General features: G+C 61.7%; 51 protein-coding genes and 3 tRNA genes (1 of these 54 running past the window's edge). 36 read left to right on the top strand and 18 right to left on the bottom strand.

The window, feature by feature from the left end; translation table 11 throughout:
• The 3 genes from arcC to BN1118_RS00985 form a co-directional block, all read left to right on the top strand.
• A protein-coding gene (arcC, locus tag BN1118_RS00995; RefSeq protein ID WP_043142723.1) for a carbamate kinase crosses the window boundary here: on the top strand, positions 1–533 show its 3' portion. It extends 394 nt beyond the left edge of the window; only the last 533 of its 927 coding nucleotides appear in the window; the start codon falls outside the window, past its left edge; the stop codon is at positions 531–533.
• Positions 534–635: 102 nt separating this feature from the next.
• Positions 636–1,640, top strand: coding sequence for an ornithine carbamoyltransferase (gene argF, locus BN1118_RS00990; RefSeq protein ID WP_043142722.1), 1,005 nt, complete (start codon positions 636–638; stop codon positions 1,638–1,640).
• A 122-nt stretch (positions 1,641–1,762) separates the two neighbouring features.
• Positions 1,763–3,169 (top strand): YfcC family protein, encoded by a 1,407-nt coding sequence (locus tag BN1118_RS00985; protein WP_043142720.1) that lies wholly within the window; start codon positions 1,763–1,765, stop codon positions 3,167–3,169.
• Positions 3,170–3,326: 157 nt separating this feature from the next.
• On the opposite strand, the gene BN1118_RS00980 is transcribed toward BN1118_RS00985, so the two are convergent.
• The 4 genes from BN1118_RS00980 to BN1118_RS00965 form a co-directional block, all read right to left on the bottom strand.
• Complete coding sequence (locus BN1118_RS00980) at positions 3,327–3,818, bottom strand: arginine repressor (protein WP_042870238.1); 492 nt, start codon at positions 3,816–3,818, stop codon at positions 3,327–3,329.
• Positions 3,819–4,019: 201 nt separating this feature from the next.
• Positions 4,020–4,484: an aspartate carbamoyltransferase regulatory subunit gene (gene pyrI, locus BN1118_RS00975; RefSeq protein ID WP_005318436.1), complete on the bottom strand. Its 465-nt coding sequence runs from the start codon at positions 4,482–4,484 to the stop codon at positions 4,020–4,022.
• 17 nt (positions 4,485–4,501) lie between these two features.
• The gene (pyrB, locus tag BN1118_RS00970; RefSeq protein WP_043554170.1) at positions 4,502–5,422 is read right to left on the bottom strand and encodes an aspartate carbamoyltransferase; all 921 of its coding nucleotides are present in this window, start codon (positions 5,420–5,422) and stop codon (positions 4,502–4,504) included.
• A gap of 274 nt (positions 5,423–5,696) precedes the next feature.
• Complete coding sequence (locus tag BN1118_RS00965) at positions 5,697–6,239, bottom strand: hypothetical protein (RefSeq protein WP_043554168.1); 543 nt, start codon at positions 6,237–6,239, stop codon at positions 5,697–5,699.
• Positions 6,240–6,440: 201 nt separating this feature from the next.
• Between BN1118_RS00965 and BN1118_RS00960 the strand changes: the two genes are divergently transcribed.
• From BN1118_RS00960 to BN1118_RS00950, 3 genes are all read left to right on the top strand, one after another.
• Positions 6,441–6,517, top strand: a tRNA-Trp gene (locus tag BN1118_RS00960).
• A gap of 318 nt (positions 6,518–6,835) precedes the next feature.
• The gene (locus BN1118_RS00955) at positions 6,836–8,206 is read left to right on the top strand and encodes a phosphatidylserine decarboxylase family protein (protein ID WP_043554166.1); all 1,371 of its coding nucleotides are present in this window, start codon (positions 6,836–6,838) and stop codon (positions 8,204–8,206) included.
• A 255-nt stretch (positions 8,207–8,461) separates the two neighbouring features.
• Positions 8,462–10,351 (top strand): methyl-accepting chemotaxis protein, encoded by a 1,890-nt coding sequence (locus BN1118_RS00950; RefSeq protein ID WP_043554164.1) that lies wholly within the window; start codon positions 8,462–8,464, stop codon positions 10,349–10,351.
• A 63-nt stretch (positions 10,352–10,414) separates the two neighbouring features.
• Here the strand turns inward: BN1118_RS00950 and BN1118_RS00945 are convergent, their stop codons facing one another.
• A complete protein-coding gene (locus BN1118_RS00945; RefSeq protein ID WP_043554162.1) occupies positions 10,415–10,927 on the bottom strand; it encodes a lipocalin family protein in 513 nt (170 codons plus the stop codon).
• An 18-nt stretch (positions 10,928–10,945) separates the two neighbouring features.
• Complete coding sequence (locus tag BN1118_RS00940; RefSeq protein ID WP_043142706.1) at positions 10,946–11,848, bottom strand: AraC family transcriptional regulator; 903 nt, start codon at positions 11,846–11,848, stop codon at positions 10,946–10,948.
• A 145-nt stretch (positions 11,849–11,993) separates the two neighbouring features.
• On the opposite strand from BN1118_RS00940, the gene yqhD reads away from it, so the two are divergent.
• The 8 genes from yqhD (at position 11,994) to BN1118_RS00900 (ending at position 22,776) form a co-directional block, all read left to right on the top strand.
• On the top strand, positions 11,994–13,157 hold the full coding sequence (gene yqhD / locus BN1118_RS00935) for an alcohol dehydrogenase (protein ID WP_043554280.1): 1,164 nt from the start codon (positions 11,994–11,996) through the stop codon (positions 13,155–13,157).
• A 507-nt stretch (positions 13,158–13,664) separates the two neighbouring features.
• A complete protein-coding gene (locus BN1118_RS00930) occupies positions 13,665–15,188 on the top strand; it encodes a Re/Si-specific NAD(P)(+) transhydrogenase subunit alpha (RefSeq protein WP_043142703.1) in 1,524 nt (507 codons plus the stop codon).
• Positions 15,189–15,199: 11 nt separating this feature from the next.
• Positions 15,200–16,684, top strand: a complete 1,485-nt coding sequence (gene pntB, locus BN1118_RS00925; RefSeq protein ID WP_043142701.1) for a Re/Si-specific NAD(P)(+) transhydrogenase subunit beta — start codon at positions 15,200–15,202, stop codon at positions 16,682–16,684.
• Between the two features lie 96 nt (positions 16,685–16,780).
• Positions 16,781–17,533 (top strand): substrate-binding periplasmic protein, encoded by a 753-nt coding sequence (locus tag BN1118_RS00920; RefSeq protein WP_043142699.1) that lies wholly within the window; start codon positions 16,781–16,783, stop codon positions 17,531–17,533.
• A gap of 185 nt (positions 17,534–17,718) precedes the next feature.
• A complete protein-coding gene (locus BN1118_RS00915; RefSeq protein ID WP_209428853.1) occupies positions 17,719–18,387 on the top strand; it encodes a helix-turn-helix transcriptional regulator in 669 nt (222 codons plus the stop codon).
• A gap of 25 nt (positions 18,388–18,412) precedes the next feature.
• The gene (locus BN1118_RS00910) at positions 18,413–19,720 is read left to right on the top strand and encodes an L-cysteine desulfidase family protein (protein WP_043554160.1); all 1,308 of its coding nucleotides are present in this window, start codon (positions 18,413–18,415) and stop codon (positions 19,718–19,720) included.
• 239 nt (positions 19,721–19,959) lie between these two features.
• The gene (locus tag BN1118_RS00905; RefSeq protein WP_043554159.1) at positions 19,960–21,360 is read left to right on the top strand and encodes an L-cystine transporter; all 1,401 of its coding nucleotides are present in this window, start codon (positions 19,960–19,962) and stop codon (positions 21,358–21,360) included.
• Positions 21,361–21,447: 87 nt separating this feature from the next.
• Positions 21,448–22,776, top strand: coding sequence for a CoA-disulfide reductase (locus BN1118_RS00900; protein ID WP_043554157.1), 1,329 nt, complete (start codon positions 21,448–21,450; stop codon positions 22,774–22,776).
• A 126-nt stretch (positions 22,777–22,902) separates the two neighbouring features.
• Here the strand turns inward: BN1118_RS00900 and BN1118_RS00895 are convergent, their stop codons facing one another.
• Positions 22,903–23,658 (bottom strand): outer membrane protein assembly factor BamD, encoded by a 756-nt coding sequence (locus BN1118_RS00895; protein ID WP_043119513.1) that lies wholly within the window; start codon positions 23,656–23,658, stop codon positions 22,903–22,905.
• A gap of 117 nt (positions 23,659–23,775) precedes the next feature.
• Between BN1118_RS00895 and rluD the strand changes: the two genes are divergently transcribed.
• The 4 genes from rluD to BN1118_RS00875 all read left to right on the top strand — a co-directional run bounded on the left by rluD (position 23,776) and on the right by BN1118_RS00875 (position 29,270).
• On the top strand, positions 23,776–24,756 hold the full coding sequence (gene rluD / locus BN1118_RS00890) for a 23S rRNA pseudouridine(1911/1915/1917) synthase RluD (RefSeq protein WP_043142683.1): 981 nt from the start codon (positions 23,776–23,778) through the stop codon (positions 24,754–24,756).
• Between the two features lie 110 nt (positions 24,757–24,866).
• Positions 24,867–25,604 carry a peptidoglycan editing factor PgeF gene (gene pgeF / locus BN1118_RS00885; RefSeq protein WP_043554156.1) on the top strand — a complete coding sequence of 246 codons (738 nt, stop codon included), beginning with the start codon at positions 24,867–24,869 and terminating at the stop codon, positions 25,602–25,604.
• A 207-nt stretch (positions 25,605–25,811) separates the two neighbouring features.
• Positions 25,812–28,385 (top strand): ATP-dependent chaperone ClpB, encoded by a 2,574-nt coding sequence (clpB, locus tag BN1118_RS00880; RefSeq protein ID WP_043554154.1) that lies wholly within the window; start codon positions 25,812–25,814, stop codon positions 28,383–28,385.
• 60 nt (positions 28,386–28,445) lie between these two features.
• Positions 28,446–29,270, top strand: a complete 825-nt coding sequence (locus BN1118_RS00875) for an MBL fold metallo-hydrolase (protein ID WP_043554153.1) — start codon at positions 28,446–28,448, stop codon at positions 29,268–29,270.
• Between the two features lie 335 nt (positions 29,271–29,605).
• Here BN1118_RS00875 and asnA read toward each other — a convergent pair whose 3' ends face one another.
• Entirely contained in the window at positions 29,606–30,598 is a 993-nt protein-coding gene (asnA, locus tag BN1118_RS00870) for an aspartate--ammonia ligase (RefSeq protein WP_043554152.1), read from the bottom strand.
• Between the two features lie 153 nt (positions 30,599–30,751).
• Between asnA and asnC the strand changes: the two genes are divergently transcribed.
• Positions 30,752–31,213 (top strand): transcriptional regulator AsnC, encoded by a 462-nt coding sequence (gene asnC, locus BN1118_RS00865; protein ID WP_043554151.1) that lies wholly within the window; start codon positions 30,752–30,754, stop codon positions 31,211–31,213.
• Between the two features lie 178 nt (positions 31,214–31,391).
• Here asnC and BN1118_RS00860 read toward each other — a convergent pair whose 3' ends face one another.
• Positions 31,392–32,156, bottom strand: a complete 765-nt coding sequence (locus tag BN1118_RS00860; protein ID WP_043554150.1) for a substrate-binding periplasmic protein — start codon at positions 32,154–32,156, stop codon at positions 31,392–31,394.
• Between the two features lie 85 nt (positions 32,157–32,241).
• Between BN1118_RS00860 and BN1118_RS00855 the strand changes: the two genes are divergently transcribed.
• Positions 32,242–32,778: a DUF2301 domain-containing membrane protein gene (locus BN1118_RS00855; RefSeq protein WP_043554149.1), complete on the top strand. Its 537-nt coding sequence runs from the start codon at positions 32,242–32,244 to the stop codon at positions 32,776–32,778.
• Here BN1118_RS00855 and BN1118_RS00850 read toward each other — a convergent pair.
• Positions 32,775–33,179, bottom strand: a complete 405-nt coding sequence (locus BN1118_RS00850; protein ID WP_043554147.1) for a CBS domain-containing protein — start codon at positions 33,177–33,179, stop codon at positions 32,775–32,777. The two genes, BN1118_RS00855 and BN1118_RS00850, sit on opposite strands and share 4 nt — an antisense overlap.
• A gap of 134 nt (positions 33,180–33,313) precedes the next feature.
• Here BN1118_RS00850 and BN1118_RS00845 point away from each other — a divergent pair, with 134 nt between their 5' ends.
• On the top strand, positions 33,314–34,018 hold the full coding sequence (locus BN1118_RS00845; protein ID WP_043554145.1) for an SDR family oxidoreductase: 705 nt from the start codon (positions 33,314–33,316) through the stop codon (positions 34,016–34,018).
• Positions 34,019–34,038: 20 nt separating this feature from the next.
• On the opposite strand, the gene BN1118_RS00840 is transcribed toward BN1118_RS00845, so the two are convergent.
• Positions 34,039–34,551 carry a 2-amino-4-hydroxy-6-hydroxymethyldihydropteridine diphosphokinase gene (locus BN1118_RS00840; RefSeq protein WP_156994783.1) on the bottom strand — a complete coding sequence of 171 codons (513 nt, stop codon included), beginning with the start codon at positions 34,549–34,551 and terminating at the stop codon, positions 34,039–34,041.
• Between the two features lie 127 nt (positions 34,552–34,678).
• Between BN1118_RS00840 and cydH the strand changes: the two genes are divergently transcribed.
• The 4 genes from cydH to BN1118_RS00825 all read left to right on the top strand — a co-directional run bounded on the left by cydH (position 34,679) and on the right by BN1118_RS00825 (position 38,078).
• Positions 34,679–34,771, top strand: a complete 93-nt coding sequence (gene cydH, locus BN1118_RS21490; RefSeq protein ID WP_017409791.1) for a cytochrome bd-I oxidase subunit CydH — start codon at positions 34,679–34,681, stop codon at positions 34,769–34,771.
• A gap of 105 nt (positions 34,772–34,876) precedes the next feature.
• Complete coding sequence (locus BN1118_RS00835; protein WP_043554143.1) at positions 34,877–36,277, top strand: sensor histidine kinase; 1,401 nt, start codon at positions 34,877–34,879, stop codon at positions 36,275–36,277.
• Positions 36,278–36,285: 8 nt separating this feature from the next.
• Positions 36,286–36,801, top strand: coding sequence for a hypothetical protein (locus tag BN1118_RS00830; protein ID WP_043142662.1), 516 nt, complete (start codon positions 36,286–36,288; stop codon positions 36,799–36,801).
• Positions 36,798–38,078: a sigma 54-interacting transcriptional regulator gene (locus BN1118_RS00825; protein WP_042870179.1), complete on the top strand. Its 1,281-nt coding sequence runs from the start codon at positions 36,798–36,800 to the stop codon at positions 38,076–38,078. The genes BN1118_RS00830 and BN1118_RS00825 overlap by 4 nt, the downstream gene beginning before the upstream one ends.
• A gap of 72 nt (positions 38,079–38,150) precedes the next feature.
• Here BN1118_RS00825 and BN1118_RS00820 read toward each other — a convergent pair whose 3' ends face one another.
• The gene (locus BN1118_RS00820; protein ID WP_043554141.1) at positions 38,151–38,633 is read right to left on the bottom strand and encodes a DUF1097 domain-containing protein; all 483 of its coding nucleotides are present in this window, start codon (positions 38,631–38,633) and stop codon (positions 38,151–38,153) included.
• 374 nt (positions 38,634–39,007) lie between these two features.
• Between BN1118_RS00820 and msrP the strand changes: the two genes are divergently transcribed.
• Both msrP and BN1118_RS00810 read left to right on the top strand, forming a co-directional pair.
• The gene (gene msrP, locus BN1118_RS00815; protein ID WP_043554140.1) at positions 39,008–40,012 is read left to right on the top strand and encodes a protein-methionine-sulfoxide reductase catalytic subunit MsrP; all 1,005 of its coding nucleotides are present in this window, start codon (positions 39,008–39,010) and stop codon (positions 40,010–40,012) included.
• Between the two features lie 97 nt (positions 40,013–40,109).
• The gene (locus tag BN1118_RS00810) at positions 40,110–40,742 is read left to right on the top strand and encodes a protein-methionine-sulfoxide reductase heme-binding subunit MsrQ (protein WP_043554139.1); all 633 of its coding nucleotides are present in this window, start codon (positions 40,110–40,112) and stop codon (positions 40,740–40,742) included.
• 48 nt (positions 40,743–40,790) lie between these two features.
• Here BN1118_RS00810 and BN1118_RS00805 read toward each other — a convergent pair whose 3' ends face one another.
• The gene (locus BN1118_RS00805; protein ID WP_043142652.1) at positions 40,791–41,039 is read right to left on the bottom strand and encodes a PepSY domain-containing protein; all 249 of its coding nucleotides are present in this window, start codon (positions 41,037–41,039) and stop codon (positions 40,791–40,793) included.
• A gap of 63 nt (positions 41,040–41,102) precedes the next feature.
• Between BN1118_RS00805 and BN1118_RS00800 the strand changes: the two genes are divergently transcribed.
• The 4 genes from BN1118_RS00800 to BN1118_RS00780 all read left to right on the top strand — a co-directional run bounded on the left by BN1118_RS00800 (position 41,103) and on the right by BN1118_RS00780 (position 44,198).
• Positions 41,103–41,435, top strand: coding sequence for a PepSY domain-containing protein (locus tag BN1118_RS00800; protein ID WP_043142650.1), 333 nt, complete (start codon positions 41,103–41,105; stop codon positions 41,433–41,435).
• A gap of 82 nt (positions 41,436–41,517) precedes the next feature.
• Positions 41,518–42,174 carry an AHA_4052 family stress response regulator transcription factor gene (locus tag BN1118_RS00795; RefSeq protein ID WP_005318517.1) on the top strand — a complete coding sequence of 219 codons (657 nt, stop codon included), beginning with the start codon at positions 41,518–41,520 and terminating at the stop codon, positions 42,172–42,174.
• A gap of 37 nt (positions 42,175–42,211) precedes the next feature.
• Entirely contained in the window at positions 42,212–43,561 is a 1,350-nt protein-coding gene (locus BN1118_RS00790; RefSeq protein WP_043554138.1) for a sensor histidine kinase, read from the top strand.
• A 175-nt stretch (positions 43,562–43,736) separates the two neighbouring features.
• Positions 43,737–44,198 carry a hypothetical protein gene (locus BN1118_RS00780; RefSeq protein WP_043142646.1) on the top strand — a complete coding sequence of 154 codons (462 nt, stop codon included), beginning with the start codon at positions 43,737–43,739 and terminating at the stop codon, positions 44,196–44,198.
• Positions 44,199–44,349: 151 nt separating this feature from the next.
• Here the strand turns inward: BN1118_RS00780 and torA are convergent, their stop codons facing one another.
• Positions 44,350–46,830, bottom strand: coding sequence for a trimethylamine-N-oxide reductase TorA (gene torA / locus BN1118_RS00775; protein WP_043554136.1), 2,481 nt, complete (start codon positions 46,828–46,830; stop codon positions 44,350–44,352).
• Positions 46,831–46,852: 22 nt separating this feature from the next.
• Complete coding sequence (locus BN1118_RS00770; protein ID WP_043554133.1) at positions 46,853–47,983, bottom strand: NapC/NirT family cytochrome c; 1,131 nt, start codon at positions 47,981–47,983, stop codon at positions 46,853–46,855.
• A 366-nt stretch (positions 47,984–48,349) separates the two neighbouring features.
• On the opposite strand from BN1118_RS00770, the gene BN1118_RS00765 reads away from it, so the two are divergent.
• A complete protein-coding gene (locus BN1118_RS00765; protein WP_043554278.1) occupies positions 48,350–50,320 on the top strand; it encodes a DNA topoisomerase III in 1,971 nt (656 codons plus the stop codon).
• Between the two features lie 72 nt (positions 50,321–50,392).
• On the opposite strand, the gene BN1118_RS00760 is transcribed toward BN1118_RS00765, so the two are convergent.
• Together BN1118_RS00760 and BN1118_RS00755 are read right to left on the bottom strand one after the other, a co-directional pair.
• Positions 50,393–51,748: a TrkH family potassium uptake protein gene (locus BN1118_RS00760; RefSeq protein ID WP_043142636.1), complete on the bottom strand. Its 1,356-nt coding sequence runs from the start codon at positions 51,746–51,748 to the stop codon at positions 50,393–50,395.
• Entirely contained in the window at positions 51,745–52,398 is a 654-nt protein-coding gene (locus BN1118_RS00755) for a potassium channel family protein (RefSeq protein WP_043554131.1), read from the bottom strand. Before BN1118_RS00755 ends, BN1118_RS00760 begins: the two co-directional genes overlap by 4 nt.
• 127 nt (positions 52,399–52,525) lie before the next feature.
• Here BN1118_RS00755 and murB point away from each other — a divergent pair, with 127 nt between their 5' ends.
• The gene (gene murB, locus BN1118_RS00750; RefSeq protein ID WP_043554129.1) at positions 52,526–53,563 is read left to right on the top strand and encodes a UDP-N-acetylmuramate dehydrogenase; all 1,038 of its coding nucleotides are present in this window, start codon (positions 52,526–52,528) and stop codon (positions 53,561–53,563) included.
• Positions 53,560–54,525: a bifunctional biotin--[acetyl-CoA-carboxylase] ligase/biotin operon repressor BirA gene (birA, locus tag BN1118_RS00745; RefSeq protein ID WP_043554127.1), complete on the top strand. Its 966-nt coding sequence runs from the start codon at positions 53,560–53,562 to the stop codon at positions 54,523–54,525. Before murB ends, birA begins: the two co-directional genes overlap by 4 nt.
• Before the next feature lie 77 nt (positions 54,526–54,602).
• Here birA and coaA read toward each other — a convergent pair whose 3' ends face one another.
• A complete protein-coding gene (coaA, locus tag BN1118_RS00740; RefSeq protein WP_042036009.1) occupies positions 54,603–55,541 on the bottom strand; it encodes a type I pantothenate kinase in 939 nt (312 codons plus the stop codon).
• Positions 55,542–55,802: 261 nt separating this feature from the next.
• Between coaA and BN1118_RS00735 the strand changes: the two genes are divergently transcribed.
• Positions 55,803–55,887 (top strand) — tRNA-Tyr (locus BN1118_RS00735).
• 38 nt (positions 55,888–55,925) lie between these two features.
• Positions 55,926–56,000: transfer RNA gene (locus BN1118_RS00730), tRNA-Gly, on the top strand.
• Positions 56,001–56,240 lie beyond the last annotated feature (240 nt).

Here is a 56,240-nt window from a genome sequence, read left to right as displayed (position 1 = left end):
AAGCCGAAGCCCGCATCCTGGCCGAAGAGAAGCACTGGGTGGTCAAGGCCGACGGCAAGTTCTTCCGCCGCGTGGTGCCGTCTCCGCTGCCCCAGCGCATCGTCGAAGGCGATGCCATCGAAACCCTGATAGCCCAGGGACACCTCATCATCTGTACCGGTGGTGGTGGCATTCCCGTGACCTGGGATGGCCAGTGCCTGACCGGTATCGAAGCCGTCATCGACAAGGACATGTCTGCCGCCTACCTGGCCAAGCAGATCAAGGCCGATGCCCTGCTGATCCTGACCGACGCCGATGCCGTCTACCTGGATTGGGGCAAACCGACCCAGCACCCGCTGCGCGTCACCAGCCCGGCCGAACTGGCTGGCGTCAAGTTCGATGCAGGCTCCATGGGACCCAAGGTCGAAGCGTCCTGCGAATTTGTCAAGGCGACCGGCGGCATGGTCGGGATCGGTTCTCTGGAAGATGGCCTGGCCATCCTCAAGGGCGAAGCCGGCACCAATATCGTTGCCACCCGCACCGTGAATGCCTAGTCAACAACACTGCCCGAATGGGGCCTGAACAAGTTTGTACTGTGTATGCGTAGTCAATAACACTGCCCAAATTGGTCTGAACAAATATAGAGAGAACTCATCATGGCTTTTAATCTGCGTAACCGTAACTTCCTGAAACTGCTGGACTTCACCCCGCGCGAAATCCAATACATGATCGACCTGGCCATCGACCTGAAGAAAGCCAAGTACGGTGGCTATGAGCGCAAGCACCTGGTCGGCAAAAACATCGCCCTGATCTTCGAGAAGACCTCCACCCGTACCCGTTGTGCGTTTGAAGTGGCGGCCTTCGACCAGGGTGCTCAAGTCTCCTACCTCGGCCCAAGCGGTTCCCAGATCGGTCACAAGGAGTCCATGAAGGACACCGCACGTGTACTGGGCCGCATGTATGACGGCATCGAATACCGTGGCTATGGCCAGGAAATCGTGGAAGAGCTGGGTGCCTATGCCGGTGTCCCTGTCTGGAACGGCCTGACCAACGAATTCCACCCGACCCAGATCCTGGCCGACTTCATGACCATGCTGGAGCACGGCAAGGGCAAACGCCTGGATCAAATCAAGTTCGCCTACCTGGGTGATGCCCGCAACAACATGGGCAACTCCCTGATGGTCGGCGCCGCCAAGATGGGCATGGATATCCGCCTGGTCGCACCGAAAGCCTTCTGGCCGGAAGAAGCGCTGGTTGCCAAGTGCCGCCTGATCGCCGAAGAGACAGGTGCTCGCATCACCCTGACCGAGGATGTGAAAGAGGGCGTGCTGGGTACCGACTTCCTCTACACAGACGTCTGGGTTTCCATGGGCGAAGCGAAAGAAGCCTGGGATCAACGGGTGAAACTGATGACCCCGTACCAGATCAACATGGATGTCATCAACGCCACCAAGAACCCGGATGTGAAGTTCATGCACTGCCTGCCGGCGTTCCACAACGATGAGACCACTATGGGCAAGGAAGTGGCTGACAAATATGGGATGAAAGGTCTGGAAGTGACCGAGGACGTGTTCGAATCCGAGCACAGCATCGTGTTTGACGAGGCCGAAAACCGGATGCACACCATCAAGGCAGTGATGGTTGCTACGCTGGGCGACTAAGGTCGCAGTAGTGGTGCCGGGGGGCAACCCCCGGCTTTTCGACCATGTGACGGCGGCATAATACCTCTAACCCTACGACCCGCAGCTTGCATGGATACCACACCACAGAAGGAAGCTGGACCATGACCAAATTCAAGTTCCCATCAGCCTACACCATACTGTTTGTGCTGATCGCCTTGGTGGCCGCCCTGAGCTGGGTAGTGCCAGCCGGCAAATACGACATGATCATGAACGACGCCCTCGGCAAGGAAGTGCCGGTGGCCGGAACCTACAAGCTGGTAGAGGGGAATCCCCAGGGGATAGTCGACGTGCTGCTGGCACCCATCGATGGTCTCTACAACCATGACACCTATCAGGCAGGCGCCATCGATGTCTCCCTGTTCATCCTGATCATCGGTGGTTTTCTTGGCATTGTGACCAAGACAGGTGCCATCGATGCCGGGATCGAGCGCGTTACCGATCGCCTGCGCGGTCGTGAAGAGTGGATGATCCCGATCCTGATGGCGCTGTTCGCCGCAGGCGGTACCATCTACGGCATGGCTGAAGAGTCGCTGCCTTTCTATACCTTGCTGGTCCCCGTGATGATGGCCGCCCGCTTCGACCCCGTGGTTGCCGCCGCGACCGTGTTGCTGGGCGCAGGTATCGGTACTCTGGGCTCCACCATCAACCCGTTTGCGACCGTGATTGCCGCCAACGCCGCCGGCATTTCCTTCACCGACGGTATCTGGCTGCGCGTCGCCATGCTGATTGCCGGCTGGCTGCTGTGCGTGGCCTATGTCATGCGCTATGCCAAGATGGTGCGCAACGACCCCAGCAAGTCCCTGGTGGCTGACAAGTGGGAAGAGAACCGTGCCCACTTCCTCGGCAACAAGAGCGACCAGATGCTGGAGTTCACTCTGACTCGCAAGATAGTGCTGGGTATCTTCGTCGCCGCCTTCGCCGTGATGATCTACGGTGTGGCCGTGCTCGGCTGGTGGATGGCGCAGATCTCTGGCGTCTTCCTGGCCGCTGCCATCATAGTCGGCGTCATCTCCCGCATGAGCGAGGAGGAGCTGACCTCAAACTTCATCGACGGTGCCCGTGACCTGCTCGGTGTGGCCCTCATCATAGGTATCGCCCGCGGTATAGTAGTGGTGATGGACAACGGCATGATCACTCACACCATTTTGCACAGCGCAGAAGGGATAGTGACCGGCCTCTCCACCGTAGTGTTCATCAACGTGATGTTCGTGCTGGAGCTGGTGCTCTCCTTCCTGGTGCCGTCCTCCTCCGGTCTGGCCGTGCTGACCATGCCGATCATGGCGCCCCTTGCCGACTTCGCCAACGTGGGTCGCGAGCTGGTGGTGACCGCTTATCAGTCCGCCTCCGGCCTGGTGAACCTGGTGACCCCGACCTCCGCCGTGGTCATGGGGGGCCTGGCCATCGCCAAGGTGCCCTATGTACGCTGGCTGAAGTGGGTTGCGCCGCTGCTCGGCATCCTGACAGTGCTGATCGTAGCCTGCCTGAGCCTGGGTGCCGTGCTGGCATAACAGGTGAAAGACGACATGAAACGGGAGCCAGTGGCTCCCGTTTTTTATGGCCGAGAAATGAGACAGGACGGGGAATCCGGCGCATGAGCTCGCAATCAGGTGGCAAGACAACAAAAAGGCGACCCCGGGGTCGCCTTGTGCATTCAGGGGAGGAACGTCAGCGCGCCTGCTCCAGGGTGCGCACCACGGCCGCGTGGGCCAGGCGGGTGCGGCTGATATGGCGCGGCGCGACCAGCACCACATCGTTGCCGGCGACGGCGCCCATGATCTCGGGATTGGCGTTGCGATCCAGCAGGCGGGCCACCACGGTGGCGGCGCCCGGGGTGGTGTGAATCAACACCATCTGCTGGTTGTGCACCACCTCGCGCACCATGTCGTGGATGGAGCGGGTGCTGCCGGCGGGCTCCAGCTGCTCGTCCACCAGGGTGTAGACCTTCTTGCCGTTGGCATTCTGGGCCTTGGCCACGCCGAGGCGGCGCAACAGACGGGAGATGGTGGACTGGCTGATGTCGGCAAAGCCGCGCTCCGCCAGCTCGCGGCGGATCTCCTCCTGGGTGCTGTAGCAGTGCTGGCCGATGATCTGGCGACAGGCATCCAGCTGGGCCAGATCGGGCTCTTGTTCAACGGGACGACTGAGGGTTTTGACCACGGCGATTTCCTTTGACTGTGACCGAAGGCTATCGCTCGAAATCTGCCATCAATGCCTTTTAATAGCTAAAAGTTCTGATGGAAAGGAGTGAGGCAGGGAATGAGCGATGTTTAGCCTTTATAGGATGGCAAATTATAGCTAAACGGAAAATCTGTGATGTGACAGGGGTCAAAAATGGGCCCCACAGGGCCCATTCAGATATCAGTAACGTTCGCTGACTATGTCCTGGGTGAAGGACTTCTCGCAGTATTTGCACTTCATGCGCACCACGCCTTTCACCTCCCGCACCCGGAAGTAGCTGTCCACCGGCTCGTTGTGGGAGATGCAGTTGGAGTTGGGGCAGTGGAACACGCCCGTGATGAACTCCGGCAGTTCCAGCTGGTGCTTCTTCACCACGGCGAAGTCTTCGATGATGTTGACGGTCGCCTTGGGGGCAAACAGGGCCAGCTGGTTGGCCTGCTCCGCGGTCAGGCGGGTGTTCTCTATCTTGATGAGATCCTTCTTGCCCAGCGCGCCGGATTTCAGGTTGAAGCCAACGGTGATCCGCTCCTGGGTCTCGATCAGCTGGAACAGCTTGAGGATCTTGATGCCCTGGCCGGCGGGGACGTGGTCGATGACGGAGCCGTGACGGATGGCTTCGACTTGCAGTTGATTCTTCTCGGACATGATATTCCCCTTTTCCCTTAGACGGTTTCGTTCAGTACCAGAGCCAGCAGTGCCTGGCGCGCGTAGACCCCGTTTTCCGCCTGCTGGAAGTAGTAGGCGTGGGGAGTCTTGTCGACCGCGACCTCGATCTCGTCGACGCGGGGCAGGGGGTGCAGGATCTTCATGGTGGGCTTGGCCCCTTCCAGGGTGGCCAGCTCCAGCACGAACTTGGCGGCCATGTGCTTGTACTCAGTCTCGTCGAAGCGCTCTTTCTGGACCCGGGTCATGTAGAGGATGTCGAGTTCAGGCATCACCTCTTCCATGGTCTCGTGCACGCTGAACCGTATGCCCTTCTCTTCCAGCTCTTCGCAGATATAGTCCGGCATCGCCAGTGCTTCCGGGGAGATGAAGAAGAAGCGGCAGTTGAACAGACTCAGGGCCTGGGCCAGAGAGTGGACGGTGCGGCCGTACTTGAGGTCGCCGACGAAGGCCACGTTGAGGCCGTCGAGCTTGCCTTGCGTCTCGTGGATGGAGAAGAGGTCGAGCAGGGTCTGGGTCGGATGCTGGTTGGAACCGTCACCGCCGTTGATGACCGGTACCCGGGAGAACTCGGAGGCGAGGCGGGCGGCGCCCTCTTTCGGGTGACGCATCACCACCGCATCGGTGTAGGAGCCGATGATCTTGATGGAGTCGGCCAGGGTCTCGCCTTTCTTGGCGCTGGTGTTGCCACCGTCGGCGAAGCCGATGATGTTGCCGCCCAGGCGCTGGACCGCGGTCTCGAACGACAGGCGGGTACGGGTGGAGGCTTCGAAGAAGCAGCTGGCAACCAGCTTGTCTTTCAGCAAGCGGGTGTCGGGCTCGGCCTTCAACCGCTGTGCGGTTGCGACCACCAGTTCCATGTCGGGCCGGGTCAGGTCCGAAATGGAGATGACATGTTTCTTATAAAGTGGATTGGTCATCGTCTGCATTCCCTTTGACATCAATGAAGGTTTTTCGGGCACAAAAAAAAGCCCCTGAAACAGGGGCTTTTTTTAAAAATAACTGGGGATCTGTGGGTCGGGAACCGGAAACAACGGGGCCGCTCTGGTGCGCTCCACCCGTCTGCAAGGCTGTTTTATAAATCAAAAACTGCATCGTCTCGTCTCGACCTTTTTCAAAACCGGACAGATTATAGAGTCGCATTTTGAATTGTCAAAAATTTATTTCAAAGGCAAGATTTGCGCAGGAAAACGTTTAAGTGTCGTGAACGGGTCGGCAAACCCACACGCTGTGTTCCGCTTGCAGGGGCAGGGCATCTTCGGCCATGCAGCGCAGATAGGCGAGTCTGTGGTGTCCTTCCAGCAGGCAATAGGGTTGCGGCAGCGGCTGTCCGTCCGGGTAGCGGCTATCCGGCGCGGGGGCCAGCACTATGATGGGTTCGGACCAGGTGCCCTGGGTCAGCATGTATTCGCCGAGCCAGGATCGACGCACGTAACGATTGTGGCGCAGCATCTCGCCCCAGCGGTCGATCACCTCCATGTGGCGGGAGCCGGTCTGCTCAATGATCCTGGCGGTGGGCCAAGCCTCGCACTCGAACTGGTGACGGGCCAGGTCGAGAAAGCTCCAGTTGGACTCAAAACCGCGCCAATGGCGATAAATCCATTGGGAAAGCACGCTATGGGGAATGAAGGGCACCCGCGGGGCGACCCGGTCGAGATAGTCGGGCAGGGACTCCGTCTTGCGTTCATCCCTGAAGTTGAGCGGTGCCAATTGTTGGAGCAAGCGGTAATTGAGCATGAGTAGCCTCCCGGATCCAGACTTAACCCTACCCCCATTTATGTGGCTTTCCTACCCTGACAAGGCTGTAAATACAGCAAGTTACCCCGTCAGGCTGCGAAAATTGCCGCGAGTTGCTCGTCATTTGTGCAATCGAATCGAAAGTGAGAAAAAAGCCTTTACCTTTGAACCCGGCTTTGTATAATTCGCCTCGTTTGTTGCAGGGGCGTAGTTCCAATTGGTAGAACAGCGGTCTCCAAAACCGATGGTTGCGGGTTCGAGTCCTGCCGCCCCTGCCATTTTCAGAAAAGCCAGCTCATTGAGCTGGCTTTTCGCATTTCTGCGTTCCCGGTTTTCCTCCCGTCACACCTGCTCCTATGGTTGCCGTTTTACGGCGGCGTCAGCCTGTTCCCGGCGCCTCTTTCCCTTCAGATCCCGCCCCGCCCCTGACCGCTAGTCGTTATTGCGCCAATTTGCCCTGTCGTTTCTGGCAATCGTGCTTCACGGGCTCGTGTGCTACACCACATGGGCGGTGTCATTGCGTGTTGATGGCAAACCGGTAGCCAATGCTCAAGCCGTGGATTGTGGGCGTGAACATCATTTGAGGAGATAGACTCATGAACAAGGCAGTTGAAACCCGACTGAACAAGTCTCGCCCCGGCGGCTGGGTGCCACAGGATAGTGCCCATATCGAGCGCTGGATCCGGCGGATCAGGCACTATGTCGCCAACCAGCCGAGCGCGCTTGTGCCGCCCATCGCCGAGCTGCGGGATCTGGTCAACGCCGACCCTTCGCTGCACGCCCAGGCCGAAGCCATGTTCAAGGAGGCCTGGCGCCACAAGCACCTGACCCCGCTCGGTCAGGTCGAGGTGCGATCCTTCGAGGAGTTTCTGGGGCTGCTCAACGGCATCATGACCACGGCCCCCGAGGCGTATCAGGACATTCCGACGCACGAGCCCTCCGGCCTCATAGGTTTTCCCATCAATGCGCTGCTCGACTGGCCCATGGCGACCCAGTCCGGTTATCACTTCTTCGCTAACGCTCTGATCAACCAGCAGTTCAAGAAGATCCTCGATTACTGGGCGCTGTTTCTGCAAAGCCCGGCTTCGCGTTACGTGCTGAACGAGCCGGTCAGCCGGCTGGATCATGAGACACTGGTGGTGCCCTGGCTTGGCAAGGTGGCCAAGGCCGAGATGGTCAAGGTGGCGACCGGCGCCCTGGGTGAGGGCCCCAATCCCACGCCAGCCAGCTTTGAGCAGATTTTCCAGTGCGATCCGGCGGCCGAGTATCATGGCTTCGGCAGTTGGGATGGGTTCTTCACCCGCACCTTCCGCCCCGGTGTGCGGCCTGTCTCGGCGCCGGCGGATGACAACGTCATCGTCAACGCCTGCGAATCGGCGCCGCTGCAGGTGAGAAAAGAGGTGAGCAGCAGCGATCAGTTCTGGCTCAAGGGTCAGCCCTATTCGCTGGACAACATGCTCGACTTCGACGATCTGGCGCCTCGCTTCGACGGCGGCACCGTGTATCAGGCCTTCCTCAGCGCCCTCAGCTATCACCGTTGGCACAGCCCGGTGAGCGGCACCATTCGCAAGGTGCGCGTGGTCAACGGCACCTACTATCTGGAGAACCAGTTCGAGGGCTTTGTCGACCCGCAGGGGGCGGATCCCAGCGCCCCCAACAACTCGCAGCCCTTCCTCACCTCGGTGGCGACCCGGGCGCTGATCTTCATCGAAGCCGACAACCCCAAAATCGGGCTGATGTGCGTGGTGCCTGTGGGCATGGCCGAGGTGTCGAGCTGCGACATCACTGTGCGGGCGGGGGACAGGGTGAAGAAGGGGGATCAGCTCGGCATGTTCCACTTCGGCGGCTCGACCCACTGCCTGCTGTTCCGCCCCGGGGTCAAGCTGGAGTTCGACTTTTACGGCCAGACCCCGAGCCTGGATGCCGGCAACATGCGGCTCAATACCGCCATAGCCCGGGTGCGCTAGCGCGTTTTTCTGCGGGTTGAATGCACGCTGGCCACCTCCTGGAGGTGGCCTTTTTTACACCTGCTGGGGGGGCATCAGTCGGGGTTTTGAGGGGATTTTCCCATGCCGGATGGCAAGGGGCATTGCCAGGGTTCACTTACTGATTTATTTAAAATCAACGGATTGAAATTCATGGATCGGGATTTTCTGTCGATATAGTCCACACAGGGCGTGCAGCTTTGTTTGACGCCATTGAGACAGCCATAAGGATATCCCATGAATCTCTCCCTTCGCGGCAAGTTGTTGGCCACCAGTCTTGGCGTGGTCCTGATCACGGTCTGCCTGCTGGGCATGACCGCCTTCTATACCCTGAAAAACCAGACCCTGAGCGCCATCGACAGCGAGGCGCGCAATTATGCCAGCGCCTACGCGGAGGGGATAGGCAAATGGATGCAGGACAGGCGCGAGAGCCTGACCGCCCAGGTCGATGTCATCGCCAGCCACCCGACCTCCGAACTGGTGCCCCATCTGCAGCAGACCCTGCGCTCCGGCGGCTTCGGGCTGGCCTACTACGGCTCGGAGGAGGGGGTGATGACCCGCAACGATCCCTCCCTCAACAAGGGCAACTATGACCCGCGCGAGCGGCCCTGGTATCAGGACGCGGTCAAGGCGGGCAAGCTCATCATCACCGAACCCTATGTCAGCGTGACCATGCAGCAACTGGTGGTGACCCTGGCCGAGCCCGTGATGCAGCAGGGCCGGCTGGCCGGGGTGGTCGGTGCCAACCTGGCGCTGGAACAGCTCATCAAGGATGTGCTGGCGATGCGGGTACAGGGGGATGGCTACGCCATGCTGCTGGACAAGGGTGGCCTCATAGTCGCCCACCCGGACAAGGCGCTGGCGCTCAAGAAGAGCCAGGATCTGGCACCTGAGCTGGATGCCGGCCGACTGGTGAGCATGAGCCAGCAGGGCGGCCTGCAGCTGGTGCAGATCGGCGGACGGGATGCCCAGATGCTGGTACTGCCCATTCCCAACACCGACTGGTTGCTGGCCATGGTGATGCACGAGGATGTGCTGATGGCGCCGCTGCAGAGCCTGCTGTGGGAGCTGTCACTCATCAGTGCCGGCCTGATCCTGGTATTCGGCCTGGTGCTGACCAGTACCTTCAAGTTCCTGTTCCAGGATCTGGGGCGGGTGGCCGGGGCCTTGCACGACATAGCCCACGGCGAGGGGGATCTCACGGTTCACATCAATACCCGCAGCAAGGATGAGGTGGGCCAGCTGGCCGAGAGTTTCAACCAGTTCGTGGCGCGGCTGCACGGCATCGTCAGCCGCCTGCGTGACGTGACCCTGGAGCTGACGGCCCAGTCCCGCACCCAGGCGGCTGGAGCCCAGGCCCGTAGCCAGCGGGTGCGCCAGCAGCAGGACGAGATCGTCATGGTGGCGACCGCGGTGACCGAGATGGCCTCCGCCACCCAGGAGATTGCCGGCAACGCCGAGTTCGCGGCCACCACCTCCGGCGATGCGGTCAAGCTGGCCGTCGCCGGTCAGTCCCAGGTCGGCCAGAGTCAGCGCAGTATCACGGGGCTGGCGGACGAGGTGGCCGATGCCAGCCAGATCATTGTGGAGCTGGATGCCCACGCCCAGAAGATCAGCGGCATTCTGGCCACCATCAGCGGCATCGCCGAGCAGACCAACCTGCTGGCGCTGAACGCTGCTATCGAGGCGGCCCGGGCCGGTGAGCAGGGGCGCGGCTTTGCGGTGGTGGCGGACGAGGTGCGGGTGCTGTCGCGCCGTACCCACGACTCCACCGACGAGATCCAGCAGATGATAGAGACGCTGCAGCAGACCACTCGTCGCGCCGTAGGGGGCATGGAGACCAGCCGTCAGCTGGCGGGCACCAGCGTGGAGGATGCGGAAGCCGCCAATCTGAGCCTGGGGCAGATCAACGAGGCGATCGGCGCCATCAGCGACATGGCGACCCAGATAGCGGCGGCGGCGGAGGAGCAGACCTCGGTCACCAGCGAGATCAGCCGCAACACCGAGAACATACGCCACGTCTCCCAGGAGCTGGCCGAGCAGGCCAATCAGGAGGCGGCCCAGGCCGCCGAGCTGAAGGCGCTGACCGAGCGGCTGGAGCAGGAGATAGGCCGCTTCCGGCTCTGATCATCCCGCCACTCCATCAACAGAAAGGGCAGCCCGCGGGCTGCCCTTTGCCATTTATGGCGTTTATCCCGGCTGTTTGACCCAAATCAGCTGGTCGGTGGCAAAACCCAGCCCTTTGGCCTTGGCGATCAGCGCATCCACCTTGGCTTTCGGCGGCTTGGGGGAGCGGGAGAGGATCCAGAGGTAGTCGCGGTTGTAGCTGGTCACCAGGGAGAGCTGGTAGTCGGGGTCCAGATCGATGATGTTGTAGCCGCCGTAGAAGGGGCCGAAGAAGCTCACCTTGAGCCGCGCCTCGTCCGGCTTGCCCACGAAGTAGGCCTTGCCCTCGGCCTCGCGCCAGCTGCCATCGCTCTGTTTGCCGCGATTGATCACCCTGACGCCGCCATCGTCACGCAGGCTGTAGCTGGCGCTCACCTCTTCCAGTCCCCGCTCGAAGCTGTGGTCCAGGCGGGCTATCTCGTACCAGGTGCCGAGGTAGCGATCGAGCTGGAAGCCGGTGACGGGACGTATGCCCTCGGCCACGCCGGTACAGGCCGTCAGCAGCAGGGCGGTGAGCAGGCAAAGCAGTGAACGCATAGGTAATCTCCCTCGTCTTTATCCTTCGATGATGCGCAGCTGGCCATCCCGAAAGCGGGAGGCCTGATCCGTCGGCGTGCTGCCGAAGAAGCGCTTGTACTCCCGGCTAAACTGGGAGTTGCTCTCGTAACCGACCCTGGCCGCCGCGGCACCGGCCTTGATGCCGTCGTGCAGCATCATAATGCGCGCCTTGTGCAGGCGAAACGACTTGATGTACTGCAGCGGCGAGGTGGCCGTGACCGCCTTGAAATGGTGGTGAAAGGCGGAGACGCTCATGTTCACCTCCCGCGCCAGCTCCTCCATGGTGAGGTTGTCGGCGAAGCGCGACTCTATCATACGCAGCACACGAGCGATCTGGCCCACATGGTTGTGACGGTTGGCCAGCGCCTGCAGCGCCGGGCCGCCGCCCTCGTGCAGGGCGTAGAACAGCATCTCCCGCACCGTCTGCGGTCCCAGCACCCGGGCGTGGTGGGGCTTGTCCATCAGGTCGATCAGCCGCTCGGCGGCGCAGAACATGGCCTCCGACAGGGGCACCGAATGCACGCCGCTCTTCTGTGGGGCCGGGGCGGGCAGGGCGTCGCCCAGCTCCAGCAAGAGTGCCTGCAGGGTGACCAGATCGATCTCGAGGGAGAAGCCGATGAGAGGCTGCTCGGGGGAGGCGAAACACTCGCACTCGCACGGCAGCGGCAGCGTCATCAGCAGGTAGTGGTTGGGGTCGTAGCGAAACACCTGATCCGCCAGATAGCCCACCTTGTGCCCCTGCAATATCACTATCATGCGTGGCTGGTAGAGCACAGGGGTGCGGCCGTGGTACTCGGTGGTGTAGATGAGGTTCACCTGCTCCACCGGAGAGGGGGTGATGCCGGGGGCCGTGACGTGACGGGTCAGCTTGGCGGCGAGGTCGGCGTAGCGGCTCTGCATTGTCTCTCTTTTGTTGTGGTTCTGGCCGTTTTGTAGAAATAGGCAAGAATCAAGCAGGATGTTGTCTTGATGGTAGAGGCTGTCTGGAGAAAAATGCAATCACATTTCGCGGCCAGACCGCTCGGAACATGAAAAGGCAATGTCGATGAACAATTTTACCCTGCATACCCCGACCAAGATCCTGTTCGGCAAGGGCCAGGTTGCCCAGTTGCGCGAACAGCTGCCCCCCGATGCCCGCATCCTGATCACCTATGGCGGTGGCAGCGTGGTGCGCACCGGTCTGCTGGCGCAGATCCGCAGCGAGCTGGCTGGCATGACACTGTTCGAGTTCGGCGGCATCGAGCCCAACCCCACCTATGAAACCCTGATGGGGGCGGTGGCGCTGGCCCGTGCCGAGCGCATCGACTTCCTGCTGGCCGTCGGCGGCGGTTCCGTGCTGGACGGCACCAAGTTCATCGCCGCCGCCGCCCACTACGACGAGGCCAGAGATCCCTGGCACATACTCGAGACCGTGGGCAACGAGGTGCGCTCCGCCATCCCGCTCGGCGCCGTGCTGACCCTGCCGGCCACAGGTTCCGAGATGAATATGGGCGCCGTGGTGACCCGTCGCAGCACCGGCGACAAGGTGCACTTCTTCTCGCCCTTCGTGATGCCGCGCTTCGCCGTGCTGGATCCCGTGCTCACCTACACGCTGCCGGCCCGCCAGGTGGCGAATGGCGTGGTGGATGCCTTCATCCACATTCTGGAGCAGTACCTCACCTATCCGGTCAACGCCAAGGTGCAGGATCGCTTCGCCGAAGGCCTGCTGCTGACCCTGGCCGAGGAGGGCCCCAAGGCGCTGCTGGAGCCGGAAAACTACGAGGTGCGTGCCAATATCATGTGGAGCGCCACCCTGGCCCTCAACGGCCTGATCGGGGCCGGTGTGCCGCAGGATTGGGCGACCCACATGCTGGGCCACGAGCTGACCGCCCTGTACGGTCTCGACCACGCCCAGACCCTGGCGGTGGTGCTGCCCGCCCTGCTGCAGGCCAAGCGCCAGCAGAAGCATGCCAAGCTGCTGCAATACGCAGAGCGGGTGTGGGATCTGCGCAGCGGCAGCGAGGAGGATCGCATCGACGGTGCCATCGCCGCCACCCGTGACTTCTTCGAGCGGATGGGGGTCAAGACCCGGCTGCGGGACTACGGTGTCGCCTCGCTGGGGATAGACACCCTGATCGGCAAGCTGGCGGAGCACGGCATGACCGCCATCGGTGAGCACGGCGACATCGACCTGGTACAGAGCCAGCATATTTATGAAGCGGCCTGGTAAGGGCGTCGCGGCAGGGCATCAGGATCGAAACGATTGAACCTAAGGGGCCGGATCCTGCCATTTGGCGGGGGATCGGCCCCTTGTCTGTTACAAAACAGTTACTTTTTCCACTTTCACCCCGATATCTGTGATCGGAGTGAATTTCGTAAGAACAAAAAGCGCTAAGATAGAGGGCCGGTAAAACATTTTTTTTGACTGGTTGGATCACTTTTTCCAGCGCTTTTTACTGGTATAAGTCGCTAATTTGGTTTGTTTTTTTAAATCATGCTCCGGGATGGGCTGAATTCTGTACGCGCACCATCGGGACTGCGGTTGTAATAAAACTCCAAAATTTGATACTAATCACCTTCGCGCCTGAAAAGCGGGGGCCTGGCCATGACAGGAGGTTGAGGTAAAGCCTACTGATTTTCATAACAAAGGGCCCGTGACCAGCACTTTGGTCATGTCTTGTTTCGCCAGAAATGCGACACTGGGCAGCGATTGTTTATTAACCATCAGGGAATAGTCATGCAGATTGGAATACCGAGAGAGAGTCTCGCCGGTGAGACCCGGGTCGCAGCGACCCCGGCCACCGTTGAGCAGCTGAAAAAGCTCGGCTTCGAGGTCGCCATCGAGGCCGGTGCCGGCCAGCTGGCCAGCTTCGATGATGCCGCCTTCGAGGCTGCCGGTGCCAGTGTGGTGCCGAGCGTCTGGCAAGCCGACCTTATCTTCAAGGTCAATGCGCCGACCGATGCCGAGATCGCACAAATTAAAGATGGTGCCACCCTGGTGAGCTTCATCTGGCCTGCCCAGAACCCTGAGCTGGTCAAGAAGCTGTCCGAGCGCAACATCAATGTGATGGCGATGGACATGGTGCCGCGGATCTCCCGTGCCCAGTCCCTCGACGCCCTCTCCTCCATGGCCAACATAGGCGGCTATCGCGCCGTGGTCGAAGCCGCTCACCAGTTCGGTCGCTTCTTCACCGGTCAGATCACCGCCGCCGGCAAGGTTCCGCCTGCCAAGGTACTGGTGATCGGTGCCGGCGTGGCCGGCCTGGCTGCCATAGGTACTGCCGGTTCCCTCGGCGCCATAGTGCGGGCGTTCGATACCCGTCTGGAAGTGGCCGAGCAGATCGAATCCATGGGGGGTGAATTCCTCAAGCTGGACTTCGGCAGCGAAGACGGTGCCTCCAGCGATGGTTATGCCAAGGTCATGTCCGATGAGTTCATCGCGGCCGAGATGGCGCTGTTTGCCCAGCAGGCCAAGGAAGTGGACATCATCATCACCACGGCCCTGATCCCGGGTCGTCCGGCGCCCAAGCTGATCACCAAAGAGATGGTCGACAGTATGAAGCCGGGTTCCGTGATCGTGGATCTGGCGGCGGCCACCGGCGGCAACTGTGAATACACTGTGCCGACCGAGCTGTTCGTGACCCCCAATGGCGTCAAGGTGATAGGTTACACCGATCTGCCGGGTCGTCTGCCCGCCCAATCCTCCCAGCTCTACGGTACCAACCTGGTCAACCTGATGAAGCTGATGTGCAAGGAGAAGGACGGTCAGGTTGCCATCAACTTCGAAGACGTGGTGCAGCGCAACATGACGGTGATCCAGGCCGGTGAAGTCACCTTCCCGCCGCCCGCCATCGCCGTCTCCGCCGCGCCGCAGAAGCCTGCCGCTGCCCCGGTCAAGAAGGCCGAGGCGAAGCAGCCGTCCAACAAGAAGTTCGTGTTCGGTGCTCTCGGCATCGCCGCCTTCGGTTGGGTCGCAGCCGTGGCGCCTGCTGCCTTCCTCTCTCACTTCACCGTATTCATCCTGGCCTGCGTGGTCGGTTACTACGTGGTGTGGAACGTCTCTCACGCCCTGCACACGCCGCTGATGTCGGTCACCAATGCCATCTCCGGCATTATCGTGGTCGGTGCCCTGCTGCAAATCGGGCAAGGGTCGACTTTGGTCACCGCATTGGCCTTTATCGCCGTGCTGATTGCCAGTATCAACATCTTCGGTGGCTTCACAGTCACTCAGCGCATGCTGAAGATGTTCCGTAAGGATTAAGGGGGTTTAACGTGTCTCAAGGACTGGTAACAGCATCCTATATCGTTGCCGCCGTGCTCTTCATCCTCAGTCTCGCGGGACTGTCGAAGCAAGAAACGGCCAAGCATGGCAATTTGTTCGGTATCGCGGGTATGGCCATCGCCCTGCTCGCCACCGTCTTCAACCCGGAAACCAGTGGCGTGCACTGGATCATCCTGGCCATGGTCATAGGTGGTTCCATCGGCGTACGGCTGGCACTCAAGGTCGAGATGACCGAGATGCCCGAGCTGGTCGCCGTACTGCACAGCTTCGTGGGCATGGCGGCAGTGCTGGTGGGCTTCAACAGCTTCATCGATCTGCACCCGTCTGCTCCCGCCGAGGTGGTGGTTTCCGTCGGTTCCAACCTGGATGCGACTCTGGCTGCGGCCCGGGCGGCGTTCGAACAGGCGGCCAGCGTCGCTCAGGTCGAGCACCTCTCCGGCGCCATGCTGAACATCCACCTGGTCGAGATCTTCCTGGGCGTCTTCATCGGTGCCGTGACCTTCACAGGTTCCGTGGTTGCCTTCGGCAAGCTGCGTGGTCTCATCTCTTCCAAGCCGCTGATGCTGCCGCACCGTCACAAGCTGAACCTGCTGGCCGTGGTGGCCTCGCTGGTACTGATGATCTCCTTCGTCAACGCCGGTGGCTCTACCTTCGCCCTGCTGGTGATGACCCTGATCGCGTTCGCCTTCGGCTGGCACCTGGTGGCCAGCATAGGTGGTGCCGACATGCCGGTCGTGGTCTCCATGCTGAACTCCTACTCGGGTTGGGCGGCGGCGGCGGCGGGCTTCATGCTCTCCAATGACCTGCTGATCGTGGTCGGTGCCCTGGTGGGTTCCTCCGGTGCGATTCTGTCTTACATCATGTGCAAGGCGATGAACCGCTCCTTCATCTCGGTGATCGCCGGTGGCTTCGGCTCCGACGGCGTAGCCTCCACGGCCGACCAGGAGATGGGCGAATACCGCGAGACCAACGCCGAGGAAGTGGCTGACCTGCTGAAGAACGCCAGCTCCGTCATCATCACCCCGGGCTACGGCATGGCGGTGGCGCAGGCCCAGTACCCCGTGGCCGAGATCACCCACAAGCTGCGCGAGCGCGGCGTCAAGGTGCGCTTCGGTATCCACCCGGTGGCCGGTCGTCTGCCAGGCCACATGAACGTGCTGCTGGCGGAAGCCAAGGTGCCTTACGATATCGTGCTGGAAATGGACGAGATCAACGAGGACTTCAACGATACCGACGTGGTATTGGTGATCGGTGCCAACGACACAGTCAACCCGGCCGCCATGGAAGATCCGGGCAGCCCCATCGCCGGCATGCCGGTGCTGGAAGTGTGGAAGGCGCAGAACGTCATCGGCTTCAAGCGTTCCATGAACACTGGCTACGCCGGTGTCCAGAACCCGCTGTTCTTCAAGGAGAACACCCAGATGCTGTTTGGCGATGCCAAGGCCAGCGTCGAGGCGATCCTGAAAGCGCTGTAAGCGTGGTTCGGGAAAGACAAAAGGAGGCTCAGGCCTCCTTTTTTATTACTTACTTTTTGGTATATCCTCAGCCAATGCATGGGTGGAGAGAACGGCATGGTATGGCGTAAAGGATGGATCCTGATCTGCCTCTGGTGGGGTTTGGCGGCACAGGCAGCTGAACAGCCAACCCTGACCCTGTTGACCGAGTTGTGGCCGCCTTATGTGATGCGGCTCGATGACGGCAGCCTGGGGGGCGCCGATCTGGAGCTGGCCCGCACCGTGCTCACGCGGATGGGTTATCGCACCACGGTCAAGGTGCTGCCCTGGAAGCGGGTGTTGCAGGAAGCCAGGTTGCAGCAGGGGGATGGCATAGTCGATGCCTTCTTCGAGGAGCGGCGACTGGAGTGGCTGCACTACCCGGATGAACCCCTCTCCCAGAGCGGTGAAGTGATCTTCTTCCCCCTGGACAAACCCGTGGATTACCGGAGCCTGGCCAGCCTCAAGGGGCTGCGCGTCGGCACCCAGACCGACTATGCCTATGGCGAAGCCTTCCTGACCGCCGCCGGGTTCACCCGGGTTCCCATGACGGGGGAGAGCAACATGATCAAGCAGTTGCACCTGATGATGGCAGGGCGGCTCGATGCCGTTGTGATGAACCAGATGGTGGGCCGCTACCTGGTCAGGGGGCAGGGGCTGCAGGATCAGATCGGCCATAGCGACAAGACGGTGACCGACAGCAACCGCAACTTCCTCGCCTTCACTCACAAGCCCGGCCACGAGAAGCTGGCCTATCAGTTCTCCCTCGCCCTCAAGGCCTTCAAGCAGACCCCAGAGTACCAGGCCCTGTTGACTCGCTACGGACTCTGAATCGGGACGTTCAGGTTCCGTCTGTTGAGCCCTGCGACCCGTTCAGACCCTGCCGTTGTGCGCCAGTTCACAATCTGTGGCGCTTTGCCGCCAGTTGGGCATAATGCCTGCGAAAAAGCGATGAGGCTCAACTTTATTTGAGTCCCTTTGCTTTAGAGTTACCCCAAGTTGACTGGATGATCCCTATGATGCAGGCCACCCCATTACGCCAAGCCAGTGCGCTGACCGATGAAGAGCGCCACCTGATCGCCAGCTTCGAACCCGCCGTGGAGGCGCTCTCCGCCCTGTTCGGCCCAGGTTGTGAAGTGGTGCTGCACGCTTTCGACAGCTTGCATGCCTCCGTCATCAAGATCGCCAACGGCCATATCACAGGCCGGGGGGAGGGGGCCCCCGTCACCGACTTCGCCCTCAACAAGCTGCAGAGCGCTGCGGGCAGTCAGTGGAGCAGCTACTTCTCCCGCACTCGCGAGGGGGCGTTGCTCAAGTCCTCCTCCATCACCATCAGCAACCGGGAGGGCAAACCCGTCGGCATGCTGTGCGTGAACTTCAGCCTGGATACGCCGCTCGGCGCCCTGCTCGATACCTTCTCGTTGCCCGCCGCGCCGGCGCCGCTCAACAACGAGACCTTCGCCAGCTCGGTGGACGATCTGGTGGCCCAGGTGATCGACAAGGTGGATCAGGATGCCAGCCTCGGCAGCAGCGTGCGCAACAAGGCGATCGTGCACCGGCTCTACGACATGGGCATCTTCGAGATCAAGGATGCCGCTCAGCTGGTGGCCGAGATGCTAGGCATCTCCCGTCATACCGTCTATCTGCATATCCGCAACCGCAAAGCGGATCTGACCGAACAATAAGAGCCCGCCCGTGGGCGACATGAACATGAGAAACATCGCAATGAAAGCACAATGGACCGACTTTATTACCCTGCTCAAGCGTGAAGTGGTGCCGGCCCTGGGCTGCACCGAGCCCATGTCGGTGGCGCTGGCGGCGGCCAACTGCCGCAAGCTGCTGGGGCAGGATCCGACCCGCGTCAGCGTCTGGGTCAGCGGCAACCTGTTCAAGAACGGCATGGGGGTCGGCGTGCCCGGCACCGGCATGATAGGGCTGCCGGTGGCGGCGGCGGTCGGTTTCACGGGGGGCAATCCGGATGCGGGGCTGGAGGTGCTCAATACCCTGACCCCGGCCCAGGTGGAGGCTGCCAAGGCGCTGCTGCCCATCATCAAGGTGGACGTGAAGGATGTGGCTGACGTGCTCTATGCCGAGGTCTTGGCGGAGGTGGAGGGCCACAGCGCCCGTGTGGTGATCTGTACCGACCACACCCGCATCGTCTTGATGGAGCTGGACGGCGAGGTGCTGATGGAGCAGGCCAGCGCCCCCGGCGTGCAGATCCAGCCCGCCAAGTCCGGCAAGCCCGCCATGACGCTGCGCGAGATAGTGGCGTTTGCGCTTGAGGTGCCGCTGGCTGAGATCGACTTCATTCGCGCCGCAGCCACCATGAACCAGGCGCTGGCGGATGAAGGGCTGCAGGGTTATGGCTTGCAGATCGGCAAGATCCTGACCGAGCAGGTGGAACGCAAGCTGCTCTCGGACGATCTGATGACGCTGGCCATGCGGCTCTCCTCGGCGGCCTCCGATGCGCGCATGGACGGCGCCATGCTGCCCGCCATGTCCAACTCCGGCTCCGGCAATCAGGGCATAGCCGCCACTATGCCGGTGGTCGCCGCCGCCCGCTTCCTCAAGGCGAGCGACGAGCAGCTGACCCGGGCGCTGGTGATGAGCCATCTGGTGGCCATCTACATCAAGACCCATCAGAACAAGCTGTCGGCCCTCTGCGCCGCCAGCACGGCTGCCATGGGGTCGGGGGCCGCCATCACCTGGCTACTGGGCGGCCAGTTCGAGCAAATTAGTCACTGCATCAACAACATGATCGGTGACGTTTCCGGTATCATTTGCGACGGCGCGGGCAGTGCCTGTTCCATGAAGGTCTCTACCTCCACCTCGGCGGCGGTCAAATCGTCGCTGATGGCCATCAACAATCTGCACGTACCCCAGAGCGAAGGCATAGTCTCCGACGACGTGGACCAGACCATAGCCAACCTGGGCCGCCTCTCCAAACTGGGGATGCTGGATACAGATATCGAGATCATCAACATCATGCGGGCCAAACAACAGGGCAAGGCCCAGTGATGCAAGGGGTGGCGCAAGCCACCCTCTGTTTTTCTGTCTGCTGACGCCGCCCCGGCCACGGGGCGTCCGATGCGGTTGATGTCAGGGGCGCGCCTGCCAGGCGCGGCCCGGTTTTGTGTCACCCCGGTTGCACCGGGGGGCAAGTCGCCACGATGCGGCACGTTTCAGGGAGGAGTGTGCATACAGGACACTCGTCCGTATACCTCGGGCCCGGCCCGATTATTTTGGGGAATATCGTCATGACTCTTAGCGTTATAGGTAATCTGGCCATCCTGGTCATGTTGCTGCTGTTTCTCTATCGGTTGCAGCAAACCCACGTCAGCTTCACCCGCCGGGTCTTCTCGGGGCTGGGGCTGGGCATCCTGTTCGGCGCCGCCTTGCAACTGCTGTATGGTGCCGGCTCCAGCGTGCTGGTGCAGACAGGTGACTACCTGGATATCGTCGGCAGCGGCTATGTGAAGCTGCTGCAGATGATCATCACCCCGCTCATCATGGTCTCCATCATAGGCGCCATCCTCAAGCTCAACGGCGGCACCGCCCTTGGCAAGATCAGCGCCATGACCATAGGCGTGCTGATCTTCACCACCATGATTGCCGCCGGGGCGGGCATACTGATGTCCAACCTGTTCGGCCTGACCGCCGAAGGACTCACCGCCGGCGCCGCCGAGACAGCTCGTGGCGCCGCGCTGCAGACCACACTCGGCAGTGTCGAGGGAATGTCCTTTGCCAAGATGGTGTTGGAATTCATCCCGGCCAACCCCTTCCTCGATATGACGGGGGCGCGCAAGACCTCCACCATAGCCGTGGTGATCTTCTCCATCTTCATCGGCCTGTCAGCCACCGGCATCGCCCGCAAGAAGCCCGAGATCTTCGCGAGCTTCGGCCACTTCATGCAGGTTGCCCACGTCATAGTGATGCGGATGGTGACCCTGGTGCTGCGCCTCACTCCCTATGGCGTGCTGGCGCTGATGACCAAGGTGGTATCCGGTTCCAACTACGCCGACATCCTCAACCTGCTCAGCTTCGTCATGGCGTCCTACGGCGCCATCGCCATCATGTTTGCGGTGCACCTGCTGCTGGTGAGCCTGGTGGGCATCAACCCGGCCCGTTACCTGAAGAAGATCATGCCGGTGCTGGCCTTTGCCTTCACCTCCCGCACCAGTGCGGGCTCGATCCCGATGAACGTGCAGACCCAGACCAAGGCGCTCGGCATTCCTGAGGGGATCGCCAACTTCGCCGCCTCCTTCGGTTCGACCATAGGCCAGAACGGCTGCGCCGGCATCTATCCGGCCATGCTGGCGGTGATGATAGCCCCGACCGTGGGGGTCAATCCCATGGATCCCGGCTTCATCATGACGCTGATCGCCATCATCACCGTCAGCTCGTTCGGGGTGGCCGGGATCGGTGGCGGTGCCACCTTCGCCGCGCTGATCGTGCTCTCAGCCCTGGACTTCCCGGTGGCGCTGGCGGGCCTGCTCATCTCCATCGAGCCGCTGATCGACATGGGCCGCACCGCGCTGAACGTTTCCGGCTCCATCACGGCAGGCACTGTCACCAGCCGCCTGTTGGGTGAGACCGACATGGCGGTGTTCAACAACGAGCACGAGGTGTGTCTGGACGGCGAAGAGTCCACCATCTGATCCGCTTGCCAGGGGAGGGGCCAGCCCCTGCCCGTCTATAGACAGAAGGGAGGGCATGCCCTCCCTTCGCCATTGAAAGGAGAGAGTATGAGAATCCTGATCATAGGTGGCGAAGCCGCCGGTATGAGTGCGGCGGCCAAGGCGCGCCGGCTGGCCAAGGATGCCGAGATAGTGGTGTACGAGGCCTCCGAGGTGATCTCCTTCGGCGCCTGCGGCCTGCCCTACTTCGTCGGCGACGAGTTTCAGGAGCCGGGCTTCATGGCCGAGTTCACACCGGAACAGTTCGCCGCCAAGGGGATCGAGGTCAAGACCGGCCACCGGGTGCTCGGTATCGATGCGGCCGCCCAGACCCTGCGGGTGGAGCACAAGGGCGACACCTTCACCGATCGCTATGATCGGCTGATGATAGCCACAGGTGCCCGTGAAGTGATGCCCCCCATCCCCGGCCTGCAGCAGCAGGGGGTATTCGGCCTGCGCCGCATGGCCGACGGGCTGGCGCTGAAGGAGGCGGTGCAGGACAAGCGCAACACCCGCGCCCTGGTGATCGGCTCCGGCTTCATCGGGCTGGAGGTGGTCGAGGCCCTGGTGCATCAGGGTAAAGAGGTGCGGCTCATCGAGCTGGCGGATCGGGTCATTCCCGACGCTTTTGATGGCGAAATCACCCGGCACATAGAAACCGAACTGCGCGAGCAGGGGGTCTGTGTCCATCTGGGTGAGCGGGTTGAAGCTCTGCTGGGGGATGGCAGGGTCACGGGCGTGCGAACCAGCCAGGGCGAGTATGAGGCCGATATCGTGGTGGTCTGTACCGGAGTCAAGCCCAACACCGAGTTCCTGGCCGACACCGGCATCAAACGGCTGGCCAATGGCGCCATCGAGGTGGACAGGCAGGGCCGCACCTCGCTGGCCAACGTCTGGTCTGCCGGCGACTGCGCCAGCGTCTGGCACAGCGTCAAACAGCAGCAGGTCTATGTGCCGCTAGCCACCATGGCCAACAAGCTGGGCCGAATGGTGGGCGAGAACCTGGCCGGGGCCGAACAGGTGTTCCCGGGCACGCTGGGCTCCGCGGCGCTCAAGGTGCTGGGGCTGGAGGCGGGTCGCACCGGTCTTTCTGAGCAAGAAGCCAAGGCGATGGGCATCGACTATCGCACCGTCGTCATCAAGGACAAGTGCCACACCAACTACTGCCCCGGCCAGTCCGACATCCACGTCAAGCTGGTCTATGAGGCGGGCAGCAAGCGGCTGCTGGGGGGGCAGATCCTGGGTCGCAAGGGGGCTGTCCACCGTATAGATGCGCTGGCGGTCGCCATCACCATGGGAGTGACCACGGAGCAGCTCGGCATGCTGGACTTTGCCTACGCCCCGCCCTTCTCTCGCACTTGGGACGTGCTCAACGTGGCGGGTAATGTGGCCAAATAGCTGACTGAAGATGGCGGCGCATACACGGCGCCGTCATGCCAGTTGCACTCTGCAGGTAAATGGCAGACATAAAAAAACCGATGCCTGGGCATCGGTTTTCTGTTGCGACCGGTTTGGCCGTTGAACTCAGCCGCGGCCGAGACGGTTGTCCGGGTAGTTCTTGGCCAGCACTTCGCGGGCATGCTGGGCCAGGGCCGGCATCTTCAGCGTGTCGTAAGACTCGACCATGATCTCCAGCGCCTTCTCGGTTTCGGCCGTGTCGGGATAGGTCTCGACAATCAGCTTGGCCCGGTTGGCGGCGGCGATCAGCGCATCGCGCTTCACGTAGTACTCGGCCACGCTCAGGTCGTAGCGGGCAAGGCGGTTCTTCAGGCCGATCATGCGAGCACGGGCATCGGCGGCATAGACGCTGTTGGGATAGTTCTGCAACAGGGTCTTGAAGTCCTGGAAGGCCTGACGGGCATAAGAGGGGTCTTTGTCGTCCCGATTGATGCCCAGGAAGTCCTGGAAGAAGTTGTAATCGCCGGCCATGTTGGTCAGGCCGCGCATGTAGAACACATAATCGATATTTTTATGCGCCGGATTGAGGCGGATAAAACGGTCGATATTGGCGATCGCCTGGGCGGTATCGTCCTGTTTGTAGTAGGCGTAAATGAGGTCAAGCTGTACCTGGTTGGAGTAGGCGCCGAAAGGATAGCGCGAGTCCAATGCTTCCAGTAATTCGATAGCATTCAGGTAGTTACCGGCATCCAGCTTGAGGCGTGCTTTCTGGTACAGGGTCTCCGGCGGTTCGTCGGGGACCTTGGGTTTGGTGCTGGAACAGCCCGTGATCAAGGTAGCAACCAAGGCGAGCGACATCAGCAGGTGAGACTTCTTTCCCATCAACAACATCCGGTCCATTTCCACGAAATTGGCAAAGTATCCGTTATGCTTGGCTAAAAGAAAAGCTAGAATACCCGGATTATTTCGAATTGATACCCCCCGCTCAAGAGACCATACATGAGCCAGCATATTGAACTGACAGGCGAATTTCAGGATCACCAATTCGGGCAGCGACTCGACCAGGCCCTGGCCGAATTGTTTCCAGACTACTCCCGAACCCGCATCAAGGAGTGGATTTTACAGGACAGAGTGACCCTGGATGGTCAGGTTGCGAACACCCCGCGCGAGAAGGTACTGGCCGGGCAACAGGTGCATGTAGATGTCGAGCTGGAAGATGACACCCGCTGGGATGCCCAGGACATAGCGCTCAACATAGTCTACGAAGATGAACACATTCTGGTGATCGACAAACCGGCCGGTCTGGTGGTTCACCCGGGTGCAGGCACGCCGGATGGCACCATACTCAACGCCCTGCTGCACCGCTATCCCGGCATCGCCGAGGTGCCCCGCGCCGGTATAGTGCACCGTCTGGATAAAGACACCACAGGCCTGATGGTGGTTGCCAAAACCGTGCCCGCCCAGACCCATCTGGTGGAAGCGCTGCAGGCGCGCCAGATCACCCGTGAGTACGAAGCCATCGCCATCGGTCACATGACCGCAGGCGGCACAGTGGATGCGCCTATCGGCCGTCACCCGACCCAGCGTACCCACATGGCCGTGGTGCCCAATGGCCGTCCTTCCGTGACCCACTACCGGGTACACGAGAAATTCCGTGGCCACACCCGTCTGCGTCTGCGTCTGGAAACCGGTCGTACCCACCAGATCCGTGTGCACATGGCTCACATCAAGCATCCGCTGGTGGGGGATCCCGCCTACGGTGGCCGTCTGCGCCTGCTGCGCAATGCGACCCCTGAGCTGACCCAGATGCTGCGCAGCTTCAATCGTCAGGCGCTGCATGCCACCATGCTGCAACTGGCGCACCCCATCACGGGTGAAGTGATGCAGTGGCATTCCGAGACGCCGCAGGACATGGTGGATCTGATGGAAGTGCTGCGCGCTGACACCCTGGCCAATCCGGACGATTTGGTCTGGAACTGATGCAATAGGGCCTGCGTCGGTTTCTGCCGCCATCCGGCCCGAAGAGATGCCAAACGGGGTTCCCTTGCAGGAGCCCCGTTTTTTATAGCGGTGAATTGAAGGAGTCACAGATGAAATGGATCGAACCCGACTGGCCTGCACCTGCGAACGTCAGAGCCTTGTCGACCACCCGGGATGGCGGTGTCAGTGACGGGGTCTTTGCTGGCCTCAATCTGGGGGCTCACGTGGGGGATGAACCGGCGCGAGTCGAGGCCAATCGCGCCCGGCTGCAGCAGGCCGCCCGGATCCCCGGCCCCCTCAACTGGCTCAATCAGGTGCACGGCACCGTCGTTCATCCGGTCAGCAGCCATTATCAGCAGGCGCCGGATGCCGATGCGGCTTGCGCCCATGAGGCGGGGCAGGCCTGCATAGTGATGACCGCCGACTGCCTTCCCGTGTTGTTTTGCGATCGGGCAGGTTCTGTGGTGGCTGCCGCCCATGCCGGTTGGCGCGGGCTGCAAGGAGGCGTATTGGAAACCAGCATCGCGGCCATGGGTTGCGATCCTCGCGATCTTCTCGCCTGGCTTGGCCCGGCCATAGGCCCCACGGCGTTCGAGGTGGGGGGCGAGGTGCGCGACGCCTTTATGGCTGAACAGGCCGAGGCGGCTGCGGCTTTCATCCCTTCACCCAACGAGGGGAAATGGCTGGCGGATATCTACCGGCTGGCCAGGCTGCGTCTCGCCCGTTCCGGTGTGAGCGCCGTCTACGGCGGCGAGTTCTGCACCTTCGGCGATGGCGAGCGGTTCTACTCCTATCGTCGCGACGGTCAGACCGGCAGAATGGCCTCCATCATCTGGTTGGCCCGCTAAGAGCCTGACAAGCACACAGTCAGCAATTACCCCGCTTTTCTCACGATCAGATCAGCGTGAGAGAGGCGGGGATCCTGCCTTCTCCCCGCTTTGCAGAAAAAATAACCAGTCCAGGCCCTTGAAATAACCCGTACGGGCCGCATCTTTCTTGTCAGAAAGTCATGTTGTTTGCCGCACGAGCGGCGTCTGTCTGAAAGGGGGAGTGCGATGCGCCTCGATCGCCTGACCAGCAAATTCCAAGTTGCTATTTCCGATGCCCAGTCTCTTGCACTGGGTCGTGATCACCAATTTATCGAACCCGTCCACCTGATGACCGCTCTGGTCAATCAGGATGGTGGCTCCATTCGTCCACTGCTCACCCTGACCGGGATGGACATCAATGCCCTGCGCTCTCGCCTCGGCGAAGAGCTGGATCGGCTGCCCAAGGTGAGCGGCGTGGAGGGCGATGTGCAGCTCTCCAACGGCCTGGGTCGCCTGCTCAACGTCTGTGACAAGCTGGCTCAGCAGCGCAAGGATCAGTTCATCTCGTCCGAGCTGTTCGTGCTGGCCGCTCTCGACGAGAAGGGCAACCTGGGCGAGCTGCTGCGTGCCCAGGGCTTGAGCAAGGAGAAACTCGAAGCCGCCATCGACAAGGTGCGCGGTGGCAGAAAGATCGAAGATGCCAACGCCGAGGAGAATCGCCAGGCGCTGGAGAAGTACACCATAGACCTCACGGAGCGGGCCGAGATCGGCAAGCTGGATCCCGTGATAGGTCGCGATGAAGAGATCCGCCGTACCATCCAGGTGCTGCAACGCCGTACCAAGAACAACCCCGTGCTGATCGGTGCCCCCGGCGTCGGCAAGACTGCCATCGTCGAAGGGCTGGCCCAGCGCATCATCAACGGCGAAGTGCCGGAGGGGCTCAAGAACAAGCGGGTGCTCTCCTTGGACATGGGGGCCCTGGTGGCCGGTGCCAAGTACCGCGGCGAGTTTGAAGAGCGACTCAAAGCCGTGCTGAGCGATCTCGCCAAGGAAGAGGGCAACGTCATCCTCTTCATCGACGAACTGCACACCATGGTCGGCGCCGGCAAGGGCGAAGGGGCCATGGACGCGGGCAACATGCTGAAACCTGCGCTGGCCCGTGGCGATCTGCACTGCGTCGGTGCCACCACCCTGGACGAGTACCGCCAGTACATAGAGAAAGATGCTGCCCTCGAGCGCCGCTTCCAGAAGGTGCTGGTGGAAGAGCCGAGCGTGGAAGACACCATCGCCATACTGCGCGGCCTGAAGGAGCGTTACGAGCTGCACCACCATGTGCAGATCACGGATCCGGCGATCGTGGCGGCGGCCCAGCTGTCGCACCGTTACATCGCCGATCGCCAGTTGCCGGACAAGGCCATTGACCTCATCGACGAGGCTGCCGCCAGCATCCGGCTGCAGATCGACTCCAAGCCAGAGTCCCTCGACCGGCTGGAGCGGCGCATCATACAGCTGAAACTCGAGCAGCAGGCGCTGATGAAAGAGGATGACGACGCCAGCCGCAAGCGACTGGATCTCATCAATCAGGAGATTGGCGAAAAGGATCGGGAATACAACGAGCTGGATGAGGTGTGGAAGGCCGAGAAGGCTGCCCTCGCCGGCACCCAGCACATCAAGGCGGCACTGGAGCAGGCCCGTCAGGATCTCGACGTGGCGCGTCGCGCCGGCGATCTCGGTCGCATGTCCGAGCTGCAATACGGCCGTATTCCCGAGCTGGAGAAGCAGCTGGATCTCGCCACTCAGGCCGAGATGCAGGAGACCAGTCTGCTGCGCAACCGGGTCACGGACGTGGAGATAGCCGACGTGCTGGCCCGTGCAACCGGTATTCCGGTGGCCCGCATGCTGGAAGGGGAGCGCGACAAGCTGCTGCGGATGGAAGAGCAGTTGCACAGCCGTGTGATAGGCCAGGAGGAAGCGGTTGAAGCCGTCTCCAATGCCATTCGCCGCTCCCGTGCCGGGCTCTCGGATCCGAACCGTCCCATCGGCTCCTTCCTGTTCCTCGGTCCCACCGGGGTGGGCAAGACCGAGCTGTGCAAGGCGCTGGCGGAGTTCCTGTTCGATACCCAGGACGCCATGGTGCGGATCGACATGTCCGAGTTCATGGAGAAACACAGTGTGGCCCGTCTGGTGGGTGCACCTCCGGGCTACGTGGGCTATGAGGAGGGGGGTTATCTGACCGAGGCGGTACGCCGTCGCCCCTACTCTGTGATCCTGCTCGATGAAGTGGAGAAGGCGCACCCGGATGTGTTCAACATCCTGTTGCAGGTGCTGGACGATGGCCGCCTGACCGATGGTCAGGGTCGTACCGTCGATTTCCGCAACTCGGTCGTCATCATGACTTCCAACCTGGGGTCGGATCTGATCCAGGAGCACCACTCCGAGAAGGATTACGACGAGATGAAGGCCATGTTGATGGAGGTGTTGACCCGCAGCTTCCGGCCCGAGTTTATCAACCGGATCGACGAGACTGTGGTGTTCCACCCCCTCGACGAGGCTCACATCAAGTCCATCGCCCGCATCCAGCTCAAGAGCCTGATGGGCCGCCTGGAGGCTCAGGGTTACGAGGTGGAGGTGAGCGAGGCGCTGCTCGAGAAGCTGGTGCACGCCGGGTTCGACCCCGTCTACGGGGCACGGCCCCTCAAGCGGGCGATCCAGCACAAGGTGGAGAACCCGCTGGCGCAGGCGCTGCTCTCCGGTCGCGTCGTTCCCGGCAAGAAGTTGCTGCTGGGGGCCGACAGCAACGGCCTGACCATGACCCAGTGATGGGATTGTCGATGAAAAACGCAGGCCTGGTGCCTGCGTTTTGTTTTGTGGGGAGGTGGCATGCTTAAGTTTTCCGTACTGGTCGATGACGAGGTGCATCAGCCCGGCTGCTTGCCGGAGAAAGGGTTGGCGCTGCTGCTGGAGTGCGATGACCTAAAGGTGCTGTTTGACAGCGGGAGAGGGAAGGCCTTGCGCCATAACGCCGGGGTCATGGGGATGGATCTCGCCTCGCTCACCCACGTGGTGCTGTCCCACGGTCATTACGATCATGTGGGCGGTATCGGCTCGCTGCCCGTCTATCCCGATCCTGTCCCCTTGATAGCCTGTCCGGATGTGTTCCATGAGCGGGGCTACTTCCTGCCGTTGCTGCCTCGACGCTACAACCTCTATCGACTCTCGGGCGATCTTGCGCCGGCGGCTCTGGTGGCCAGAGGGCTGCTTCCTCACTGCTCTGCCGAGCCGGTCTGGCTGTCCGAGCGGCTGGTGTTTCTGGGATCCATCCTGAGGCGGGATCAGGCCAAACCCTCCCTGCTCGGCTACATAGTACGCGGTGGGCGGGTCGAGAAGGATCTTATCAGCGACGACTCGGCGCTGGCTTACAAGAGTCCCCAAGGCCTTATCATCTTTATCGGCTGCGGCCATGCGGGGGTCGAGAACATAGTGCAGCGGGCCCGGGAGGTCTGTGGCGAGGAGCGGGTGCACGCCATCATAGGCGGCTTGCACCTGAAATTTTCCGGCCCGCAGCGGGCGCGGGCGCTGAGCATGTATCTGCAACAGGAGGGCGTGGAGAGCCTCTTTGCCTGCCATTGTACCGGCAAGCGGAAAGTGAGGCTGCCACGGCAGACCAATATAGGTGCGGGGTTCACATATGTATTTCCGCCATAAAAAAGCGGCAATCCGAAGATTGCCGAGAGGAATGTAGTGACGCGACCTGACGTGGGTTGAGCGGGTCGCAGGGGCAAACCCCGGTTTCGCAAAGGGCCATCAGGGATGTCCACTCTGCTTACAGCATGCCCGTGATGCGCTCTCTCATCCCGGGCGGCCACACACCTGTCAGGCCTGGCCCGCGTGCCGCGGCTCGCAGGCCAGACCCATTGAATTATCCTGCTTACAGCATGCCCGGCACGGCGGCCTTCATTTCGGACGGCCATTCCCCGACCTGTGCATGCCTGCCTATGTGCTCCTTTGCGGCGACATGAGATGACCAAACACTCATGTGTTTACAGCATGCCCGGGATGGCGGTTTTCATCTCCGCCGGCCAGACGCCGACCTGAACCTGACCTATGTGTTCCTTTTGCAGCAGCAACATGGCCAGACGGGATTGGCCTATGCCGCCGCCTATGGTTTGCGGCATGCGCGCGGCCAGCAAATCCTGGTGCCAGTCGTATTGCAGGCGATCTTCATCGCCCGTGATGGCGAGCTGGCGGCGCAGGGCCTCGGCGTCTACCCGGATCCCCATGGAGGAGATCTCGAAACTGTCTTCCAGCACAGGGTTCCACACCAGGATGTCACCGTTCAGGCCGGCCAGCCCCAGCTCGCTGTGGCTGCTCCAGTCGTCATAGTCAGGGGCACGCACATCGTGGCGCTCGCCGTGGGAGAGGGCTCCGCCTATGCCGATGAGGAAGACGGCCCCCAGCTCCTTGGCGATGGCGCGTTCGCGCTCCTTGGCATCGAGATCCGGGTAACGGGTCAGCAGCTCTTCGCTGTGCAGGAACTGGATCTCGCCTGGCAGGAAGGGGGTCAGCGCGTGTTCGGCACAGACGGCGCGCTCGGTGGCCTTGATGGCGGCCCAGATGCCGCGCACTGTCTCCTGCAGATAGGCCAGATCGCGACGCTCGCTCGGCATCACCTTCTCCCAGTCCCACTGATCCACGTAGACAGAGTGGATGGGGGTGAGGCGATCCTCGTCCGGACGCAGCGCCTTCATGTGGGTGTAGATGCCTTCGCCCGGGCCGAAACCGAAGCGACCCAGGGTTTGGCGCTTCCACTTGGCCAGGGAGTGGACCACCTCGTAGCTGTGTTCAGGCAGGGTCTTCACCTTGACCTGCACCGCATTCTCGTGGCCAGAGAGGTTGTCTTGAGTGCCATCACCGACCCGGCTCAGAATGGGGGCTTGCACCTCCATCAGGCCCAGTTGCTGGGCGAGTTGGCGGGAGAACATCTCTTTGACGAAGCTGATCTGTTGCTGGCTGCGAATGTAGTGCTGTTTCATGCTGAATACCTGTCTCAAATCCGTTGGATGTGACGATTCTTCAACAGATTGCCAAGTAAATTCAATATTCGATAATATAAATAGGCTTTGTGTGTTTTTTTCTTCAAAATAAACCCATTATTAATGAGGTATCGTCAACGGGAGTGCAAAAAAGTGCCGGAAAATTATCGGATCGATAATCTCGATCAGGCCATCCTCACCGCCCTGATGGACAATGCGCGGATCCCTTACGCCGAGTTGGCCAAACAACTGTCGGTCAGCCCGGGCACCATCCATGTGCGGGTGGAGAAGATGAAGCAGGCAGGGATCATCGAAGGGACGCGGGTGCAGGTGAACGCCAAGAAGCTGGGTTATGACGTCTGCTGCTTTATCGGCATCAACCTCAAGAGCGCCAAGGATTACCCCTCGGCCCTGGCCAAGCTGCAGGCGCTGGACGAGGTGGTGGAGGCCTATTACACCACGGGCCACTACAGCATCTTCATGAAGGTGATGACCCGCTCCATCGACGAGCTGCAGACTGTGCTGATCCACAAGATCCAGACCATAGAGGAGATCCAGTCCACTGAAACCCTGATTTCATTACAGAACCCAATATTGCGAGACGTTAAGCCCTGAGGCCTGTTGCGTGGGGAGGGGCGCGGGAGATCCATTTCACATGCGAAACCCTGATTTCACTGCAGAACCCGATATTGCGAGACGTGAAGCCCTGAGGCCTGTTGCGTGGGGGGATGCGCGAGATCCATTTCACATGCGAAACCCGATCTTGTGTGATGTGAAGCCCTGATCGCCGGGATCAGGGTTCGATATAGGGGATGCCGTACTTGTCGTAGATGGCCTTGAGCCTGCCGTTGCGCTTCATGTGCAGCAGTTCGGCATCATAGGCCGCCATCAGGGCCGGGGTGCCGGCATCGGCCCTGGCCTTGGTCCAGACGGTGTAGTAGGGGCTGGCCTTGAGCGGCTTGGGCAGGTAGTCGAGCTTGCCCTCCAGCCCCTCCTCCTTGATCTGGGCGAAGGCGGTGACCAGCGGCATGGGCACGGCATCTATGCGTCCGGCGATCAGCTTGCGCAGTTGCAGCTGGTTGATGGGGATCTCCTGAAAGTGATAGGCCGGATCGGCCAGGGCCGCCGTCAGCTCAGGGGTGTAGGAGAAATCTTTGGTGACACCGATGCGCCAGGGTTTGAGATCGCTCAGGGTGTCGTAGCGGATCTTCATCATGTCGGCCTTGCGCACGAAGAAGTGCCAGCTGTGGCGCAGGTGGGCCTGCTGCGGGTAGAGCAGATAGCGCTCTCGCTCCGGCTTGTAGGAGTGGGTCATCACCAGATCATACGCGCCGGTTTCGGCATTGCGGGTGAGGCGGGCGCCCGAGTCGGTCAGCTCGATCCTGATGGGGACCTTGAGCTTGCCGAAGATGGCGGTGACCACGTCCACATCCAGCCCGCAGGGGCGGGCCTGGTCGTCCAGAAATTTCAGAGGCGGCTCCAGCGTGCCACCTATGACCAGTTCTTTGGCCTGAAGCCAGAGGGGAAGCAGCAGGCAGAGCAGAATGAACCTTCGCAAACCACATCTCCTGCACGGAATAGGGAATCGCCCACGGGCATAATTCAAGTATATTGGCCCGGATATTCAACAGAGACGACCCCGGATGGCAAATCCTGAAATCGAAAGTGAACTGGACGGTATCGACAGGCTGTCGGTCTGCCTCTATCGCCTTGGCCTGAGTCTGGCAGCTTTATTGCTTGTGTGTCGAGGGGCCAGCCTGCTGATTGGGCAGGATTTTTTACCGCCGGCGATCTGGCTGGCGGCCATGGCGGTGGCGAGCGGGGTGTGCGGGCTCTGTCTGCATATCTATGACAAGCGTATTCGCTTCATCCTGCAGGCGACGGCCTGGGGCGGCCTGATGCTGAGCGCCTGCGGGGCGCCGGACGTGCTGGTGTTGGGGGCTGTGCTGGCCACGCTCTCCGGCCTGGCGTTCAAGGAGCAGTTCTGTTTCGCCATTCCTGGCATCAAGGCGGTGCCCCTGTTGCTGCCGCTGTTATGGGGGCTGGAGTGGGCCCGGCTCGGCTGGGCCACCGCCCTGGTTGCCCTGGCGTGCGGCCTGTTGCTCTGCCTGCTCAGTCTGGCCAAGTGGCGCATGCCCCTGCACTTCGACATAGGTGACAAGGGGCGCTACCAGAGCTAGGTCTGCTGGCAGCCCTTCATCTGGCGGTTGAGGGCCTGCATCACCTGATGGCGGCTGATGATGCCGATCACCTTGCCCCCTTGCAGCACCGGATAGATCTTGGGCCTGGCCTCGCTCATCTGGCGCGCCAGCTCCAGTATGCTGTCGTCCGGGCCGACCGAGAGCGGCGTGTGGCTCATCAGATCTTCCACCCGGGTGCGGGTGTCGCAGTGGTAGCTGCCGGTGAGCAGGCTGGGTATGCAATCCTGTTCGGAGAGAAAACCGATCAGCCGCTGCTGCTCGTCCAGCACCGGCAGGCCGCTCAGCCCTGAGTGGTGCAATCTGTCCAGCGCCTCGGCCAGGCCGAGTTGCGGGGTGAGGGAGTGGGTCAGGCGGCTCATGTGATCGCGGATCTGCAGCATGTGGGTAGCTCCAAAAGGGGTAAAGTGGTGTCACTATGGCCGCTGGGCGGCGGACGGGGCCAATGGCTTGTGCCGTGGAGATTGATAGGCAGGGCCCTGCCACGGGTCGGCAAGCAATGACAAAAGGAGAGGTTATGCGTGCATTGGTGACGGGGTGTGGCCGCCGGCTCGGCTTCTATCTGTGCGAGCAACTGGTGGCGGCCGGCTGGCAGGTGACGGGCAGTTATCGCAGCGAGCGGCCCGAGCTGGCCAGACTGGCGGCGCTCGGAGTCGAGCTGGTGCAGGCGGATTTCGCTTGTGAGGAGGAGGTCGGCAGGCTGATCGAGGCGCTGGCCGTTCATCAGGATCTGGCGCTGGTGATCCACAACGCCTCGGCGTTTGAGCCGCAGGCGGCGGATCCGGCGGTGCAACTGGCCCAGTTCGAGCAGTTCTATCGGGTGCACATGGCGGCACCCTTCCAGCTCAACCGGGCGCTGGCGCCCCAGCTGGCGTGCAACGTCAATGCCGGCATCATCCACATCACGGATATCTATATTCACGCCCCGGCCCCCCAGTTTGCCAGCTATGTGGCCACCAAGGCGGGGGCTCACTCCCTTGCCATGAGCTTTGCCCGTGAACTGGCACCCGCCATCCGGGTCAACACCATAGAACCTGGCCCCATCCTGTTTCTCGACGAACATGGCGACGCGTGGCGCCAGCAGGTGCTGGCGAAAACGCCGCTGGCGCGGGAAGGGGGGCTGGAGCCCATCTGGCAGGCGGTGCAGTTGCTGATGGAGAACGACTACATGACGGGCGCCAGCATCCGGGTCGATGGCGGCCGCAGCCTGGCTGTCATCTGAGCCTTGACCCGGAGCGGCGCTCAGCTCCTGGCGACCGAGGCCTCTGCCGCCTGCTGCAGGGCCAGGGGGGTGAGGCCGACCTGCTGCTCCTCGATCACCTTGCCCGCCATCAGCCGGGTGTGCAGTGGCAAGGTGACCTTGCGATCGCGCACCTCCCCCTGCCCATACAGCTCGGCCAGCAGCTCGTTGAGGTAGGCATCGACCCGGGTAGCGGCGAAGTCATCGGTCGGGTTGCTGGCCAGAATGTCGATGTCCAGCGGCCGGTCGAGCACCTTGCAGTTCGGATCGCTGCGATCCCGGCCGTGGGCCAGCTCCATGGCGATGAAGACGGTTTTCAGCTGCAGGGGCGTCAGCGTGCTTTCGGTGACGAACAGGCAGTTGAGGAAGTCGTGGCGGGAGTGCATCCCCACCGGCTTGGTCTGGATCACCGAGCTCAGTTGCAGGCGACCGAAACGCTCGAGCAGTTCGCCGACCGCCTGGCTGACATGCTGGTGGGGATCCAGATTCGATCCAATGCTGCACAGATAGAACATCTTCATCGGTCCTTGAGTAGGGCTCATCTGAAATGTATACACGGCTCACGGTAATCGGATTAACTATGCATTAACATCAAATTGTCTGTTGTGATCAGGCTCTATGTTGGCAAGAAAGGAGGTTTGCATGAGTGTGGAACTGAAGTGGGCACTGTTGACCGCGTCTGGCGCGTTGGCGATGATCCTGATTATCTGTGTGGCATCCGTCGGTCTGGCGTGAACCCCATCCCTCATTTTGCAGTATGAACCGGCCTCCTGGCCGGTTTTGCTTTTTGGAGGAGTGCGGATATGCTGGCCCACCCATGATGAATCGAGACAGCCCAAGATGACCAAGGTACGTCCACGCTCCCTGTTGCAAGTGGTATTGATGGGCTTCGTCCTGGTATTGATGCCGCTGGGCGGCATGATCTGGCACGACAGCCAGGCTCTCGAACACCTCAGCCAGTTGACCAGCGACGAGCTGGAACGGGCGGTGCGCGATACCCGGCGGGCGACGCTGCTCACCACTCAAGCCATTGATCTGGAACGTACTCTTCGTCGTTATGCCGTGCTGGGGGATGATCGCATCCTGGCCAGCTATCAGCAGCAGCTGGCGAGCTATCGCGGCCTGCTCGCCGCCCATCAAAGTTCGATCCCGGATGCCGAGGCCTACACGGGTCTCGAGCAGGCACTGACCTGGCTCGACAGCCTGCAGGATCTGGCCCGTGCCAAGGCCGAGTCGACCAGTCCGAAGTTTGATGATTTTAACCATGTTAATCAGCAGCTTGAGATCATCACCCGCAGCCAGGTAGACGAGCATGTCAGCCGGGTGCGGGCCACCATAGCCGACCTGATGACGGAGATCTGGTGGGTCAGCGGTTTCGTGGCCGTACTCAGCCTGCTGCTGGTATTGCTGTTTACTTATCTGATCATCCACCCGGTACGTCAGATTGAGTCGCGGATCTTGAGCCTGGGTGCCGGTGTGGAACCGGACAAGCGCCCGGTGGACGGGCCGGCCGAGCTGGTGTTGCTGGGGGAGCGGATCGGCTGGCTGCACGACAAATTGAAGGAGCTGGAGCAGCAGAAATACCAGTTCCTGCGCCACGTTTCCCACGAGTTGAAGACCCCGCTGGCGGTGCTGCGGGAGGGGGCGGATCTGCTCTCAGAGCAGCTTGTAGGGCCCTTGACCCCGGATCAGCAGGAGATCTGCCAGATGCTGGAGGAGAACAGCCGCAGGTTGCAGACCCTGATTGAACGCCTGCTCGATTTCAACCGCCTCAGCCAGCAGGAGGTGTTCAGCTTGACCCCGGTGGCGCTGGCGCCCCTGTTGTCAGAATTGTCTGCCGAATACCGGCTGGCGCTGGAATCCAAACAAATCAGTGTACACTTGCCGACCGATCCGATCATGCTGCAGGCCGAACCGTATCGCTTGCGGCTGATCCTCGATAATCTGTTTTCCAACGCGGTCAGTTATGGCGCCATGGGCGGCCAGATCTGGATCCGCGCCGGGCAGGATGCCGATGGCGGCTGGCTGGAAGTGGCCAACGAAGGGCCCTCCATTCCGGTGGCCGAGCGGGAACGGATCTTCGAGCCGTTCGAGCAGGGCAGCATAGTGCGGCAAGGTTTGTTGAAGGGCTCCGGCATGGGGCTCTCCATCGCTCGCGAGTCGGCAATGAGCCTGGGCGGCGAGTTGGTATTGGTTGAAGATGAACAGGCGGATGTCTGTTTCCGGTTGACGTTGAAGTGAAGCCTAAGATGAAACAATGTGTTGTTCCGGTATTGATGATGGGTCTGCTCACAGGCTGCTCCCTGTTGCCCGCGGGTGAACCGGCGGCGTCGTCGGATCTCGCCCTCGCCAAGCGGATGGAGTTTGCCAACAAGGAGATGCAGGTGCGCCTGCAGTACTCGGACTGGCTGCTGGCCAGCCATGCCCAGCAGCGGGTGCAGGAGCGTCAGCGCCTCAAGGGGGCGAGCGACATCGAGAGCCGGGTCAGCCTGGCCATGGTCAACACCCATCCGTCCGAGTCGGTGGCAAATCGCCGGGCCGGACTGGACAAACTCAAGAGCCTGCTGCCCGAGCTGGGGCTGGATGCCCAGGCCTTCCTGCGCAGCTGGATTGCCCTCGGCGAGGAGCTGCTGGCCCGTGACAGCCGGCGTGACGATCAGAGTCAGGAGGTGCAGCGTCTGCGCCGCCAGATCGAACAGCTCTCCGCCATCGATGAACAGCTCAATCAGCGCAAGCTGAACGGCAATGGCGAGGCGCTAAAATGAGTCGCATCCTGCTGGTCGACGACGATGTCAGCCTGCTCAAACTGATGAGCATGCGCCTGCGCAGCCAGGGCTACGAGGTGGATACCGCCGACAGTGCCGAAGGGGCGCTGGACAGACTGCGCCAGCAGCGAGCCGATCTGGTGCTGAGCGATCTGCGCATGACCGGCATGGATGGACTGGCGCTGTTCGAGCGCATCCAGTCCCAGTGGCTGGGGCTGCCGGTCATTATCATGACAGCTCACGGCACCATACCCGACGCCATTCAGGCCACCCGTTCCGGGGTATTCAGCTTTCTCACCAAGCCCATCGACAAGGATGAGCTGTTTGCCACCATAGAACATGCGCTGAGCCTGACTCGCCCAAAGCAGCGGCAGGATTGGCAATCGCTGATCCTGACCCGCAACCCGCAGATGGAACAGTTGCTGATCCAGGCCAACAGCATAGCCGGCATGGAAGTGCCCGTGCTGATCATGGGTCCTTCCGGCTCCGGCAAAGGGGTGATGACCCAGGCGCTGCATCAGGCCAGCAGTCGCCGTGACAAGCCGCTGCACGCCATCAACTGCGCCGCCTTGCCGTGGGCCGCGCTGGATCTGCAACTGTTCGGCGAGGATGGTCAGTCCGGCCTGTTCGAGCAGGCCAAGGGGGCGACCCTGTTTCTCGACGAGATAGGAGATCTGTCGGAGTCCTTGCAGGCCAAGCTGCTGCAGGTGCTGCAGGAGTACGGTCAGGGCATCCCCGAGGTGCGGGTCATCAGCTCCAGCCATCAGGATCTGGTGGCGGCGATGGAGGAGGGGCGCTTTCGGGAGGATCTCTTCTACCGCCTCAACGTGGCCAACATCACCTTGCCGCCCCTCAGTGCCCGCAGCGAAGACATTCCGCTGCTGGCCAGACAGGCGCTGGACGAATATCGCAGCCGTCACGGCGACTGCGCCGCCCTCGGCTTCTCGCCGGAGGCGCTGGCCCTGCTGGCCGCGGCGGGCTGGCCCGGCAACGTGCGCCAGCTCTACAGCGTGGTGGAACAGCTGGCCAGCCTCTGCTGCAGTCCTGTGATCGGCGCCGCCATGGTGGAGTCCGCCCTGAGCGGCGGCAGCGGCGGCATCCCCTCGTTCAACGAGGCGCGGGCCGAGTTCGAGAAGGAGTATCTGATCCGCCTGCTGCGTACCACAGAGGGCAACGTGACCCTGGCGGCCAACATGGCGGGCAGAAACCGTACCGATTTCTACAAGCTGTTGAATCGGCACGGTATAGAAGCGGCAAACTTCAAGTCGAAGGGATAAATGACAGAGGGGCGGCCCGTCGATGACGGACCGCCCCTCTTGTTTCAGACTGAATCGGCCAGGTCGGCAGGATCAGGCCGGGTCGGTGACGCCAGCCGTGGCCTGGGCTTTCTGGGTTTTCTGGGAGAGCCAGAGGCCGCTCGCCTTCATCAGGTAACCGAACAGCGCGCCTATCACCAGGGAAGGCAGTATCAGTCGCCACTCTCCCGCCGCCCCGAAGGTGGCGCAGCAACCGGCGAAGGTGCCGGGAATGTAGCCGAGCCACTGCTGCTTGGCCTGCACGCACATCAGGGTCGCGACCACCCCCGTCATCATGTAACCCGCCACACCGGCTCCCCACCAGGCATCCCCGTGGATCAGCAGCAGGGCCCACAGCATGCCGCTCACATTGCACAACATGGTTTGCAGCAGCGCCTTGTAGCCACCGCTGGAGGCGAAGTAGCTGGTACAGCCGAGGAAGCCGACCCAGGAGATGAGGCCGAGGGCGACGGCAACCCAGCCCCAGATGGCGGAGAGGATCCCGGTCGTGATGGCGATGGCGATCAATGGGCTCATGGTGTGACTCTTCAACGTAGTGACATCTGGAAAAAGGGGGAGCCTACCCCTCGCAGGGGGAGCGGCAAGCAGGGGCGGAATTGTGTGTGATCTTCATCACTTATTTCAACTCAGGAATACGCTTGCGCTCGCGAAAAAAATTCATTGGTGGCGTCTTTGGCCCTGCACCATAGTTAGAGGCCCTGTCCTGCTCATGGAGTGAGTCTGATGGTGCCTAATGTGATCGTTCCTCTGCTGGTGTTCGTAGTGCTGTTCCTGGTCGGAACCATGGCCAAGGCCCTGCCCCTGCACCAACTCATGTAAATTTGTGTGAAATAAAACTCGGCCGGGGCGGGTCTTATGGTTATCACCCTCATAGCCCCGGGAGTTTTTCCATGTTGATCAAGCGCCGCTCTTTCCATCACCCCACCGAGCAGGATGTCACCCCGGAAGCCGTCTATCAGGATCGCCGCCTCATCCTGAAGGGGCTCGGACTGGGGGCCGCGACCCTGGCGTTTCCCACTCAGGCGAGCGTGCTCGATCTCTTCTCCGCCGACAAGCCGACCCCCGCCGCCACGACCAGGCCGCTCAACATCCATGCCGCCACCCGGCCCGAGGGCGTGATCATCACCCCGGAGGAGAAGGCCACCACCCACAACAACTTCTATGAGCTGGGCACCGACAAGGGGGATCCGGCCCGCAATGCCCATTACCTAAAACCCGAGCCCTGGACCCTCAAGGTGGAGGGGGAGGTGGCCAAGCCGTTTACCCTGGACGTGTGGGATCTCATCAACAAGAGCACGCTCGAAGAGCGCATCTACCGGCTGCGCTGCGTGGAGGCCTGGTCCATGGTGCTGCCCTGGAGCGGCATCTCGCTGGCGGACCTCATTCGCCGTGCCGAGCCCAACAGTCGCGCCAAGTTCGTGGCTTTCGAGACCCTGTATGACCCAGAGCAACTGCCGGGCCAGGCCTCCCGCTCCCTCGGTGGCGGCATCGATTATCCCTACGTGGAGGGGTTGCGCATTGACGAGGCGATGCACCCGCTCTCCTTCCTGGCGATGGGGCTCTACGGCAAGACGCTGCCCGCCCAGAACGGGGCACCGATCCGGCTGGTGGTGCCCTGGAAATACGGCTTCAAGAGCATCAAGAGCATAGTTTCCATCCGGCTGGTGGAGGAGATGCCGCCCACCACCTGGAATCTGCTGGCGTCGAACGAATATGGCTTCTACGCCAACGTCAATCCGCAGGTGGATCACCCGCGCTGGAGCCAGGCCAGCGAGCGCTTCATCGGCGAGGGGGGGATCTTCGGCGCCAAGCGTCAGCCGACCCTGATGTTCAACGGCTATGCCGACGAGGTGGCCTCGCTCTATCAGGGGATGGATCTGCGCAAATGGTATTGAAACTGACGCTCTGCCCGAACGGTGTCTTGCCCCCTTCTCCCCTTGCGGGAGAAGGGTTGGGGATGAGGGGTGGGAAAAACATAACGGGAACTGCGATATGACGCCGAGACTGAAAACAGCCCATATCAACGGCTTGCGCCTGCTGGTACACCTGGCCTCGCTGGGCTTTTTGCTCTGGCTGGGATACGCCCTGCCAGCCGGATTGCTGGGGGGGGACCCGGTACAGGGGCTGACCCACTATCTCGGCAAGGGGGCGCTGCACCTGCTGCTGCTCACCCTGCTGGTGTCACCGCTGGCCAAACGCTGGCGGCAGGGTCAGCTTATCAAGCTGCGCCGCCCCCTCGGGCTCTGGTGCGCGGCCTGGGCCGGGTTGCACTTTATGGTCTGGCTGGGACTGGATCTGCAGTTCGACTGGGGCCTGATTGGCGGCGAGCTGGTGAAGCGCAGCTACATACTGGTGGGGGCGTTGGCGCTCTTGCTGCTGGTGGTGCTGAGCATCACCTCGATCCCGGCCCTGTTGCGGACCATGGGGCCGGCCTGGCAGAAACTGCACAACTGGATCTATGCGGTGGCCCTGCTGGTGCCTGTGCACTACTGGTGGTCGGTGAAGAGTGGCTGGCAGGAGCCGCTCATCTATTTGCTGCTGGCCTGTGCCCTGCTGTGGCCACGGCGGGACAAGCTGCTGCGCCCCTGGCGCCAGCGTCAGCCACAAAAACTGAAAGAGGCGTGACTCGTCGCGCGTTCATCCAACGCGCGCTGCGCACATAGCAAAAGAGGCCTAGTCGGCCTCTTTTTTGGTGATCTCCCCGCTGTAGGCATCGACCAGCAGCTGCACGCGTTGCTCCTGGGCGTCTAGGGTTTCTACCTCGAATTTATCCCCTTCCAGCTCCACTTCCCGAATGTCGTGGTACCCTTGGGCCAACAGCAGCTTGACCAGCGCCGGCATGTCGAGACGCGTCTGGGCCGCCCAGCCAAGGGTGGAAAAGAGGCAAAGGATCAGCAGGATACTGCGTGGGATCATATTCATTCCGGATTCATGGCTGGCAGACTATAAACGGCATTATGTTAGGTTTTTGGAGATGAATCATCCATGAATAGAGCCCTGTCTCTGCTTGGGTTGCTGCTGCCCGTGATGGCGCAGGCAACCACGCCGAACGAGGCCTTGCTGCAACAAGCTGTCAGCGAGGGTCGGATCAGGCCCTTTCATGAGGTGATGGAGGTGGCCTCTCGCCTGCCGGTGCGCGTGCTGCGCGTCGATCTGGGGGAAGAGGACGGCATCTGGTTGTATGAGCTCAAGCTCATCGACAGCGAGAACAGCGTCATCAAGGTGGGCTATCGCGCCGACAACCTGGAGATGGTGTGGCTCAAGGGCCATCATCTGGAGCGGCTGTTCGAGCCTCGCCCTCCACCGGAAGAAGAGTGACCCGGTTGGGCGCTCTGGCAGGCATGGCTGCCCGACCCCCTCTCCGCTGACGCAAGTGTAACCCTGCTTTGGATACCCATTTATGCGCATTCTGATAGTTGAAGATGAGAAGACACTGGCGGGCCAGCTGGCGGAACAGCTGCGTCTGTCCGGTTTCGTGACCGACCTTTGTCATGATGGAAACGAGGCCGGCTTTCTCGGCGAGACCGAGCCCTATGACGCCATCATCCTGGATCTCGGCCTGCCGGGTCGCGATGGCCTGAGCGTGCTGAAAGAGTGGCGCAGCAAGGGGATAGATACCCCTGTGCTGGTGCTGACCGCCCGCGGCCAGCTGCACGAGAAGATTGAAGGGCTCAATGCCGGTGCCGACGACTACCTCACCAAGCCGTTCCAGGTGGCCGAGCTGGTAGCCAGGGTGCAGGCGCTGGTGCGCCGGGCGGCGGGCAATGCCAGCTCGATCCTGGAGATAGGCGGAGTGCGGCTCGACATGGCGGCCTCCCAGGTGTGGTACGAAGGCACCCCCATCAAGCTCACCGCCCACGAGTTCCGGGTGCTGGGTTACCTGATGCAGCACAGGGGCAAGGTGGTGTCGCGCAGCGAGCTGATCGACCACATCTACGCCCAGGATTTCGACCGCGACTCCAATACCGTCGAGGTGTTCATCGGCCGGATCCGCAAGAAGACCCACGCCGATCTCATTGAGACTGTGCGTGGCCTCGGATACCGGATCAACGAATGAGTCTGGCCTTGATGCAACCGCGGCAAGGGCACGGTGAATGAGGCTGGTGAGGACCCTGCGGGGGCGGCTGGTGGTCATAGCCCTGGTCTGGTGCGGCCTCTTCCTGTTCGCCACAGGTTTCAGCCTGCAGACCATGATGCGCAACTACTGGCAGGAGGCGGAGGCCGACGGCCTGCGCCTGCAGCTCTATGATCTGCTCTCCCGGCTCGAGATCCAGCCAGACGGTCTGCCCATAGTCACCGAGCCCATGGCCGATCCCCGTTTTCGTCAACCTTACTCCGGCTACTACTGGCAGCTGGAGCTGGGAGATGCCGTGGTCAGCCGTTCCCGCTCCCTGTGGGATGTGCACCTCGATGTGCACGGCCTGAAGTCGGCGTTTGGTGACCCGGATCTGTTCGTCGGCAAGGGGCCCAACAAGGAGCCGCTGCTGATCATGACCCGCGCCGTGCTGCTGCCGGGCTCTGACAAGGTGTTTACCCTGGTGATGGCCAAGGACAGCAGCGCCCTGACCCAGACCCTGAAGAAGACCCGGATCAGCCTGTTCCTCGGCCTCGGCTTTGCCGCCACCGGTCTGGTGCTGGGCTTCATGTTCCAGATCGTCTATGGTCTGCGCCCGCTGCATCTGCTGCGCCGCGAGCTGGGACGGGTGCATCAGGGGCATCAGGAGGGATTTCGGCTGCGTTACCCGCTGGAGATCCAGCCGCTGGTGGAGGACATCAACCGCCTGCTCCACCACTACGGCGAGCTGCTGCAACGGGCCCGTTCCCACACCGGCAACCTGGCCCACGCCCTCAAGACGCCGCTCAGCATAATGCGCAATCAGGTGGCCCAGTTGTCACCCGAGGATCAGGCCGCCATCGGCGAGCAGCTCGACCAGATCCAGCGCCACATCGACTATCACCTCGGCAAGGCCAGGGTGACGGGCGCTGCCAAGATCCTCGGGGTGTCGACCCCGGTGCGGGCACGGGTGGAGTACATCTGCCGCGCCTTTGCCCGGCTCTATCCGGGCAGGGAGGTGGATCTGCAGGTGCCGGCCAATCTGGCGGTCGGGGTGGAGGAGCAGGACTTCGACGAGATGGTGGGCAACCTGCTGGAGAACGCCTTCAAGTGGTCGGCCGGCCAGCTGCGCATCTCCAGCGCCGAGCTGGGGGGCTGGATCACACTGCGCATCGAGGATGACGGCCCCGGCATGAGCGAGGATCAGATCGCCAAGGCGGTGCTGCGCGGGGTACGGCTCGACGAGAAGGTGCCGGGCTCCGGGCTCGGCCTCAACATAGTCTCCGATCTGGCCGAGGCCTATAGAGGCAATCTCATCATGGGCCGGGCGGAACTGGGTGGCCTGGCGGCGTCTCTGTCACTGCCCAAGGTGGCAAGGGTGGATAGCTAGGGATCAAGCTCCCCGTCACTGTCCAAGGTGGCCTGGGTAGAGAGCCAGATATTATCAAGCCTCGTCATGAGGCAATGGAATTGGGGTGGTCCGCGCCCCGCCACCGCCCAAGGTGGCACGGGGAGCGGGCCAAGCATAAGATAAGACACTTGTTCAAGCCTGAGGAAGGGTAGCAATGACAGACGATCCATGGGCACTATGTCATCTTGATGACTCGTTCGATTCCTCTGTACTGGGGATCAAGGGGGCTCAGCTCCAGTGGTTCGAGGACAGAGATAGCCTGATCGCATTCCTGCTGGAAGATTTCATCGATCTGCTGGCCGATGTGGGTGAGCTGGACGAAGACGAAATCGCCAGCGCCCGCGAGCGCTTCACCCTGCTGGTGGAGCAGATCAGAGACGATCGCGGTCTGGTGGATGCGCTCAACGATCTCGCCTCCGGCCTGCGCCGCATCGCCTGGCTGGGGCCGCTCTCCGAGCTGGCCGAGGTCAGCGACGACTTCGCCGCCGGCCTGCGCCGCTATTTCTGGACCCAGTACGACGGCGACGAAGATGATCCGGATGCCTGGGTGCCGGAAGAGCTCTGGCCCCAGCTGGTGGAGTGTGCGGAAGAGTACATGCAGGAAGGGGACTTCTGAGTCACCTTGCCCATGCTCCGGCTGCAGAGCGGGTGGCGTGTGTGGAAGAGTACATGCAGTAAGGGGACTTCCGAGTCACCACTGCCACAGCAAATTGACAGCAATAAAAAACGGCGCCTGATGGCGCCGTTTTTGTTGGTCGAGTGTGAACTCAGCCGTTGGCCGGCACCGCGTGAGCGGTATTGGCCAGTGCCGGGCCCCTGTATTTCTCGATCTGCAGCTGGGCCATGTGGCCGCAGTTGCCCTGCGCCAGGCTGGAGGTGCCCTCGTCGAAGGTCAGGCAGTTGACGTTGCCGTTCTTGCAGATGGCCCCCGCCTCACCCGGTTTGGCCGGGTCGAACCAGGCCCCTTCACAGATGCGCACCACACCTGGACGTATCTCTTTCGACACCAGGGCGCCCACCAGGATCTGGCCGCGATCGTTGAAGGCGCGCACCAGGTCGCCATCCTGAATGCCACGAGCCTTGGCATCATCCGGGTGGATCAGAATGGCCTCCCGATCGGCGATGGCGAACTTGTCTCGCAGCGGCGTGTTGTCCAGCTGGGAGTGCAGGCGCTGGGTCGGGTGCGAGGTGTTGAGCGACAGCGGATAACGGCTGGCGGTTTCGCACTTCACCCACTCCTTGGGCTCATACCACTTGGGATGGCCGGCGCAGTCGGCATATCCCATACCGGCGATGGTGTTGGAGAAGATCTCGATCTTGCCGGACGGGGTGCCGAGCGGGTTGAGCAAGGGGTTCTCGCGAAAATCGGCGTGACGGATCCACTGGCGATTCGCCTCCGGAATGGGGAAGCGGATGTAGTTGTTGGACTCCCAGAACATGGTGAACGGCGGCAGTGCCACCCGGGCGCCACGGGCCTGGGCGGCCATGCCGTCATACATCTGCTTGAGCCACAGCATCTCGTCCTTGCCTTCGGTATAAGCCTCCAGCAGGCCCAGCTTGGCGGCGATGGCGCTGAAGATGTCGAAGTCGTTGCGTGACTCGTGCTGGGGCGGCACGCACTGGTGCATGGGGAAGACGTAGCGCTGGGAGTAATCGCCCCCCATCTCCAGATCGTTGCGCTCATAGCTGGTGGTGGCCGGCAGCACTATGTCTGCGTGCTTGGCGGTGGCGGTCCAGTAGGGCTCGTGCACTATCACAGTCTGCGGCTTGCGCCAGGCCTTGAGCAGGTTGTTGGTGTCCTGATGGTGGTGGAAGGGATTGCCACCCGCCACGTAGACCAGCTTGATGTCCGGATAGCTGAGCTGACGGCCGTTGAAGTCGATGGTCTTGCCCGGATTGGCGAGACAGTCGGCGATGCGGGCCACCGGGATCGGCGCCGGGCTGTTCTTGGGTGCATTGCCGGCCGAGATACCTGCCAGTATGCCGCCCTTGGCGGTGGGGCTGCCACCGGAGGAGTAGTGGTAGCTGAAGCCGTAACCGCCACCGGGCAGGCCGATCTGGCCCAGCATGGCGGCCAGGGTCACCAGCATCCAGTTGGGCTGCTCGCCGTGATGCTGACGCTGCATGCCCCAGCCCGCCATGATCATGGTGCGCTTGGACGCCATGTCGAGGGCCAGCTGACGGATCACGGCGGCATCGACGCCGCAGACAGTGCTCGCCCACTCGGCGCTCTTCGGCTGACCGTCGTCCTTGCCCAGCAGGTAGGTGAGGAACTTGTCGAAGCCGCTGGTGTAACGGTCGAGGAAGGCCTGATCGTGCTTCTGCTCGGTATAGAGGGTGTGGGCCACCCCCAGCATCATGGCCACGTCTGTATAGGCATTCGGCGCAATCCACTCGGCCCCCGCCAGCTTGGCGGTCTCGTTGTAGACCGGATCGATGCTGATGATGCGGGTACCCTTCTCCTTCAGCGCCTGGAAGCCGGCCTGACCCTCGTGGTCCGGCATGTTCCAGCTGTTCTTCAGGGTCACCTGGGCGTTGACGCCCCACAGCACCACCAGTTCGGCGTGTTCGATCACGTTCGGCCAGGCGGTCTGCTGCTCATACACCTCGATGGATCCCATGACGTGGGACATGATCACCTGGGCTGCACCGGCGGAGTAGTCACCGGCATAACCGGTGAAGCCACCGGTCAGGTTCATCAGACGGTGCAGCAGGGTACGGCTGTTGTGGAACATGCCGACGCTCTTCCAGCCGTAGGAACCGGCGTGGATCGCCTGCGGGCCGAAGTCGCTCTGCACCCGGCCAATCTCGCCGGCTACCAGTTCGATGGCCTTGTCCCAGCTCACCCGCACCCACTCGTCGGCGCCGCGTAGCTCGGGTTTGGCGCCCGGGCCCTGCTCCAGCCAGCTCTTGCGCACCATGGGGTACTTGATGCGGTTCTTGGCGTGAACCTGGAACGGGGCCATGTCGATGAGATCGTTCGGCGCCGGATCATCGGCTACCGGCTGGACGCGCACCATGCGGCCCTCTTCGACTATGGCTTCGAAGGCGCCCCAGTGGGCACCGGTCAGTATGCCTTTCTGGGCCGGTACCAGGGTCGGGAACTGTTCAAGCGCCGTGCTGATGGCCTGGGCCAGGGCGCTCTTCGGGAAGATGCCGGCCAGCAGCGGCAGGGCCGCGCAGGCGCCGAGCCCCTTGAGCAGGTTGCGGCGGGACAGATTGGTTTTCTTATCGGTAAAAAAAGTCATGACGATTTCCTCTGTGCCAGCCTTAGTGCGCCGCGCTCATGTCACTGGCATGTTTCTGGACGTATTGGGTCAACATGCGAGCCTGTTCCGGGGTCAGGGAGGTACGAGATTCCATCCCCTTGATGACGCCGATCCACTGGTTGGCATTGAAGTGATCCAGCGCGGTGAGGCCGTGGCAGCCGGTACAGTTGTTGGACATCAGGGTGGAGGCGTATTGCCACAGCTTGCCCTGATCGCCGATGAGCTGGCTCTGATCCACCCAGGCGGTCAGTTTGACCTGATGCCAGGTGAGGTTGGTGGCGCTGTCGGTTTCGCTCTGGCCGGTGACCAGGGATTTCTTGGCGTTATCGCCGACCAGCACGCTCAGGATCCGCTTGCCGGGGGCGGCGTAGAAGACTTCGCTCACGCCGTCCTGCTGCCAGCCTTCGATCTGCACCTGGGCGCGGCCATTCTCGTTGGCCAGTACTTCCACCCTGGTGGAGGGCATCAGGGTGCCTTCGTCTGTCTTGGCGGCGGCATCGAGGAACAGCGGCGCCGTGGCGATGGCGTAACGGGTGGTGACGTTGGCCGGGGTCTGGGCGGCAGCCTGGGCCAGCTCGCTCGCGCCGGCGGCGGCCAGCTCGCTCATGTCAGGCATGATATGGGCGACACCGCGGTGGCAGTCGATGCAGGTCTGGCCTTCCTTGATGGCGACCGGGTGCTCGGCCCGGGCATTGGGGCGCTGGGCCAGAATGTCCATGGCGGCGTAGCTGTGGCAGCTGCGGCAGGTAGCAGAATCGTTGGCCTTGAGCTCGTCCCAGACGGACTGGGCCATGCGCAGCTTGTGCGATTCGTATTTCTCCGGGGTGTCCAGGGTGCCGATCGCTTCGTGATAGATATCCTTCACGGCGCGGATCTTGGTCCACAGATAGGCGCTGGGTTCATTGGGGATGTGGCAGTCTGCACACTCGGCCCGGATGCCCTTCACGTTCTGGAAGTGGACGCTGCCCTGATACTCGGCCAGCGGTGTCTGCATGGAGTGGCAGGAGACGCAGAACTCGGTAGAACTGGTTTTATGCATCACTGTCACTGTGACACCCAATGCCGCGACGCCCAGCAGGGCCCCGAGCAGCAGGAGCCAGAACCAGGTCTTTCTCAATAATTTTCCAAGCATGGCGGCGTTTTCCTACGATCAAATATTACCAATATAGTAGTAGCTAGGGAGAGGTAGTGGCTTGACCTCTATCATGATTTTTATTTCGTATTGTTATTTTAAATGCATTTATTATTTTGAATTTTATTATTTAATTGAATTTAATTTAACTTCAGCGCTTTTATCATCCTGTTCGCACTCGTTCGGGCCAGGTTTCATCATCTGGCTCGCATGAGCATCCTCAAGGGTAGTTGCATCCTTGACCCCGAGTCGCGGTGCTGACCGACAGCGTGCTCGCGATCACCGGATCCACGGGTGGCCGGGCTTGGGCTTTGTAAAAGGCTCGGTATATACTGTTCGCATATACAGTATTCAGGTATGTTTGCCATGCGACTCTTTATCGCCGAGAAGCCCAGTCTGGGCCGCGCCATTGCCGATGTGTTGCCCAAGCCCCACAAGAAGGGGGAGGGTTTCATCGAGACAGCCCAGGGGGACGTGGTGACCTGGTGCATCGGCCACCTGCTGGAGCAGGCCGAGCCCGATGCCTACGACGCCGCCTTCAAGCAGTGGCGCATGGAGCAACTGCCCATCATCCCCGCTCAGTGGCAACTGGTGGCCAAGCCCAAGACCAAAACCCAGCTCACCGTCATCAAGCGGCTGATCAAGCAGGCCGACTGCGTGGTGAATGCCGGTGACCCGGACAGGGAAGGGCAACTGCTGGTGGACGAGGTGATCGATTTTCTCGGTTACCCCAAGACCAGGCCCGTGCAGCGCTGTCTCATCAGCGATCTCAACCCGCCGGCGGTGCGCCGTGCCCTCGACAAGCTCAGGGACAACAAGGAGTTCGTGCCGCTGGCGGTGTCGGCGCTGGCCCGCAGTCGTGCTGACTGGCTCTATGGCATCAACATGACCCGGGCCTACACCCTGCTCGGCCGCAAGGGCGGTTGCAGCGAGCTGCTGTCGGTCGGCCGGGTGCAGACCCCGCTGCTGGGGCTGGTGGTGCGGCGGGATCTGGAGATAGAGGCCTTCGTGCCCAAGCCCTTCTACGAGGTGCTGGCCCATGTGGTGACCCAAAGCAACGAGCGCTTCAGCGCCAAGTGGCTGCCTTCCGAGGCCTGCCTGCCCTGGCAGGATGAGGAGGGGCGGGTGCTCAACCGGGCTCTGGCCGAGAAGGTGGTCAGTCGCATCAATGGCCAACCAGCCTCGGTGGAAGAGGTCGAGGAGCAGGCCCGCAAGCAGGCGGCGCCGCTGCCCTACAACCTCTCCAGCCTGCAGATCGATGCCGCCAAGCGGTTTGGCATGGATGCCAAGCGGGTGCTGGATGTGTGTCAGGGGCTCTACGAGCGCCACAAGCTCATCACCTACCCGAGATCCGACAGTCGCCACCTGCCGAGCGATCACTTCAACCGGGCCGCCCAGGTGCGGGATGCCATAGCCGTGACCGCGCCGGCGCTGGCCAGGGCGGTGAGCGAGGCGGATGGCAAGATCCGCAGCAAGGCGTGGAACGACAGCAAGGTGGATGCCCACCACGCCATCATCCCCACCGAGAAGCGCGGCAACGAGGCCAGCCTCAGCGGCGATGAGGCCAAAATATACGGTCTGGTGGCGCGCCAATATCTGCTGCAGTTCTATCCCCCGTTCGAGTACAACGACAGCAAGGTGCTGCTGCGCATCGCGGGCGGCCTGTTCCAGGCCAAGGCGCGGCGGATCCTCAAGGCGGGCTGGAAGGCGCTGCTGGGGGTGGAAGAAGATGACGACGAAGAGAAAGCCGGTACCCTGCCGGCCCTGAAAGAGGGGGAGCAGCTGCTGTGCGAGCGGGGCGAGCTGCTGGAGAAGATGACCCAGGCGCCCAAGTCGTTCACCGATGCCACCCTGCTGGCCGCCATGACCGGCATAGCCCGCTACGTGCAGGATCCCGAGATCCGCAAGACACTGCGCGAGACCGACGGCCTTGGCACAGAGGCGACCCGGGCCGGCATCATAGATCTGCTGTTCAAGCGCCGTTTTCTGGTACGCCAGGGCAAGAGCATCAAGGGCACCCCCACCGGACGGGCGCTGATCCTGGCGTTGCCTGCCACCGCCACCACACCGGACATGACGGCCCTGTGGGAGCAGAGTCTGGGCCAGATCGCCGAACGGCACGCCAGCTACCAGCAATTCATGGGGCCGCTGACGGAGCAGTTGAACGGCTTGATCGAGGGGGCCAGACAGGATTCTGGCGCCAGCTTCAGTGCCCTGCCCAAGGCAGCGCCTGGGGCCAGCAAGCAGCGCTTCACCCGCCGCAAGAGCAGCGCGGGGACGGCTGGCACGGCTCGCAAGAGTGCGGGCAAGCGACCGCTCAAGGCCAAGGTGGCCTGAGCCGTTGAACCGGGCGTTAATGCCGAGAAAGAGAAGGGGCCATGATGGCCCCTTGTTCTTATGGATGCGGGCTCAGCCCGTATAGACACCCTCTTCCGGGTACTTGATGCGGGTCTCGCTCGGGCGCGCCAGCATGAAGGCCAGGGTCAGCGGGCCGAGACGGCCGCAGATCATTACCAGCACCAGAATGAGCTTGCCCGGATCACTCAGACTCGCCGTGATGCCGGTGGAGAGGCCCACGGTGGCAAACGCCGATATGGTCTCGAACATGATCTTGTCGAAGGTCTGTTGCTCGATGATCATCAGCAGGAACATGGCCAGCATCAGCACCATGGTGCTGACTATGATGATGGCGAGCGATCGGGTCACTATCTGGGGTGACAGGGCCCGGCCGAAGGCGGTGACATGAGGCCGCTTGGTCAGGAATGCCTTGGTGGCCAGCAGCACCACCGCAAAGGTGGTCACCTTGATGCCACCACCGGTAGAGGTGGCACCGGCACCGATAAACATCAGCATCATCATGAACAGCAGGGAGGCGGGTACCATCTGACCTATGTCGATGGAGTTGAAACCCGCAGTCCGCGCACTGGTGGACTGGAAGAAGGCCGCCAGCCACTGGCCCCCGAAGGAGGCCTTGCCGAGGGTGCCCGGGTTGTTGTGCTCCAGCAGCCAGAACATCAGGGTGCCCAGCAGCAGCAGGGCTGGCGTCATGATCAGCATCAGCTTGCTGTGCAGCTTCAGCTTGCGCCAGCGGCGGTTGCGTACCAGATCGACGATGACGGTGAAGCCAATCCCCCCCAGGATGATCAGTGCGGCTATGGTCAGTATGATGACGGGGTCGTCTCTGTAGTCCATGAGATTGTTGGCAAACAGCGAGAAACCGGCGTTGTTGAAAGCCGATACCGCGTGGAAGAAGCTGACATAGAGGCCGCGCTCCCAGCCCATCTCGGGTACCCAGCGTATTGCCATCAGGCCGGTGCCGATCAGCTGGGCGATAAAGGCGAACAGCACTATGCGCTTCACCAGCTGAATGATGTTGACCGAGCCCTCCTGGCCCAGCGCCTCCTTGGCCAGTACCTGCTGGCGCAGACCGACCCGCTTGCTGAACATGGCGATCAGCAGCAGCGTCATCGTCATCTGGCCCAGGCCGCCAATCTCCATCAGCATGATCAGGAAGATCTGCCCCTGCAGGGTGAATACTGTGCCGGTATCCACCACCCCGAGGCCGGTCACGCTGATGGCCGAGGTGGCGGTGAACAGGGCGTTGACGAAGGTGACCTCGCCGTTGTGGCTGGAGGGCTGCACCAGGAACAGGGTGCCGACCAGCAGTATGATCAGGAAACTGCCCAGGATCAGCTTGGCTTCGCTCCAGCGGGACTCATCATCCCGGTGCAGGGCGAAGGCGTAGCTGCTACGCCAGCGTGTCATAAGGTTTCCAGCCAGTGGTCGATGGCATGCTTGTTGCCAGCCAGGATCAGGATGTCACCCAGTTGCAGCTCCATCTTGCCGGTCAGCACGTTGTGCAGCACCTGGCCACGCTTGATGGCCAGCAGTTGCAGCTCGGTCTGTTGCAGCAGGTGCAACTCGGCCAGGGTGCGGCCATTTTGCGGCAGACCTATGACGAACTCGGTCAGCACCATGTCGTGACCCAGCTCCAGATAGTCGAACAGCCGGTTGTCCAGCATGCTCTGGGCGACCCGGCGACCCATGTCCCACTCGGGGTTGATCACCTTGTCTGCGCCGACCTTTTGCAGGATCTTGGCGTGGAACTTGTCGCGCGCCTTGACCCACACCTTCTTCACCCCGGCCTCCTTCAGCACGAGCGTGGTGAGTATGCTGGTCTCGAGGTTGTCACCTATGGCGACGAAGACGATGTCGAAATTGGCCAGCCCCAGTTCGGCCACCGTGGACTCATCGGTCGCATCGGCGACGACGACATGGTTGCACAGGGTGGCGATCTGGCGAGTCTTGCTCTCGTCTATATCAATCGCCAGCACCTCGGCATCCTGCCGTTGCAGCTCTTCGCACAGGGCGCTGCCAAACAGTCCCAGGCCGATGACGGCAAATTGGTTGTTCATGAGTACTTCCTCAAGAGTCGGAGCCGCATACTCTACTCCAGCGGACCGAGTCCGAAAAGAGGGCCGGATTTTTCGTCCGGCGGGAATATAAGGTAGACTGCCCGCTCGCTATTGTCGGGACACGCAGATGAAACTCACCCCTCACGCCTCCTTGTTGACGCTCAACACCCTCGCCCTCGATGCCCATTGCCTCTGGCTGGCTGAGGTGGCGCAGGTCGACGACCTGCAGCAACTCGTGACCAAGCCTGAACTGACCGACCTGCCTCGCCTGGTGCTGGGTGGCGGCAGCAATGTGCTGTTTTGCAATGATTTTGCCGGGCTGGTTGTACTCAACCGTTTGAAGGGCATCCAGCTGCAGGATGAGGGGGAACACTGGCTGCTGCATGTGGCGGCCGGGGAAGAGTGGCATCAGCTGGTGTGCCACGCCCTGCAACAGGGCTGGTACGGCCTGGAGAATCTGGCGCTGATCCCGGGCACGGTCGGCGCCGCGCCTGTGCAGAACATAGGCGCCTACGGGGTCGAGCTGGCCAGCTTCTGTGCCTATGTCGAGGCGTTCAACTGGCAGAGTGGCCAGCTGGAGCGCATCGATGCCGCCGACTGTCACTTTGGCTACCGCGACAGCATCTTCAAGCACGAATATCAGGACAGCCACTTTATCACCGCCGTCGGGCTGCGCCTGCCCAAGGCCTGGACGCCGGTGCTGGCTTACGGTCCGTTGGCGGCGCTCGGGGATGCACCCACCGCGCAGGCCATCTTCGATACCGTCTGCGCCACCCGCCGTGCCAAGCTGCCGGATCCCGCCGTGCTCGGCAACGCGGGCAGCTTCTTCAAGAACCCAGTGGTGACGAGGGCGCTGGCCGACACGCTCAAGCAGCAATATCCGCACATGCCCTGCTACCCGGCCGGGGAGGGGCAGGCCAAGCTGGCCGCTGGCTGGCTGATAGATCAGTGCGGCCTCAAGGGCTTTGCCATCGGCCGCGCCGCCGTCCATCAGGAGCAGGCGCTGGTGCTGGTCAACCTGGGGGGCGCCAGCGCCATGGAGCTCATCGCCCTGGCGGCCCATGTGCGCGACAGCGTGGAGCAGAAATTCGGAGTGGTGCTGGAGCACGAGGTGCGCTTCATGGGCCTGACCGGTGAGACTTGGCTCGATGAGGTACTGGCATGACGCTGACTCCCACCAGACAGACACTGATCACCCTGCTCAGCGATGGTCAGTTCCACTCAGGCGAACAGCTCGGCGAGCAGCTCGGCATCAGCCGTGCGGCCGTGAGCAAGCACATGGCCGCACTCAAGGAGCTGGGGCTGGACTTGTTCAGTCTGACCGGCAAGGGCTATCGGCTGGCGGTGCCCATGGCGCTGTACGATCAGGTGCAGTTGCAGGCGATGGCCCCCATGGCGCCGGTACACTGCTTCCCGGTGATCGACTCCACCAACCAGTACCTGCTGGAGCGGGTCAACCAGCTCCAGTCCGGCGAGAGCTGTCTGGCCGAGTGCCAGACAGCGGGGCGCGGTCGCCGTGGCAAGCCCTGGGTCTCTCCCTTCGGCTGCCAGCTGATCCTCAGCATGTACTGGCGGCTCGAGCAGGGCATGGCGGCGGCCATGGGCCTGAGTCTGGCGGTCGGTGTGGCCGTGGTGCAGGCGCTGGAGTCGCTCGGTTATCCGGGGGTCGAGCTGAAGTGGCCGAACGATCTCTACTATCAGGGCCGCAAGCTGGCGGGCATTCTGGTGGAGATGAGCGGCAGCGCCGGTGCCAGCTGCAACCTGGTGATCGGGGTTGGCCTCAATCTGGCGATGCCGGCCCGGGAGGGGGAACGGATCGATCAGGCCTGGTCCGAGCTGCGCCACATACAACCGGAACTGGTGGATCGCAATCTGCTGGCCGCCCGCATGATCGAGTACCTGCAACAGGCCATGGTCACCTTCGAGCAGAGCGGCCTGGCCAGCTTTGTCGACGACTGGAACCGGCTCGATCACTTCGCCGGCCGACCGGTGCGCCTCCTGATGGGGGAGCAGGAGATCCGCGGGGTGGCTCGCGGCATAGACGATCGCGGCGCCCTGCGCCTGGAGACAGGTGAAGGGACAAGATTCTATCTGGGGGGCGAAATATCCCTGCGCCGGGGCGACTGAGCCCTTGTCACTGCGACAGCAATGAAAGAGGGGGCCTGCGGGCCCCCTCTTCGTTCAGGTACTGTGTGCCTCGGTCATCACTTGCGCAGCTTGATCTGCTCGATGGCGTGCTCGTGGCCCTTGGTCAGGATCAGGTTGGCCCGTTCCCGGGTCGGCAGGATGTTTTCCTGCAGATTCAGATAGTTGATATCTTGCCATATGGTGTTGGCAATCTTGCTGGCTTCACTCTCCGCCAGTTTGGCGTAGTGATGGAAGTAGGAGTCCGGATCCGAGAAGGCGCCGCTGCGGAACTTGAGGAAGCGCTCGACATACCAGGTGCGCAGCAACTCGGCCTCGGCATCCACATAAATGGAGAAGTCGACAAAATCCGACACGAAGACGCGATGGGGTTCCTGCGGGTAATCCATGCCGCTTTGCAGCACATTGAGCCCTTCCAGGATCAATATGTCAGGCTGCTCCACCACCTTCTTCTCATCGGGAATGATGTCGTAGATGAGGTGGGAGTAGACGGGGGCCTCGACCTTCTCGTGGCCGGCCCGGATGTTGGCGACAAACTCCACCAGATGACGGATGTCGTAGGATTCCGGGAAGCCCTTGCGACGCATCAGGCCGCGCTCTTCCAGCACCTTGTTGGGATAGAGGAAGCCATCCGTGGTGACCAGCTCCACCCTCGGGTGTTCGGGCCAGCGCTCCAGCAGCGCCTGCATGATGCGGGCCGTGGTGCTCTTGCCCCCCGCCACGCTGCCGGCGATGCTGATGATGTAGGTGCCCTTGCCGCGCGACTGGCCGAGGAACTGCTCCAGCACCCGGCTGCGGCGCTGCTTGGCCTTGACGTAGAGATTGAGCAGGCGGGAGAGGGGCAAATATATCTCTTCCACCTCCTGCAATGACACCTTCTCGTTGATCCCGCGCAGGGTCTGCAGATCGTGTTCGGTCAGGGTCAGGGGGACAGCATCGCGCAATAACGCCCATTGTTCGCGGGTGAATTGCAGATAGGGGTTATGCTCTGTCGTCATGGTGTCATCACTGTTTCTTGGGCAGGGCGACCATACACCAAGGGGTGGGGAGCGACAAGAGATGCGGCGGATTCGAGGAGAGAGTGAGTCCTTTTTTGCATGCTTCCCGGCAATAATGCACATTTTGCAAGGCGCAATGGTTGCATCCCCAAAATCCTTACAATAAAATGCGCGACGCTTGGATGTCTGTCGCCTATTTGCCCGGCAAAAGCGACAAAACAACGGGTGCAAGCAGAATTACCGTTGTGGCATTTATGCACTGGAGGGGTTCCCGAGCGGCCAAAGGGATCAGACTGTAAATCTGACGGCTCTGCCTTCGAAGGTTCGAATCCTTCTCCCTCCACCATATTTCTCTGCGGTTTGAGTTCTTTGGGTTAGAGAAATGCGGGCATCGTATAATGGCTATTACCTCAGCCTTCCAAGCTGATGATGCGGGTTCGATTCCCGCTGCCCGCTCCAAGATGCTGATACGGCTCAGGCGATACCAAGAGTCACACCTTCGGGTGAGTTCGGCAATCGAACCTGGCTGTCAGCACCAACCTCTCTTCCCCACCAGATTCAAATCCATCATATAAACTGTTCTGTGGTTAGCTTGCCACCGCGTACTCAGCGTTAGTTTAGAGGGACGATCATGTCTAAAGAAAAATTTGAGCGTAATAAACCGCACGTTAACGTGGGTACCATCGGCCACGTTGACCA

The organism is Aeromonas bestiarum (assembly GCF_000819745.1).
Lineage (GTDB): Bacteria > Pseudomonadota > Gammaproteobacteria > Enterobacterales > Aeromonadaceae > Aeromonas > Aeromonas bestiarum.
Note: the sequence above shows the minus strand (reverse complement) of the source record. Positions and strands in the feature narration are given on the sequence as shown.

What these genes read in the sequence shown, in the direction of transcription:
- yqhD (WP_043554280.1), top strand. Translation starts at nt 11,994, where the DNA reads ATGAACAATTTTACCCTGCATACCCCGACCAAGATCCTGTTCGGCAAG.
- BN1118_RS00940 (WP_043142706.1), bottom strand. Translation starts at nt 11,848, where the DNA reads ATGCAGAGCCGCTACGCCGACCTCGCCGCCAAGCTGACCCGTCACGTC.
- BN1118_RS00770 (WP_043554133.1), bottom strand. Translation starts at nt 47,983, where the DNA reads ATGCTTGGAAAATTATTGAGAAAGACCTGGTTCTGGCTCCTGCTGCTC.
- BN1118_RS00875 (WP_043554153.1), top strand. Translation starts at nt 28,446, where the DNA reads ATGCTTAAGTTTTCCGTACTGGTCGATGACGAGGTGCATCAGCCCGGC.
- BN1118_RS00835 (WP_043554143.1), top strand. Translation starts at nt 34,877, where the DNA reads ATGACCAAGGTACGTCCACGCTCCCTGTTGCAAGTGGTATTGATGGGC.
- asnA (WP_043554152.1), bottom strand. Translation starts at nt 30,598, where the DNA reads ATGAAACAGCACTACATTCGCAGCCAGCAACAGATCAGCTTCGTCAAA.
- BN1118_RS00965 (WP_043554168.1), bottom strand. Translation starts at nt 6,239, where the DNA reads ATGCTCAATTACCGCTTGCTCCAACAATTGGCACCGCTCAACTTCAGG.
- BN1118_RS00780 (WP_043142646.1), top strand. Translation starts at nt 43,737, where the DNA reads ATGACAGACGATCCATGGGCACTATGTCATCTTGATGACTCGTTCGAT.
- BN1118_RS00950 (WP_043554164.1), top strand. Translation starts at nt 8,462, where the DNA reads ATGAATCTCTCCCTTCGCGGCAAGTTGTTGGCCACCAGTCTTGGCGTG.
- BN1118_RS00765 (WP_043554278.1), top strand. Translation starts at nt 48,350, where the DNA reads ATGCGACTCTTTATCGCCGAGAAGCCCAGTCTGGGCCGCGCCATTGCC.
- cydH (WP_017409791.1), top strand. Translation starts at nt 34,679, where the DNA reads ATGAGTGTGGAACTGAAGTGGGCACTGTTGACCGCGTCTGGCGCGTTG.
- rluD (WP_043142683.1), top strand. Translation starts at nt 23,776, where the DNA reads ATGAGCCAGCATATTGAACTGACAGGCGAATTTCAGGATCACCAATTC.
- BN1118_RS00810 (WP_043554139.1), top strand. Translation starts at nt 40,110, where the DNA reads ATGACGCCGAGACTGAAAACAGCCCATATCAACGGCTTGCGCCTGCTG.
- BN1118_RS00910 (WP_043554160.1), top strand. Translation starts at nt 18,413, where the DNA reads ATGAGAAACATCGCAATGAAAGCACAATGGACCGACTTTATTACCCTG.
- BN1118_RS00840 (WP_156994783.1), bottom strand. Translation starts at nt 34,551, where the DNA reads ATGTTCTATCTGTGCAGCATTGGATCGAATCTGGATCCCCACCAGCAT.
- msrP (WP_043554140.1), top strand. Translation starts at nt 39,008, where the DNA reads ATGTTGATCAAGCGCCGCTCTTTCCATCACCCCACCGAGCAGGATGTC.
- clpB (WP_043554154.1), top strand. Translation starts at nt 25,812, where the DNA reads ATGCGCCTCGATCGCCTGACCAGCAAATTCCAAGTTGCTATTTCCGAT.
- BN1118_RS00800 (WP_043142650.1), top strand. Translation starts at nt 41,103, where the DNA reads ATGAATAGAGCCCTGTCTCTGCTTGGGTTGCTGCTGCCCGTGATGGCG.
- BN1118_RS00920 (WP_043142699.1), top strand. Translation starts at nt 16,781, where the DNA reads ATGGTATGGCGTAAAGGATGGATCCTGATCTGCCTCTGGTGGGGTTTG.
- BN1118_RS00825 (WP_042870179.1), top strand. Translation starts at nt 36,798, where the DNA reads ATGAGTCGCATCCTGCTGGTCGACGACGATGTCAGCCTGCTCAAACTG.
- BN1118_RS00805 (WP_043142652.1), bottom strand. Translation starts at nt 41,039, where the DNA reads ATGAATATGATCCCACGCAGTATCCTGCTGATCCTTTGCCTCTTTTCC.
- murB (WP_043554129.1), top strand. Translation starts at nt 52,526, where the DNA reads ATGAAACTCACCCCTCACGCCTCCTTGTTGACGCTCAACACCCTCGCC.
- torA (WP_043554136.1), bottom strand. Translation starts at nt 46,830, where the DNA reads ATGACTTTTTTTACCGATAAGAAAACCAATCTGTCCCGCCGCAACCTG.
- BN1118_RS00930 (WP_043142703.1), top strand. Translation starts at nt 13,665, where the DNA reads ATGCAGATTGGAATACCGAGAGAGAGTCTCGCCGGTGAGACCCGGGTC.
- coaA (WP_042036009.1), bottom strand. Translation starts at nt 55,541, where the DNA reads ATGACGACAGAGCATAACCCCTATCTGCAATTCACCCGCGAACAATGG.
- pgeF (WP_043554156.1), top strand. Translation starts at nt 24,867, where the DNA reads ATGAAATGGATCGAACCCGACTGGCCTGCACCTGCGAACGTCAGAGCC.
- BN1118_RS00790 (WP_043554138.1), top strand. Translation starts at nt 42,212, where the DNA reads ATGAGGCTGGTGAGGACCCTGCGGGGGCGGCTGGTGGTCATAGCCCTG.
- BN1118_RS00985 (WP_043142720.1), top strand. Translation starts at nt 1,763, where the DNA reads ATGACCAAATTCAAGTTCCCATCAGCCTACACCATACTGTTTGTGCTG.
- BN1118_RS00945 (WP_043554162.1), bottom strand. Translation starts at nt 10,927, where the DNA reads ATGCGTTCACTGCTTTGCCTGCTCACCGCCCTGCTGCTGACGGCCTGT.
- BN1118_RS00760 (WP_043142636.1), bottom strand. Translation starts at nt 51,748, where the DNA reads ATGACACGCTGGCGTAGCAGCTACGCCTTCGCCCTGCACCGGGATGAT.
- BN1118_RS00900 (WP_043554157.1), top strand. Translation starts at nt 21,448, where the DNA reads ATGAGAATCCTGATCATAGGTGGCGAAGCCGCCGGTATGAGTGCGGCG.
- BN1118_RS00955 (WP_043554166.1), top strand. Translation starts at nt 6,836, where the DNA reads ATGAACAAGGCAGTTGAAACCCGACTGAACAAGTCTCGCCCCGGCGGC.
- BN1118_RS00895 (WP_043119513.1), bottom strand. Translation starts at nt 23,658, where the DNA reads ATGGGAAAGAAGTCTCACCTGCTGATGTCGCTCGCCTTGGTTGCTACC.
- BN1118_RS00795 (WP_005318517.1), top strand. Translation starts at nt 41,518, where the DNA reads ATGCGCATTCTGATAGTTGAAGATGAGAAGACACTGGCGGGCCAGCTG.
- BN1118_RS00755 (WP_043554131.1), bottom strand. Translation starts at nt 52,398, where the DNA reads ATGAACAACCAATTTGCCGTCATCGGCCTGGGACTGTTTGGCAGCGCC.
- BN1118_RS00850 (WP_043554147.1), bottom strand. Translation starts at nt 33,179, where the DNA reads ATGCTGCAGATCCGCGATCACATGAGCCGCCTGACCCACTCCCTCACC.
- pyrI (WP_005318436.1), bottom strand. Translation starts at nt 4,484, where the DNA reads ATGTCCGAGAAGAATCAACTGCAAGTCGAAGCCATCCGTCACGGCTCC.
- BN1118_RS00855 (WP_043554149.1), top strand. Translation starts at nt 32,242, where the DNA reads ATGGCAAATCCTGAAATCGAAAGTGAACTGGACGGTATCGACAGGCTG.
- argF (WP_043142722.1), top strand. Translation starts at nt 636, where the DNA reads ATGGCTTTTAATCTGCGTAACCGTAACTTCCTGAAACTGCTGGACTTC.
- pyrB (WP_043554170.1), bottom strand. Translation starts at nt 5,422, where the DNA reads ATGACCAATCCACTTTATAAGAAACATGTCATCTCCATTTCGGACCTG.
- BN1118_RS00915 (WP_209428853.1), top strand. Translation starts at nt 17,719, where the DNA reads ATGATGCAGGCCACCCCATTACGCCAAGCCAGTGCGCTGACCGATGAA.
- BN1118_RS00820 (WP_043554141.1), bottom strand. Translation starts at nt 38,633, where the DNA reads ATGAGCCCATTGATCGCCATCGCCATCACGACCGGGATCCTCTCCGCC.
- birA (WP_043554127.1), top strand. Translation starts at nt 53,560, where the DNA reads ATGACGCTGACTCCCACCAGACAGACACTGATCACCCTGCTCAGCGAT.
- BN1118_RS00905 (WP_043554159.1), top strand. Translation starts at nt 19,960, where the DNA reads ATGACTCTTAGCGTTATAGGTAATCTGGCCATCCTGGTCATGTTGCTG.
- BN1118_RS00845 (WP_043554145.1), top strand. Translation starts at nt 33,314, where the DNA reads ATGCGTGCATTGGTGACGGGGTGTGGCCGCCGGCTCGGCTTCTATCTG.
- BN1118_RS00830 (WP_043142662.1), top strand. Translation starts at nt 36,286, where the DNA reads ATGAAACAATGTGTTGTTCCGGTATTGATGATGGGTCTGCTCACAGGC.